At 66.9% G+C, this 57,671-nt stretch carries 45 protein-coding genes and 3 pseudogenes (1 of these 48 running past the window's edge); 16 read left to right on the plus strand and 32 right to left on the minus strand.

Features of this window, described 5'->3' with window-relative positions; genetic code table 11:
- Positions 1-269: transposase (locus BM060_RS27665; RefSeq protein WP_143096597.1), on the minus strand; the 269-nt coding region annotated here is incomplete at its 3' end.
- Between the two features lie 783 nt (positions 270-1,052).
- Here BM060_RS27665 and osmE point away from each other — a divergent pair.
- The gene (gene osmE, locus BM060_RS27670) at positions 1,053-1,403 is read left to right on the plus strand and encodes an osmotically-inducible lipoprotein OsmE (protein ID WP_074985033.1); all 351 of its coding nucleotides are present in this window, start codon (positions 1,053-1,055) and stop codon (positions 1,401-1,403) included.
- 16 nt (positions 1,404-1,419) lie between these two features.
- On the opposite strand, the gene BM060_RS27675 is transcribed toward osmE, so the two are convergent.
- Positions 1,420-1,674, minus strand: a complete 255-nt coding sequence (locus BM060_RS27675) for a hypothetical protein (protein WP_074985035.1) — start codon at positions 1,672-1,674, stop codon at positions 1,420-1,422.
- A 113-nt stretch (positions 1,675-1,787) separates the two neighbouring features.
- On the opposite strand from BM060_RS27675, the gene BM060_RS27680 reads away from it, so the two are divergent.
- Positions 1,788-2,243 carry a GyrI-like domain-containing protein gene (locus BM060_RS27680; RefSeq protein ID WP_074985038.1) on the plus strand — a complete coding sequence of 152 codons (456 nt, stop codon included), beginning with the start codon at positions 1,788-1,790 and terminating at the stop codon, positions 2,241-2,243.
- 1 nt (position 2,244) lies between these two features.
- Here BM060_RS27680 and BM060_RS27685 read toward each other — a convergent pair whose 3' ends face one another.
- The gene (locus tag BM060_RS27685; RefSeq protein WP_074985041.1) at positions 2,245-4,317 is read right to left on the minus strand and encodes an AsmA family protein; all 2,073 of its coding nucleotides are present in this window, start codon (positions 4,315-4,317) and stop codon (positions 2,245-2,247) included.
- Positions 4,318-4,837: 520 nt separating this feature from the next.
- Here BM060_RS27685 and BM060_RS27690 point away from each other — a divergent pair.
- Positions 4,838-5,479 carry a phage infection protein gene (locus BM060_RS27690; protein WP_074985043.1) on the plus strand — a complete coding sequence of 214 codons (642 nt, stop codon included), beginning with the start codon at positions 4,838-4,840 and terminating at the stop codon, positions 5,477-5,479.
- A gap of 69 nt (positions 5,480-5,548) precedes the next feature.
- Here BM060_RS27690 and BM060_RS27695 read toward each other — a convergent pair whose 3' ends face one another.
- Complete coding sequence (locus BM060_RS27695) at positions 5,549-6,850, minus strand: MFS transporter (protein WP_074985046.1); 1,302 nt, start codon at positions 6,848-6,850, stop codon at positions 5,549-5,551.
- 252 nt (positions 6,851-7,102) lie between these two features.
- On the opposite strand from BM060_RS27695, the gene BM060_RS27700 reads away from it, so the two are divergent.
- The 3 genes and pseudogenes from BM060_RS27700 (at position 7,103) to BM060_RS33805 (ending at position 9,441) form a co-directional block, all read left to right on the plus strand.
- A complete protein-coding gene (locus BM060_RS27700; protein WP_074985049.1) occupies positions 7,103-7,348 on the plus strand; it encodes a DUF6868 family protein in 246 nt (81 codons plus the stop codon).
- Between the two features lie 308 nt (positions 7,349-7,656).
- Positions 7,657-8,586: pseudogene (locus BM060_RS33800) on the plus strand (methyl-accepting chemotaxis protein); the annotation flags it as partial.
- Positions 8,578-9,441, plus strand: a complete 864-nt coding sequence (locus tag BM060_RS33805) for a methyl-accepting chemotaxis protein (RefSeq protein ID WP_407072426.1) — start codon at positions 8,578-8,580, stop codon at positions 9,439-9,441. The pseudogene BM060_RS33800 and the gene BM060_RS33805, both read left to right, overlap by 9 nt.
- Positions 9,442-9,589: 148 nt before the next feature.
- Here the strand turns inward: BM060_RS33805 and BM060_RS27710 are convergent, their stop codons facing one another.
- The 3 genes from BM060_RS27710 to BM060_RS27720 are packed head-to-tail and all read right to left on the minus strand — an operon-like array spanning position 9,590 to position 11,328.
- Positions 9,590-10,249: a DUF799 domain-containing protein gene (locus tag BM060_RS27710; protein ID WP_074985054.1), complete on the minus strand. Its 660-nt coding sequence runs from the start codon at positions 10,247-10,249 to the stop codon at positions 9,590-9,592.
- Entirely contained in the window at positions 10,249-10,620 is a 372-nt protein-coding gene (locus BM060_RS27715) for a DUF4810 domain-containing protein (protein WP_074985142.1), read from the minus strand. Before BM060_RS27715 ends, BM060_RS27710 begins: the two co-directional genes overlap by 1 nt.
- A gap of 30 nt (positions 10,621-10,650) precedes the next feature.
- Positions 10,651-11,328: a CsgG/HfaB family protein gene (locus BM060_RS27720; protein WP_009613369.1), complete on the minus strand. Its 678-nt coding sequence runs from the start codon at positions 11,326-11,328 to the stop codon at positions 10,651-10,653.
- 577 nt (positions 11,329-11,905) lie between these two features.
- Between BM060_RS27720 and BM060_RS27725 the strand changes: the two genes are divergently transcribed.
- Together BM060_RS27725 and BM060_RS27730 are read left to right on the plus strand one after the other, a co-directional pair.
- The gene (locus tag BM060_RS27725; RefSeq protein ID WP_074985057.1) at positions 11,906-13,441 is read left to right on the plus strand and encodes a cyclic-di-GMP receptor FimW-related protein; all 1,536 of its coding nucleotides are present in this window, start codon (positions 11,906-11,908) and stop codon (positions 13,439-13,441) included.
- A gap of 356 nt (positions 13,442-13,797) precedes the next feature.
- Complete coding sequence (locus BM060_RS27730) at positions 13,798-14,250, plus strand: BRO-N domain-containing protein (protein WP_074985060.1); 453 nt, start codon at positions 13,798-13,800, stop codon at positions 14,248-14,250.
- A gap of 99 nt (positions 14,251-14,349) precedes the next feature.
- Here the strand turns inward: BM060_RS27730 and BM060_RS32670 are convergent, their stop codons facing one another.
- The 10 genes and pseudogenes from BM060_RS32670 to BM060_RS27765 form a co-directional block, all read right to left on the minus strand.
- Positions 14,350-14,892: a hypothetical protein gene (locus BM060_RS32670; protein ID WP_135499814.1), complete on the minus strand. Its 543-nt coding sequence runs from the start codon at positions 14,890-14,892 to the stop codon at positions 14,350-14,352.
- A 356-nt stretch (positions 14,893-15,248) separates the two neighbouring features.
- Entirely contained in the window at positions 15,249-15,650 is a 402-nt protein-coding gene (locus tag BM060_RS32675; protein ID WP_135499813.1) for a hypothetical protein, read from the minus strand.
- Between the two features lie 337 nt (positions 15,651-15,987).
- On the minus strand, positions 15,988-16,578 hold the full coding sequence (locus BM060_RS27740; RefSeq protein WP_074985063.1) for a hypothetical protein: 591 nt from the start codon (positions 16,576-16,578) through the stop codon (positions 15,988-15,990).
- A 630-nt stretch (positions 16,579-17,208) separates the two neighbouring features.
- Positions 17,209-17,334 carry a hypothetical protein gene (locus BM060_RS33625; RefSeq protein WP_159458831.1) on the minus strand — a complete coding sequence of 42 codons (126 nt, stop codon included), beginning with the start codon at positions 17,332-17,334 and terminating at the stop codon, positions 17,209-17,211.
- 126 nt (positions 17,335-17,460) lie between these two features.
- Entirely contained in the window at positions 17,461-17,715 is a 255-nt protein-coding gene (locus BM060_RS27745; RefSeq protein WP_074985066.1) for a MafI family immunity protein, read from the minus strand.
- A gap of 5 nt (positions 17,716-17,720) precedes the next feature.
- A pseudogene (locus tag BM060_RS33810) lies at positions 17,721-18,083 on the minus strand (EndoU domain-containing protein); the annotation flags it as partial.
- Between the two features lie 462 nt (positions 18,084-18,545).
- Positions 18,546-27,134 (minus strand): annotated as a pseudogene (locus tag BM060_RS33415) (hemagglutinin repeat-containing protein); the annotation flags it as partial.
- A 114-nt stretch (positions 27,135-27,248) separates the two neighbouring features.
- Positions 27,249-28,946: a ShlB/FhaC/HecB family hemolysin secretion/activation protein gene (locus BM060_RS27755; RefSeq protein ID WP_074985072.1), complete on the minus strand. Its 1,698-nt coding sequence runs from the start codon at positions 28,944-28,946 to the stop codon at positions 27,249-27,251.
- A gap of 113 nt (positions 28,947-29,059) precedes the next feature.
- On the minus strand, positions 29,060-30,139 hold the full coding sequence (locus BM060_RS27760; protein WP_074985075.1) for a fatty acid desaturase family protein: 1,080 nt from the start codon (positions 30,137-30,139) through the stop codon (positions 29,060-29,062).
- Between the two features lie 18 nt (positions 30,140-30,157).
- Positions 30,158-31,255, minus strand: coding sequence for a flavin reductase family protein (locus tag BM060_RS27765; protein ID WP_074985077.1), 1,098 nt, complete (start codon positions 31,253-31,255; stop codon positions 30,158-30,160).
- 147 nt (positions 31,256-31,402) lie between these two features.
- On the opposite strand from BM060_RS27765, the gene BM060_RS27770 reads away from it, so the two are divergent.
- From BM060_RS27770 to BM060_RS27790, 5 genes are all read left to right on the plus strand, one after another.
- Complete coding sequence (locus tag BM060_RS27770) at positions 31,403-32,038, plus strand: TetR family transcriptional regulator (RefSeq protein WP_074985078.1); 636 nt, start codon at positions 31,403-31,405, stop codon at positions 32,036-32,038.
- Positions 32,039-32,523: 485 nt separating this feature from the next.
- The gene (gene ureE / locus BM060_RS27775) at positions 32,524-33,024 is read left to right on the plus strand and encodes an urease accessory protein UreE (protein ID WP_074985079.1); all 501 of its coding nucleotides are present in this window, start codon (positions 32,524-32,526) and stop codon (positions 33,022-33,024) included.
- Complete coding sequence (locus tag BM060_RS27780) at positions 33,021-33,695, plus strand: urease accessory protein UreF (RefSeq protein WP_074985080.1); 675 nt, start codon at positions 33,021-33,023, stop codon at positions 33,693-33,695. The genes ureE and BM060_RS27780 overlap by 4 nt, the downstream gene beginning before the upstream one ends.
- An 11-nt stretch (positions 33,696-33,706) precedes the next feature.
- Positions 33,707-34,321, plus strand: a complete 615-nt coding sequence (gene ureG / locus BM060_RS27785) for an urease accessory protein UreG (protein ID WP_074985081.1) — start codon at positions 33,707-33,709, stop codon at positions 34,319-34,321.
- 106 nt (positions 34,322-34,427) lie between these two features.
- Positions 34,428-35,000, plus strand: a complete 573-nt coding sequence (locus BM060_RS27790; RefSeq protein WP_074985082.1) for a HupE/UreJ family protein — start codon at positions 34,428-34,430, stop codon at positions 34,998-35,000.
- A gap of 325 nt (positions 35,001-35,325) precedes the next feature.
- On the opposite strand, the gene BM060_RS27795 is transcribed toward BM060_RS27790, so the two are convergent.
- The 4 genes from BM060_RS27795 to mdlC all read right to left on the minus strand — a co-directional run bounded on the left by BM060_RS27795 (position 35,326) and on the right by mdlC (position 41,138).
- Complete coding sequence (locus tag BM060_RS27795) at positions 35,326-36,576, minus strand: OprD family porin (RefSeq protein ID WP_074985084.1); 1,251 nt, start codon at positions 36,574-36,576, stop codon at positions 35,326-35,328.
- Positions 36,577-36,672: 96 nt separating this feature from the next.
- Positions 36,673-38,136, minus strand: a complete 1,464-nt coding sequence (locus BM060_RS27800) for an aldehyde dehydrogenase family protein (RefSeq protein WP_074985088.1) — start codon at positions 38,134-38,136, stop codon at positions 36,673-36,675.
- A gap of 14 nt (positions 38,137-38,150) precedes the next feature.
- Positions 38,151-39,488 carry an MFS transporter gene (locus BM060_RS27805; RefSeq protein ID WP_074985090.1) on the minus strand — a complete coding sequence of 446 codons (1,338 nt, stop codon included), beginning with the start codon at positions 39,486-39,488 and terminating at the stop codon, positions 38,151-38,153.
- 63 nt (positions 39,489-39,551) lie between these two features.
- Positions 39,552-41,138 carry a benzoylformate decarboxylase gene (mdlC, locus tag BM060_RS27810; RefSeq protein WP_074985092.1) on the minus strand — a complete coding sequence of 529 codons (1,587 nt, stop codon included), beginning with the start codon at positions 41,136-41,138 and terminating at the stop codon, positions 39,552-39,554.
- A 109-nt stretch (positions 41,139-41,247) separates the two neighbouring features.
- Here mdlC and BM060_RS27815 point away from each other — a divergent pair, with 109 nt between their 5' ends.
- Positions 41,248-42,144 carry a LysR family transcriptional regulator gene (locus tag BM060_RS27815; RefSeq protein ID WP_061562931.1) on the plus strand — a complete coding sequence of 299 codons (897 nt, stop codon included), beginning with the start codon at positions 41,248-41,250 and terminating at the stop codon, positions 42,142-42,144.
- A 7-nt stretch (positions 42,145-42,151) separates the two neighbouring features.
- Here the strand turns inward: BM060_RS27815 and BM060_RS27820 are convergent, their stop codons facing one another.
- On the minus strand, positions 42,152-43,477 hold the full coding sequence (locus tag BM060_RS27820) for an MFS transporter (RefSeq protein WP_074985094.1): 1,326 nt from the start codon (positions 43,475-43,477) through the stop codon (positions 42,152-42,154).
- Between the two features lie 334 nt (positions 43,478-43,811).
- Here BM060_RS27820 and BM060_RS27825 point away from each other — a divergent pair, with 334 nt between their 5' ends.
- A complete protein-coding gene (locus BM060_RS27825) occupies positions 43,812-44,870 on the plus strand; it encodes a Rieske 2Fe-2S domain-containing protein (protein WP_074985095.1) in 1,059 nt (352 codons plus the stop codon).
- A gap of 51 nt (positions 44,871-44,921) precedes the next feature.
- Positions 44,922-45,866, plus strand: a complete 945-nt coding sequence (locus tag BM060_RS27830) for a PDR/VanB family oxidoreductase (protein ID WP_074985097.1) — start codon at positions 44,922-44,924, stop codon at positions 45,864-45,866.
- A gap of 206 nt (positions 45,867-46,072) precedes the next feature.
- On the opposite strand, the gene BM060_RS27835 is transcribed toward BM060_RS27830, so the two are convergent.
- The 10 genes from BM060_RS27835 to amaB form a co-directional block, all read right to left on the minus strand.
- A complete protein-coding gene (locus BM060_RS27835) occupies positions 46,073-46,801 on the minus strand; it encodes a GntR family transcriptional regulator (RefSeq protein WP_074985099.1) in 729 nt (242 codons plus the stop codon).
- Positions 46,802-47,178: 377 nt separating this feature from the next.
- The gene (locus BM060_RS27840; RefSeq protein ID WP_074985101.1) at positions 47,179-47,940 is read right to left on the minus strand and encodes an SDR family oxidoreductase; all 762 of its coding nucleotides are present in this window, start codon (positions 47,938-47,940) and stop codon (positions 47,179-47,181) included.
- Positions 47,941-48,297: 357 nt separating this feature from the next.
- Positions 48,298-49,230 carry a bifunctional Delta(1)-pyrroline-2-carboxylate/Delta(1)-piperideine-2-carboxylate reductase gene (lhpI, locus tag BM060_RS27845; RefSeq protein WP_074985102.1) on the minus strand — a complete coding sequence of 311 codons (933 nt, stop codon included), beginning with the start codon at positions 49,228-49,230 and terminating at the stop codon, positions 48,298-48,300.
- Positions 49,231-49,357: 127 nt separating this feature from the next.
- Positions 49,358-50,074, minus strand: coding sequence for an ABC transporter ATP-binding protein (locus tag BM060_RS27850; protein WP_058071166.1), 717 nt, complete (start codon positions 50,072-50,074; stop codon positions 49,358-49,360).
- A complete protein-coding gene (locus tag BM060_RS27855; RefSeq protein ID WP_074985104.1) occupies positions 50,071-50,943 on the minus strand; it encodes an ATP-binding cassette domain-containing protein in 873 nt (290 codons plus the stop codon). Before BM060_RS27855 ends, BM060_RS27850 begins: the two co-directional genes overlap by 4 nt.
- Positions 50,940-52,229 carry a high-affinity branched-chain amino acid ABC transporter permease LivM gene (gene livM / locus BM060_RS27860; protein WP_074985106.1) on the minus strand — a complete coding sequence of 430 codons (1,290 nt, stop codon included), beginning with the start codon at positions 52,227-52,229 and terminating at the stop codon, positions 50,940-50,942. The genes BM060_RS27855 and livM overlap by 4 nt, the downstream gene beginning before the upstream one ends.
- 2 nt (positions 52,230-52,231) lie before the next feature.
- A complete protein-coding gene (locus BM060_RS27865; RefSeq protein ID WP_074985108.1) occupies positions 52,232-53,146 on the minus strand; it encodes an ABC transporter permease subunit in 915 nt (304 codons plus the stop codon).
- Between the two features lie 143 nt (positions 53,147-53,289).
- Entirely contained in the window at positions 53,290-54,426 is a 1,137-nt protein-coding gene (locus tag BM060_RS27870; protein WP_074985110.1) for a branched-chain amino acid ABC transporter substrate-binding protein, read from the minus strand.
- Positions 54,427-54,813: 387 nt separating this feature from the next.
- On the minus strand, positions 54,814-56,097 hold the full coding sequence (amaA, locus tag BM060_RS27875) for an L-pipecolate oxidase (RefSeq protein WP_074985112.1): 1,284 nt from the start codon (positions 56,095-56,097) through the stop codon (positions 54,814-54,816).
- Between the two features lie 157 nt (positions 56,098-56,254).
- Positions 56,255-57,671, minus strand: the 3' portion of a protein-coding gene (amaB, locus tag BM060_RS27880) for an L-piperidine-6-carboxylate dehydrogenase (protein ID WP_074985114.1). 74 nt of this gene lie beyond the right edge of the window; 1,417 of the gene's 1,491 nt are visible here — the last part of the coding sequence; the start codon falls outside the window, past its right edge; it ends in the stop codon at positions 56,255-56,257.

A 57,671-nucleotide genomic window follows, 5' to 3' on the forward strand; every position in this document is an offset into this window, starting at 1 on the left:
GAGGCCTTTTTTAGCAGGTCGTTGTCCTGCTTCAACTGGCGATTCTCGGCCTCCAACTGACGAATCCGCTGCTGCTCGGGTGTCAACGGCTTACCCACTCCCGCCTGCCCCGACAGCTCGGCTTCGTATTGCTGAACCCAGCGGCGAACTGCCGTCTCTCCCAGGTCCATGTCTCGACAGACCTGCGTAATGCTCAGGCCCTGGTCTTTGATCATCTGGACGACTTGCAGCTTGAAGCTGGCATCGAATGCTCTGCGTTTACGGCTCATGAATGACTCCTCTATTCAGTGGATTTTCCACCTATCGAGGTGTCCGAGGAAATTGAACCACCACAATTACCGACTGAAACCAATCTTCCTCTCGACACGGACTAGCCCCCTCTCCCTTCAGGGAGAGGGCTGGGGAGAGGGAACGCGCTCAGGTCCAGCTCAAGAGCAATCGGGAAACTCCGTTCGCGAGCAAGCTCGCTCCTACAAAAGCAATCACCCCGACACCGCCTGTACCCAAACCAACGCAGCGTGCCGGCCCTGCGCCGGAGCGTGGCGGCCATGCGACCCAACACTCGCCACGTCGATGGCGACCGCTGAGGCGAAGAAGCGCTACGGCTGAGAGGCAGGCTCTTCGTAGGAGCGAGCTTGCTCGCGAATCGTGCCTACCGGGGACTTTGGGGCTGGATGTAGAGCACCCTCTCCCTAACCCTCTCCCTGAAGGGAGAGGAGACCGTTGGGCAGACGCTGGTGTTCTGGAGTCAGCCGGCGACGCCGAAAGCTACCGGCTGAAACCATTCCCTCTCTCGGCACGGACAAGCCCCCTCTCCCTTCAGGGCGGGGCGCGCAGCCGAGGGCCGGGGAGAGGGAGCGGAGTCGAGCCAAAATACCCAAGCCACCTGGAAACTCCGTTCGCGAGCAAGCTCGCTCCTACAAGTCACCTCCCCCGTAGGGCGTATAACCGTTCGCGGTTATACGCCTCCTCCCCCAGTTTTTTCGAACTCCCCTCCCCACCCCCGACTCGAAACAGCACCACCCACAGGTCCGAGCCGACAAGGAGGCCCCATGTACCGGCAAGCCCTGCTGACCGTCACCGCCCTGGCCCTGCTCGCGGGCTGTTCCCATGAATCCACCCGGGTGCAGAACCCGGTCAACCTGGTGACCTACCGCGACGCGCCGCTGGTGCGCGACGTGCACGACGGCATGAGCAAGGATGAGGTGCTGCGCGTCGGCGGCCCGCCGTCCAGCAGCCAGGCGCGGGCGTACAAGGCTGGTAGCTGCAACAGCTACATCCTCAACAAGGACGGCCGCGAGCAGCCCTACTACGTGACCTTCGACGACCAGGGCAAGGTCGACGGGACCGGCTTCCTCAGTTGTTCCGAACGCGACCGCCACGACCGCGACGCGCACCCCTGAGGCTGGCGGGCGGCGCTCAGCTGAGCGCCGCCACCAGCTCGGCCTTGGTCATCCGCCAGCGCCCGCGCACACCTGCGCGGGTCGCGCGCGCCAGCAACTCCTTGCGCGTCATGCCCAGCAACTTCTCGACGGCCGGCTTGCTGCGCCGGGCGAGCCTGGCCAGGGCGTCCACCTCTTCCGGGCTCAGGCCCAGCTTCCCGTACTGCGCCTGAACGTGCGCCCGCTGCTTCTCATGGCGCGCCGTGTGGCCCTGCGTACCGTTGCGAGGCATGGCAATCTCCTTCTGCAAAGGGGGGGAACAGAGCAATGGACCTGGCGTTGCGAAAAATATTCAGCCTTTGTCGCTGCCGTCTATCATGCGAGCAGGAAACAGGAGAGGACCTCATGAAACAGCGCATCGTCGAATTGCCCGCCTTCAGCGTGGTGGGCTTGGAATACCGTGGCGACGGCCAGGACGGCAGCATCGGCCAGCTCTGGCAGCGCTTCCTGCCGCGCGAGCATGAGGTCGCCGCGCTGGCCGACGACCGCAGCGCCTATGGCATCTGCGCCCAGGCCGCCGGCGGCGTCTTCCACTACGTCGCCGGGCTGCCGGTGGCGCCGGGTACAACGGTACCCGAGGGCATGGTGAAGTTCGAAGTGCCGGCGCAGAAGTATGCCGTGTTCACTCATATCGGGCCGGTGGAAGGCATCGCCGACAGCTTCCAGCGCATCCACGCCGAGCTGCTGCCCCAGCGCGGGCTGGAGCCGCGCCACGCGCCGTCCTTCGAGCGCTACACCGAGCGCTTCCACGGGCCGGACGACGCCACCTCGGAAACCGACCTGTACATCCCCATCTACTGACTCAGCGCTTCGGCGCCCGGGCCGGCTGCTTCATCTGCGCCAGCAGGGCGGCGCACTGGTTGTCCTCGCTCTTGCTCGGCGCGATCAGCGCCAGCAGCCCGGCCGCCGGCCCCGCCGCCACGCCCAGGGCGACCATGCCGGCGCCGCGGGCGATCAGCGGGCCGGCATGCACCCCGGCCTTCGGGTTCTTGAAAGTGCCCTGCACGTACAGCGGCGAGCGCAGCGAGAACAGCCGCACGCCCTTGCTGTGGGGAATGATGTCCAGGTCCAGCTGCTCGGTGGCGAGGTTGCTGGTGCCCTCGACGTTGATGATGGCGTTCTCGGTATCGAAGGCGAAGATCCGCGGCTGGGCCAGGCCCTTGGTGATGCCGACGTCGGCCGCCGCGCAGTTGATCTTCACGTCGTCGTCGCCGAACAGCTTGGCCACCAGGTAGTTGCCGACGTTCAGCCCGGCGATCTCCATCAACCCCTTGCTGATCCGCCCGTCGTTGATCAGCAGCTTGAGCTCGCCGTTGGCGCCGCCGAGGATGGCCGCCACCGAGTTGCCGGTGCCGGCCAGGGCGGCGTCGCCGTTGAGTTCGCCGAAGCTGGTCTGCATGGGCGCGAAGCTGGGGAACAGCTGCTTCAGCTTGAAGCCGCGGGCCTGCAGTTGCACCCGGCTCTGCATCGGCGCCTTGCCGCCGTCCAGGCGGATCTGCGCGGTCAGGCTGCCGCCGGCCACGCCGAAGCGCAGCGGGTCCAGGCGCAGCAGGCCGTTCTCCAGGCGCAGGTGGGTCTGCAGGTCGCTGATCGGCAGTTTGTCGCTGTGGACGATGCGCTTGCCGGCGAACTCCACGTCGGCGTCCATGGCGCGCCAGCGCTCGGTGCGGAATTCCTCCACCGGCAGCACCTTGTCCGCCGGCTGGCGGGTACTCTGGCCGCGCGCCTGCTTCTGCGCGTTGCTGTCAGCGCCGATCAGCGGGCCGAGGTCGGCCATGCGCAGTTGCTCGGAGGTCAGCTTGCCGCTGAGCCGCGGCCGCGGCTGGCCGTTGACGAAGGTCAGGCTGCCGTGCAGGTCGCTCTCGCCGACCTTGCCGTTGAAGTTCTGGTACTCGAAGCGCGCGCCGGCCGGCTCGTGCAGCTGCGCGCGCAGGCGGCCGTCGGTGGAATAGGCCGGGGTGTCCGGCAGGGTCACGCCGGTCAGCGGGTAGAGGTTGGCCATGCTGGTGCCGGCCAGCTTCAGGCGCAGGTCCAGGGCGCCCAGGTGCAGCGGATCGGTGAGGGTGCCGACCACCGCGGCGCGGGTGTCGCCCACCTTCACCTCGGCCTGCAGCGGGAACGGCCGGCTGGCGTCCTCCAGGGCCAGCACGCCGCCCACCTTGCCCTCACCGGCCAGCGGCAGGCCCTTGTAGGTGCCGCGCACCTTCCAGCCGAACACGTAGTCCTGAGTGGCCGCCGCCTGTTCGCCGCCCAGCGCCTTGCCGGCCAGCTGGGCGAAGGGCACCGGCTTGCCGAGGCTGTCCACCAGCACTTCCAGGCGCGTCTTCAGGGTCTGGTCGTCGAAGCCCACGCGGCCCTTGTCGAAGCCGATCTCGCCGATGGCCAGGGACCAGGGCGTGGGCTCCTCGGGCTGCCCCTCCTCCTTGGCCGGCAGGGTGAAGGTCCAGTTGGCGCGGCCGTCGGCCAGGCGCAGCAGGTCGGCGCTGGGCTGCGTCAGGCGCACCTGCGGGATCACCACCTGGTGCCACAGCAGCGGCAGCGGCGAAAGGCGGAACTCCACGTGCTTGAGGCTGGCGAACTCGGCCGCGCGGGTCTTGCCCTGCGCCCAGTCGGGGTTGCCCAGGGTGATGTCGCTGGCGGCGAAGTGCGGCCAGGGCACCCAGGCGCGCCAGCCGCCCTCCTGCGGCTCGCGCTGCCAGAGCACCTGCAACTCGCCGTTGATAGCGAAGGGGCGGCCGATGGCGGCGGAGACCTTGTCGTTGATCAACGGCCGCACGCGATTCCAGTCGAAGGTGGCGATGAACGCCAGCGCCGCCACCAGCAGGGTGAGCAGGCCGGCAAGGCTGAACAGGCAGATTTTTGCGCCGCGCGTCATGCAGAACTCCTTGTCGCCGCGTCGGTTGGGTGCGCCCAGGCAGGCTCTTCTACCGGGTTGGACCGCAGGACGCCGGCGAAATGCCGGAAAAATCGCCGGGGCGGAAAATCGAACGCTTCCCCACCGTAGCACGCCACCCCGACCGCACGCCGGCATCGCCCGCGCCGGAGAAAGCCTGCCCGGGAGCAGGAGCCTGCCGACGACATGCCCCCTGAAACAGGCGCAACCGCTCTGGCATGCGGCTTAGCGAGCGACCGGGCCGCTTGCGGCGATAGCCCTGGCCTTTCGCGTTGGTAGATTCATCTAATCGACAGATATTAACAATCACGTCGATACACCCCATCGAGGCCATTGATAGAAGTCAATATTCACAATCAACTTATTGTTTTTAAAACGATAAATTAAACATCATCGCCATCGATAGCGACCATTACCCGGCTTCGTTTTCAAATCGATAATCCAGATTGGATACTGGCTCCGTGTCCAGAACAACACCCCTTTCCTCCAGGAGCCAAACATCATGAAACGCACTCTCACCTTCGGTTTCGCCCTTTCCCTGATCGCCGCCAACCTCGCCTTCGCCGCCCCGCAAGTGGCCGAGAACGGTTCCTCCTACAGCGTCGACCGTCTGCACCAGCAAATGCAGGCCCGCGTCGCCGAGAACGGCAGCGGCCAGACCATCGAGCGCCTGCACAAGCAACTGAGCGAGCAGGTCCGTGTTTCGGAAAACGGCAGCAGCCAGACCATCGACCGCCTGCACAAGCAAATGGGTGAAGAAGCCCGCGTGGCCGAGAACGGCAGCAGCCGCACCATCGACCGCCTGCACCAGCAGATGGGTGAAGAGGCCCGCGTAGCCGAGAACGGCAGCTCCAACACCATCGACCGCCTGCACAAACAAATGGGTGGTGAAGAAGCCCGTGTCGCCGAGAACGGCAGCAGCCAGACCATCGACCGTCTGCACAAGCAAATGGGTGAAGAAGCCCGCGTAGCCGAGAACGGCAGCTCCAACACCATCGACCGTCTGCACAAACAGATGGGTAGCGAGGAAGCCCGCGTGGCCGAAAACGGCAGCAGCCACACCATCGACCGTCTGCACGGCGCCATGAGCGTTGCCGAATCCGGTGGCGACACCGTCTTCAACGCCCACTTCCGTCAGGTCTGAAGCAACGCGCAGTACACCGCAAGGTGAAAGAAAAGCCCGGCATTCGCCGGGCTTTCTCATTTCTGCGGGTCAGCTCGCCTGGTCGGGCGAGCCGTCGGAGCGGCCGATGCTCGGCGGGGCCTCCACCACCAGCTCTTCCGGCACCTCTTCCACCCGCGGGTCGAGGGTGGCGGCCATGGGGCTGACGGTGTCGGGCATGGCCACGTGGTGCAGCGGCGCCTCGTCGACGCGGTGGATGCCGGTGACGCGCCGGGGCTGCACCCAGAAGATCAGCAGCAGCGCATAGGCCGACACCAGCATGTAGAACATGCCCGGGCCGAAGTGGCTCATCAGCGCGCCGGCGAACAGCGGGCCGATGCACGCGCCCACCCCGTAGGTGGTCAGCAGCATGGCCGAAAGCGCCACGCGCCGCGGCTGCTCGACGTGGTCGTTGGCCAGGGCCACCGCCAGCGGGTAGAGGGTGAACAGCAGCATGCCGGTGACGAAGCCGTTGGCCAGCAGCGCCCAGTAGGGCAGCTGGATCAGCCCCCACATCGGCGCGGCGGCCACGCACAGCAGCAGCGCGTTGCCGCGGATCAGCCAGCTGCGGTTGACGCGGTCCGACAGCCAGCCCAGCGGCCACTGCGCGCAGAAGCCGGCGACGATGCACATGCCGACGAACAGGCTCGACTGCGAGGTGTCCAGCCCGTTGCGGTTGGCGTACACCGGCGCCAGGCCGTAGAAGGCGCCGACCATCAGGCCGGCGACGAAGATGGTGCCCAGCGACTGCGGCACGCGCTTCCAGAAGAAGCCGATCTCCAGCGGCGCCGCCACCAGCTTGGCCGGGTGCACCCGGCGCGTCAGCGCCAGCGGGATCAGGCAGGCGGAGAAGCAGATCGCCACCAGCAGCAGCGGTTTGTAGTCCAGCGCCGGGCTCGCCGCCAGCAGGCCCTGGCCGAGCACCAGGCCGAGGTCCACCGCGACCATGTAGCCGGCGAACACCTTGCCACGCTGGTGCCCTTCGGCCTGCTCGTTGAGCCAGCTCTCGATCACCATGTACTGGTTCATCATCACCGCGCCCATCACGAAGCGCAGCGCCACCCAGACCGCCAGGGTGTCGATGAGCGCGTGCAGCAGCACGATCACCGTGGCCAGGCCTGCGCAGGCCACGTAGGAACGGATGTGGCCGAAGCCGGCGATCAGCTTGTGGCCGAACTTGCCGCCGCAGACCAGGCCGAAGTAGTAGGCCGCCATCAGGCCGCCGACCCACAGGTCGCCGGCGCCCTCGGCAGTCAGGCGCAGGCCCATGTAGGTGGTGAACAGGCCGGAGCCGGCCAGCATCAGGAGGGTGGCGGTGTAGAGCGCGGGGAAGGTGACGAGCGGGCTGAACATGGGGCTACCTCGCCGGGCGACGCTGCGCACGGCGGACGAGAGGACCAGGGAGAGGGGCCGGGAAACCACGGGCGCAGCGGGGCGACCACCACCGCGCGGGAACCGGCCGCGGGCCACGCCGCAAAGCCGCGGCACGGCAGCGGCGCATTATCCACGGCGGCCGGCCGCCCCGCCATTGGCCGCGACGTTCGGCGAGTGTCGGAACCGTCCGACGCAGACGCCCTCGAATGGAAAACACCCCGGGAGGTTGCCATGAACATAAAAGACCCGCAGGAGTTCCTGCTCTGGTGCCTGCTGCTCAACTACGCCGTGCTGCTGCTCTGGTTCGGCGCCTTCAGCCTGGCCCACGAGGGCCTGTACCGCCTGCACAGGCACTGGTTCGAGCTGAGCCGGGAAGCCTTCGACGCCCTGCACTATGGCGGCATGGCGGTGTACAAGATCGGCATCCTGCTGCTCAACCTGGTGCCGCTGCTGGCGCTGTGGATAACCGGGGGCTGACTGCCCCCGGAACGGCGCGCCTCGTTTCTGGCGTCAGATTTTTCTCACTTTTTCCTACGGTTCCGCCATGCCCTGCCGATAACTCCTCCCTGGCGCGGTTCGCCTCGCCATGGCCTCGACAAGAACAATCTCCGAATGGCCTGCCTTCACCGAACCTTCTTTGGAGATCGTCAATGCATAGCTGGATATCCAACCTGAGCGTGAACCTCAAGTTGGCCCTCGGCTTCGGCGTGGCCCTGGCGTTTACCGCCATCCTCGCCGTGGTCAGCTGGGTCGGCCTGGGCTCGCTGATCGACCGCAGCAACTGGATGAGCGACATCACCGAGCTCAACGCCCGCCTCACCAAGCTGCGCATCACCCGCCTGCAATACATGATCGCCGACGGCGGCGAGCAGGAAGCCGGCGCCGTCATGAGCGCCCTGGGCGAATTCAAGGCGCACCAGCAGAAACTGCGCGGCTACTTCGTCAGCCCCGAGAACGTGCGCATGCTCGACCAGTTGGGCGGCGTCATCGCCGACTACGAGAAATCCCTGGCCGCCATGCGCAGCGGCTACCAGAACGCCAGCGCCACCCGCCGCGCCCTGGAAGGCGAGGCCGCCCGCGCCGGCGAGCTGACCGCGCAACTGCAGGAAGACGTGCTCAAGGCCCCGGCCGACGAAGAACGCGCCGCCCGCTACCAGGCCATCAGCCGCACCCGCGAGGACCTGCTGCAGGCCCGCTACGACGTGCGCGACTACCTGGCCACCGCCCTGTCCCGCGATGGCGACGGCGTCACCCGCCACCTGGACGAAAGCCTCGCCAGCCTGCCGACGCTGGAAAGCACCCTCGGCCCCGACCTGGCGGCCCGCGTGCAGCAACTGGGCGCTGCGCTGCGCGGCTACCGCGAGGGCGTGCAGGCCCTGCGGGCGAACATGGCCGCCATCGTCCAGGCGCGCAAGGAAATGACCACCCAGGGCCAGGACATCGTCAAGCTCAGCGAATCGCTCTACCAGCTGCAACTGGACCGCCGCGACATCGAAAGCGCCCGCGCCCGCAACCTGCAGGTGCTCTTCACCCTGCTGGCCCTGGTGCTGGGCGGCCTGGCCGCGGTGGTCATCACCCGGCAGATCACCCACCCGCTGCACGCCACCATGGAAGTGGTCGACCGCATCGCCGCCGGCGACCTGTCCCGCGACATCCAGGTCGAGCGCCGCGACGAACTCGGCCGCCTGCAACAGAGCATGCAGCGCATGAGCCACAGCCTGCGCGATCTGATCGGCGGCATCCGCGATGGCGTGACGCAGATCGCCAGCGCCGCCGAAGAGCTTTCGGCGGTCACCGAGCAGACCAGCGCCGGCGCCAACAGCCAGAAGGTGGAAACCGACCAGGTGGCCACCGCCATGCACGAAATGTCCGCCACCGTGCAGGAAGTGGCGCGCAATGCCGAGCAGGCTTCCCAGGCCGCGTCCGCCGCCGACCGCGAGGCCCACGACGGCGACCGCGTGGTGAACCAGGCCGTGGAACAGATCGAGCGCCTGGCCGAGGAAGTGGAACGCTCCGCCGACGCCATGCAGCGCCTGGAACAGGAGAGCGAGAAGATCGGCAAGGTCATGGACGTGATCAAGTCGGTGGCCGAGCAAACCAACCTGCTGGCCCTCAACGCCGCCATCGAAGCCGCCCGCGCCGGGGAAGCCGGCCGCGGCTTCGCCGTGGTGGCCGACGAAGTCCGCGCCCTGGCCCAGCGCACCCAGCAGTCCACCGAAGAGATCGAAGCCCTGGTCGCCGGCCTGCAGAGCGGCACCCGCCAGGTCTCCAGCGTCATGCTCGGCAGCCGCGAACTGACCGCCAGCAGCGTGGCCCTGAGCCGCCAGGCCGGCGAATCCCTGGGCAGCATCACCCGCACCGTGTCGAACATCCAGGCGATGAACCAGCAGATCGCCACAGCGGCCGAGGAACAAAGCGCCGTGGCCGAGGAAATCAGCCGCAGCGTGGTCAGCGTGCGCGACGTCTCCGAACAGACCGCCGCGGCCAGCGAGGAAGTCGCCGCCTCCAGCGTGGAGCTGGCGCGCCTGGGCGGGCAGCTGCAGACGCTGGTGAGCCATTTCCGCGTCTGATCAGAATCGTCTGATTCCCCCGCCAGGCCCGCCCGGCGAAAGCTGGGCGGGCCCTTGCTGAGGGTGGATGGGTCATGGCAGGGACGCCGGGCCCATCCTTGCCGGCGGCAGAAGAGACAACCTCATCCCTTCGCCCGGCCTCGACGGGTCAGTCGGTGCCGTACTTCGGCGAGCGCGGGCCGTACAACAGCGCACCCGGTTGCCCGGCGGACAGCAGGCGCTGGCTGGTGACCCCGGCGATGGGGTAGCCGGCATCATCCTGGGCGCTGCTGATGATCTGCTTGACCGCCGCGGTGATCAGCATGCCCAGCAGGCCGCCGTTGTTATTGCTGCTGCCCTCCTCGCTGGAGGCGGTGGCGCTTCCCGTCCACAGGGTGGTGCCGGTCTTCAGGTCCACCAGCTTGGCCCCGGCGGTCACCACGGTCGCGCTGCTCAGCACCATGTAGCTGGTGCCGTACTGGGTCACGGTGATGTACAGGGCCGCATCCGCGCCGAAGATTTCCTGCAGCTTCGCCGGGGACACCGCATGGATGTCCGCCGGGGTGGAGAGGCCGTTCTGGCGGAACGTCTCGGCCACCAGCGCCACCGGCAGCACGTAGTAACCGGCCTCGGCGAGCGGGAAGGTCACCTGCGAGAGCATGCTGTAGGTCGCCTTCACGTCCGGCGAATCGTTCAGCGGCGGCAGCACCAGGATCGAGCGCGGCCGGGCCTGCTTGTAGGCGGAGTAGTCGACGGTCTTCTGCGGCGCACAACCGGCGAGCAGCGCCAGCGCAAACAGGGCCAGCAGAGTCTTGATCGGGTTCCACATCACTTGCTACCTCCCTGCCTTGCGTTCTTCAGCAGAAAATCCATGTAGGCCGACGACTCCGGGAACAGCGCCTTCTCGGTATTGAACTGCTGGACCATCTGGTCGTCCTTGCCCAGGCTCGAATACAACAGGCCCAGTTGCGCGTGATAGCCCGGCGGAACATGGCCGTCGGTGGCGGCGATCTTCTGCAGGTCGCGCTCCAGCGCCTCGGCCTGCGCCTCCTTCGCCTCGCTGGTGAAATAGTCGTGGACCTGGGACTGGTAGCTTTCCCACTGGTACAGCGTCTTCGGCGAGGAACACCCGGCAAGCGACGCCACGCCTGCGCACACCAGCGCCACCAGGCAGCCCCTGGAAACAAAGTTCTTACCCATGAACATCACTACTCCCTGCTTTCCTTCGGGTTATCGGGCCGGGTTCCAGGCGCCGCTGTCCACCGCGTTCACCAGCTTGTTCACCGCCTCGCGCATGGCCAGGTCGAGGACCTTGCCGTTGAGCGTGGAGTCATAACTGGCGGTGCCGCCGAAGCCGATGATCTCGCGGTTCGACAACTCGTACTCGCCCGCCCCCTGCGAGGAATAGACGACCTCGGAGGTGCTGATGTTGACGATGTTCAGCGCGACCTTGGCATAGGCCACCTGGGTCTTGCCGCGCCCGAGAATGCCGAACAGCTGGCGGTCGCCGACCTCCTTGCGACCGAATTCGGTGACATCGCCGGTCACCACATAGTCGGCGCCCTTGAGCTGCTGGGCCTGGCCCTTGATAGCGGCCTCCTGCTGGATCTCGCTCATGTTGTCGCGGTCCAGCACGTTGAAGCGGTTGGTCTGCTGCAGATGGGTGATCAGGATGGTCTTGGCCTGGCCGCCAAGGCGGTCGACGCCATCGGAGAAGATGCCCCGCATATAGCTGGAGCGGTTATCGAACTTGCCCACCGCAATGGGCGAACGCACGCCGGAATACGGCTTGTTGACGCTCTCCACCTGCTGCACCGGCAGCGCCCTGGAGCTTTCCGTGGCACAACCGCCGACCGTCAGCAGGGCGGCGGACGCCACGCCCAACAACAAGCCCCGGGACATTTTCATCTTCACACTGCATTCCCCCTCGGAAATCCAATAAACAGGGCCGCCAGCCAATGCCGACGGCCATCCTCTCAATGGCCAGGCAATGCCATCGAGCCACCATGGCAACCGGAACCACGATGGGCCCGGGCACCCGACGCGCACGGCGGAACCCATGCGCGCAGGCATGCGAGGAAGGAAAGTTCGAGCACGGGAAACGCAGCCGCTACAGGACGTACCGGCGTGAACGGCAGGAGGAGGCGAGACAAGGCCTGGCATCCAGCCTGTGGGAATGAACTGCATCCCGTCGATCCTTCGAAAACATCTTGTTACCTGGCCGCGCCATTAAAACACAAGCATTGAGCCACCACCCACGCCACCTACGTGGAATCAGAAGTGCCTCAAGAAATCCTCTTCGCGCAGTGGACGGAACCGCGGCTCCAGCACAGGGCTCCTGGCCCTTGCGAGCACGCCGACGCGCAACAGTCCATGCAAAAAGCCCTTTCCCCAGCGTTTTTCAGATGTGTCCTAAACCCATCGCATAGCGAAGCAAGCAGTCTCCGGGCAAGTTCTGGAGAACCGCAACCTAGAGCCTTCCGCGATGAAAACGCAGTCGAACGACGCCACCCGGCGCCCCGACGTTGCCTACCTGGCAACCCGGACACGAACCCTCTACCACCGCCTGGTCGACCTGGACTCCGCACGCCTGCCGCCAGCCACACGCCTCAAGCAACTGGAGCGTTCGCGAGCGGAAGTCTTCGACCTGGGGCACAACCTCGCCGAATTGCTCGGCGACCGACGGGGCAGCACCGAGCGACGGCGGGCGGACAAGGCGGCGCAACTCATCGCCGCCCTGCACCGCCGGCTGATCCAGGGCTACTGGGCCCTGGCCCGGGGCGAATGCGCCGAGGCGCAACTCAAGGCACTGCTCTTGCAGCGCACGCTGCGCAGCGCCCAGGAAATCCACTTCAGCGCCCTGCTCAACGGCCAGGAGGCACCGGCCGGTTTCTGGCGCCTGCTCCATCGCCTCTACGCCAAGGCCCGGCAGGCGTCGCTGCAGGACATCGACGTGAAGGACCCGGAAATCCCGGAAGCCCGCAGCCAGAGCATCAGCCGCGGCTACCTCGGCGCGTTGCTGCTGGCCAGCTCCGCTCCCCTGCAGATGCCCGGGGAAGCCCTGCAGGTGCTGATCGAATCCCTGGAAACGCTCGCCTCGACAGCCCGCCTGGACAATGCCCGCGACACGGACCGCTGGATCGTCGCCAGCGACCGCGACCAAGCGTTCCTCGACATCGACAAGACGCCCGCCACCGAGGGCCACCAGGCCCTGCAACTGGACGAAGCGCTCAAGGTGATGCAGCACTTCAAGGGCCTCGGCGGCGCCAAAGAGGGGTTCGACCTCAAGGACCACCTGCTGCGCAGCTGGCGCGGCCAGCCGCCCGGCGCCGACTGGGAAGCCTGCCACGGCTTCGGCGTACTCCTGGAGCACCTGGGCGCCGGCAAGGACGAGGCCGCCCTGGACGCCCGCCACTTCGCCCTCCAGGCCAAGGCGCAGGACGTCTGGGCAATCCACAGCGACGGCCGGGGCGGGCTCGACGAAGAAGTGCCGCACCTGGAGCCCATCGAATTCGAGTCCCCCAACGAAAGCGCCGCCGAGCGGCCCCCGGTCATAGCGCTGAGCCAGGTCACGCCCCTTTCCAACGGCGTATCCGCGCTCTGGAGCAACGGCGAGCCCCCACCGCCCAAGGCCGGAGACCTGCTCGGCATCCGCCCCGGCTCCGAAGCGCCCTGGCAACTGGCGCGCGTCGACAGGGCAACCCCGGCAGGCAACGGCCAAGCCCTGCTCACCCTCACCTGGCTCTCGAAACATCCCCGCGCCTGCCGCATCACCCTGCGCAGCAAACTGCAGGAAAGCGCCCCACGCAACGCCCTGCTGCTGGACGACGCCGGCACGACACGCATCCTCTGCCCCACGCTACCGCTGGCCAGCGGCAAGAAGCTGCTGGTGGAAGAGGCTGAAAGCCGCTACATCGCCCTGCTCGGCGAGGCGCAGGACGGCGGAGTGGAACCGGCCTGCTTCAAATTGCAGCGCCTGGACATCGAGGTGGAGGCAGAGCCGGCTGGCAGCCCGGGATAAATCCGCCGCCTTGTCGCCAAGGCCTGTCCTACAGGGAATTTCGGAAATTATCCGTCTTCCGCCGCTCCAGCGACCTGCCTATCCTGCCCCGGCTACGGTCAGTCCCGTGGCCGGGTTTGACAGCCCAACTCAGTAGGCGCGATGCAGCCACCAAAGTGCATGTGAAAACGGCGAATGCTTTTCACACGCCCTCGCACGCTTGCGGAAATTTCTGCAACGCTTCCATGGTGGATCGTGCGGGGAGACCTCCGGGTCTGCCGGGTCCTACTGCCGGTCTGTCAACCCCGCACGTTCCACCTCCCTTCGAATGACAGCGACGGGAAGTGGCTTCAACGCAATCAGTAGGAGCACCAGCCATGCACGACGCATACACCCCAACCACCTTCATTCGCCACGGCCGCCCCCTGCGCGGCGTGATGATCGACAACCAACCCTGGTTCGCCGCCCAGGACCTCGCCCGCCTCCTCGGCTTCGGCTACCCCCAGCGTTTCCACCACCGCTTCCGCCCCCACGAAACCCGCCGCATCCACGTCCGCTACGCCACCGACAGCGAAGAACCGCTCGACATGATCAACGAAGCCGGCCTCTACAAGGCCCTGGTCCGCTTCGGCCACCCGGAAAGCCAGCACCTGGACCAATGGCTGAGCCGCGAAGTCATCCCCACCCTGCGCGACCAACACACCCCCGACGACCACACACCCCGCCGCGTACTGATGAGCTGGCAGGCACGCCGGGTGATGTTGCTGGATTGGCAAGGGGAACTGTGGGTGCCGCTGGAGGAGATGCCGAGGTTGATGCTGGATAGGTGAGGGGGAGCGGCTATTTACTGGTTCAGGAAAAAGGGGATGGGCTTATTCTCTGAAAGTAGAAAGATAAGCCTATCTCCCTTTTCGTGCTCAATATCAGGATCAGGGAATAATGGATGCTTCCGGCATTCTCAAGTGCTCACGTCCCTGGAACGGATCAAGCGTCTTATAGCCTCCTTGCCCGTCTTCTGAGCAATACTGCGGCGCTATGGGAGTCTCGAGGACAGCAGCGCCAATAGTATTGAGTCTGCGTACAGCGAGAATACAACCGGGCTGATTGTTCTGAATCCTGAGGTACTCGTATTGAAGCTCATAATCCTTTCCAGCCTGCGGTGTGAACACAACCGGTTTGGGGCTGCAGTACACCGACCCTGGACCGCCCATGGTAAACCTGACGATCAAAGGCCGATTCGCCGGCACAGCATACTCATCATAGTAGAACTTGGATTCATTAATGACTTTGGTTGCCTTGCTTTCAGGCATGCCAATGACATTGTTCTGCTTATCAGAAGCACGGAATGGAGGAATACCCGTCGAATCTTCGCGGGCTGGTTTCCAGCCAACCTCCTCGGCAGGGCGGTTCTCAGTAGCTTCGTTGAAGAACTTTTCACAACTGAATCCGCTGACATAACCCCCTTTGATCATTTGATCACCGGTAATCAGCCGAATACGGGCCATACTCGCTGGGTCAAATCGTTCAGCTTCTGCCTCATTGCGAACATTGGTTTTTGTAGTGGCAGTGCAAGCTACCAGATTTAGGACAATACACAGAAAAAATAGCTTCCTCATAACCCACCCCCAAGAAAAAAGAAAAGTAAAAAGCAATAACCTTCCACTCCAATTTTCGCCAACGCTGAAAACTGCAAAACGCGGGAATAAGTTATTCTCACCACGCTCTAACCCTGGCCACTGAATCAACTTAATAATAGAAAAACAAACTCACCTCCCTTTTTAGTTTTTCAGTCTTGCATCTCGCCAGGAGATACCGATTCGCTATTCTTTTACTTGGCTTCCAACGCTTTAAGCGCCCGCATACCTAGAAACGAGAAGCCAATAAATGCAAACACAACCAAATGCATAGCCAGGCCAGACCAAGACTTAACATAAAAGGCAAACAGTGTGTCAGCTATATATACAGTCAGCGGAACGACCAGAATCCTGGGGATTACTCTCGAAGCGTAAGCGATAGCGGCAAGAGTGGCAGCTGCAATCAAGTGCAGCGCAGCACCAGGAATAGCGAATGGCAAAATTAAGCCGGCAAGAATCACCACATCATGGTGCATGATCAGAAATATTCCATTCGCAGCGGTGAAGCCTGCAATCCAGTATGTCCAGTTACGAGGCGTCTTGCGCAAACGTTGCACACGGAACGCTAGTACTTTTGGATCGTGCGCCTCAGTCATATTTGAATTTCCCTATAGTAATTTACAAATGAGCAGTTAGTGTAGAGATCGACAGTTGAGCGACTTGGATAACCCCAAAAAAGGGGAAAGATTTATTTTCATTACCCTAGTCCTGCCCGCCAGATCAGTTTTAGATTAGAAAAATGAATCCCCTTTTCTGTCCCGGCAGTGCCGGGGCTATTTTTATTGAAAAAACAACACTACTTACCGGACAAAAAAGGGGACAGATTTATTTATCACACCCTAATCCTGTCCAGTCAGCCAGCTTTAGAGTAGGAAAAATAAATCTGCCCCCTTTTCGACATCCCCACAATAACGGTCCATTCCGTTTCTTGCCTTAACGATCAGAGATCTCTATATGAAACGACTCCGCACAGATTTCCAGACTCATCCATCCCGGCCCAGGCGAAACACCGATTACCCCCTCAAGAAAATACTCTTTAACCATCCCTCTACCCACAGACCTGTGGCCAATCTCTTGCACGAACTCAGTACCGGAAGGCGATGTACGGTCGGACGAATACTGACAAATGACTCGCCTCGAAAAACTCACACCCAAGAATACAAGCCAACACCCCCCAACATACTCATGCATAGCATATGAACTTTCCTCTTTACTTTTATATTCAACCCATTCTCCATTCTTATTACGAGCATTTAAAAGCCCATCTACAAGCTCCCATTCAACATATTCAGCATCTCTAGCGGGATCATATATATAGTGAACCGGAAAAATGTTTTCCACTTTAGAACATTCATCCTCTTCACACTCAACAATTTGAGTTAGCTCGCCCTCTCTGATCAACTTTGATCTTTTAAGCATCAACCCCTTCTCGACAAAGACCCGAACAACCCCATCTTTAACAACACAATCTCCGTACGTACAATCAAACGTAACGAGAGAATCAAAATCCGCTGAAATCATCATCTTACTTTCTCTAAAACTATGGTTTTCATACTATCTAAATTAGTAATGACACCACCATCTGTACGTAAAAAAGTTTGCCCCGCGAAGCGAGCATCTAAAGGACCATCCTGAATAATTCGCAACCCTAAAGACTCAAGATCAGCTGCACTTTAAGCGAAAAGAAAGCGAAAAGGGGACAGATTTATTTCTCATACCCTAATCCTGCCCAGTCAGCCAGCCCTAGAATAGGAGAAATAAATTTGTCCCCTTTTCGGTCGTTATTTATACCGTTTCTCGGTATCGGGGGTCTTCCCTCATGAGCCTTAGAACCTCAGACCAGTTCCATAGAATCCCAGGAATGTGACTTTCCGGAACTATCTTCGCTCTTTCCGAAAGCGGGAACTCGCCCATTGCTTTCTTGCAATGAGAATAAAACAAGTTAAAGCAGCCTTCATCAACATAGTCCAGAACGATAAAGTTCTGCCCTTGTTCATCAAGCGGAGTATAAACTGCCTTCAGACAGCACTGTTCATCAACTTTAAACAGGCTCCTGGTTTCCTCAACGATACAATCAAACACCCCTCCAGAAGTAGACCACCCTGCACCAGGTGGGCCACTTCCTTCACCTATAGAAATGAACATCGCCATAACTCACCTCAAAATAACAATCTTGCTCTGCTGTTCAGGAGTGAACCCCTTTATCCATGAGTTAACTGTGTTCTGGTTGGCAGGGGGTAGATTCCTATCATCCAATGGAACAATATCTGCTTTTTCCAAAAAAAGGGAACAGATTTATTTATCACACCCTAATCCTGTCCAGTCAGCCAGCTTTAGAGTAGGAAAAATAAATCTGTCCCCTTTTCGTGTCCCCTTTTCGCTCTTTTCGCTCTACCAACTTTTGCTCTACTCCTTCAGCCCCAGCAAATGTTTAAATGGCCCCTCATCCATATTCAGCCCCAAATCTCGAGCCAGTTTAACCGCCTCACTATACTCTTCATCCGTTATAGAAACATCATACTCACAGATATGATCACACAATATCTCGAACGCTAGACCCTCTTCGTTATACGCGACATAATCCAAGGCACCCTTAAGAAGATCAGCACTCAAACGCCCCTCAAATCTAGCCCCAAACTTCACAATACGATCTGCAAACATAAAACCTACTTAATTGGCTTATAAGGTGGTACAGGAGCGTCATCAGGGAACGCAGTAATTACCTTCCCTGTAGCTGGCTGGTATACAATTCGCATGCGCACACCATCACGAACTTCATAAGCCACCCATTTTGCCGGATCTCCCTTAGCCGTATAAATCCCACCTGTCCCAGTTTGCGCATACCATTTAGTCTCTGGAGACGTCACAACATCTCCAATTTCGTGAACAATCTTATCTGCTGACCAACCTTCTGGAAAAACAGTTTTCCCCTCCTGCCCTGGCCACATATGTCCACCGCTACCAGGCTTATCACCGTAGAGAATATGTTGCTTGGCTTCAGGAGAGAGAATGTCAACGTAACCTTGCCCAGTTGTTTTCGCTCTTCCACCAGCCAGAATAGTCTCTACCGCATCAGCCGAAAGCTTCTGCCCCGTCTGTCTCTCCACCTCTTGGGCAACACGAATCTTAGTCGCCTGCTCCAGAGTGAGTTTTGCCCCCACCGTGCCCGCCACCCCGGCAGGCAGTGCTTCGCCGATACCCATCTCAGCTACCGCAATGGTGGCCTCGTTAACGCACAGCAGCGGATTGGTTGTGCAAGCCACTGCGGCGGCCCTCGCAGCGGCAAGTATCGCAGGAGTAGCCGCCGCGCCTACGATAGCTACCGGCAAGAGAGCGAAAGTGGCGGCGGTTTCAAGCCCGCCATTTGCAAGCTGCTCATTTTCATAGTGTTGTCGGCACTGTTGGCGTGTGGCGCCGCCACAACCTCCGCTCTGCACGTAAGCCTCGAACAGATGATCGACATAGAGCCGGCCGCCGAACTCATTGTTCTCGACGGCGTTCTGCCCGCCTTTCGCTCCCGCGACCGCGCCACCGGCACTGCCATCAAGTACTCCGCCGGCCAAGCCACCCGCCAGCGAAGATAGTGCAACGACGGCCTGTTTCTCTGACTCGCTGAGATCATCGGTGTTCTTGCCATACAACTGCTTGGCGATAACCGAGGCCATCGCTTCGCCCGTAGCAGCACCCGCTGCACCCGCAATCGCCGAGTTCCCCTGAGCCTGGGCGACCAATGCACCGAGCACCGCATGGGCCATCAATTGCACCTCGCGATCACCCTCGGTCAGTTGTTTGATGGTGTTCGCGAGATAAGGTGCCGATGCTCCAGCCAACGCAGCTCCAATATCACCACCAGCGAGTCCCTGGAGTGCAGCAGTTACAGCCTGTGCCGCTCGTTGAAGCTGGCTCCCAGTTCCGTATTGGGACATTTTCTGCTGGTAGATCGCGCTTTCTTCGATCTGCTCTTTGGTTGGGTTCGAAATACCGTTCCTGGCTAGCTCTTCTTTCGCCGCATTACTGGCATTGATCTCCCCCTGCGTCCGAACGATGTCCATCGCCTGGGTGCCGATCTCGGCGATCAGTTGCACCTGCTTCAGCCGGTTCTGTTCCTTCTCCTTGTCGAAGATCGGGCTGATGCTGCCGTTGGCGTGCTCGACGTCGCGGCTCAGGCTGGCCACGTCCTGCTGCTGGTTGGCCGGGTCGCGGATTTCGAGGGTGCCGTTGGAGATGGCCGAGCCGGTGGTGCCGCTAGCGCTGTCGCCGTGGTTGTAGGCCACCAGCATGCCGCTGGGCATGTTGCTGATGAATTTGCCGCTGCCATCGCTGGCGCTGCTGATGCTGACGCTCTGTTGCTGGCTCTTGTAGTCGGCCTTGTTGTCGATGCTGCTCCAGCCCAGGGTGCCGGTGCTCAGGCGGTTCTTGTCGGCTTCGGCGGTGCTGGCGATGACGCTGCCGTCCAGTTGCGTGTGGTTGCCCACGTCGATCTGGAAGCCGCCCTTGCCGGCGTAGAGGCCGGTCTGTTCCTGCACGCTCTTGTAGTTGGAGTCGATCTTGCTCTGGCTGGCACTGACGCTGGCGCTGCCGCCAGTGCCGATGATGGCGACGCTCGCCCCGGCGGAGACGTTCTTCTGCTTGGAGTCGTAGTAGTCGCTGTCCTGCAGGCTCTGCAGGGTCAGGTCGCGGCCGACGTTGGCGATGATCTGCTCGCCGTTGACCTGGGCGCCCTTGAGCGTGGTGTCGCGGCCGCTGACCAACTTGACCTGGCTGCCGGCGTCCAGGGTGGTTTCCGTCCAGGTGGTGCCGGTGCCGATTTCCTTGCCCGAGCCCTGGTTGGCGTTGGCGAAGATGCTCAGGCCTACCCCGTTGTCCGCCGAATACCCCACGCTCACGCCAACCGCGCCGCCGCTGCTCTTGTTCTTGCCATCGAGCTTCTGGGTGTTGGCGGCGGCTTCGAGCAGGATGTCGCGGTTGGCGGCCAGCAGCATGTCGTTGCCGGCCTTGAGCTGGCTGCCCTGGATGCGGATGTCGCCGTCCTGGCCCACGGCGCCGCTGCCGGTGGCGAGGATGTTGAGGTTGTTCCCTGCGGTCAGGCTGCTGCCCTGGCTGACGCTCTGCTCCTGGGTCTGCCGGGAGCTGGACTTCTGCGAGCCGAGCGAGGCGCTGATGCCGAAGAACTGGCTGACGCCGCCCCCTTCGGTGCCCTGCTGCGCCGCCTGCCAGGCCTGCACGCCGGTCAGCCCGGCCTTGATGCCCTGCAGTGCGGAGAGCCGGCTGTCGTCTTCATGCCTGGCCTGCTTGGCAGTCTGGTAGCCAGCGTCCATGGCACTGCCCACAGTGCCGGAGAGCGCCAGGGTCAGGCCGCTGCTCTTGCTCTTGTAGGTCTGCTCGCTGCGGTTCTCGTTCTGCGCGGCGAGGATGTCGACGTTCTGCCCGATGAGGTTGATGTCCTTGCCGGCGACCACGTCCGAACCGCGGATGGTCAGGTCCTTGCCGGCCTGGATGTCGACGTTGCCCAGCACGCTGCCGATGGTGCTGCCGCGGGTCTGCTCGCTGTGGCTGGTCTGGGTGGCCTGGGTGCTGGCCGAACCGAGGGTGAAGCCGAGCCCGCCGCTGCTCATCACGCCGGATTTCTTCTTCGACTCGGCGTGGCTGGTTTCGCTGGTTTCGGTGGCGCCGTCGATCAGCACGTTGCGCCCGGCCAGCAGGCTGGTGCCGTTGGTGGAGGCCACGTCGCTACCGCTGACACCGATGTCCTGGCCGGCGCGGATGGCGATCTTGTCGGCGCTGACCAGCGAACCTTTCTGGGTGGTGTAGAGGGAAGTGTCCTCGGTCTTTTTCTCGGAGCTTGAGAGCAGCCCATGGCTGCGTTTGGTCTTGCTCAGCGCATGGCTGTCGGTTTCCGCCGCTGCCTGCAAGTTCACGTCACGGGAGGCGTATAGGTAGGCCTCGTTGCTGGCGCTGATGGTGCTGGCGGTCAGGTTCAGGTCCTGCCCGGCGCTTGCCACCAGGTCACCGCCCGCTGTCAGTTCCGCGCCGAGCTGGCGGGTCTGCCCGGTCTGTTCGACGGTGCGGCTGCTGCTGGTCTTGCTGCGGACTTCGACGCTGGCGGCGTCTTCGACAGCGCTCAGGTTGATGTCGCGACCGGCGGCGGCGGTCAGGTCGCCCTTCGCGCTCGCCTGGCTGCCCACTACGTTCAGGTCACGCCCCGCATCCAGCACCAGGTCGCCCCCGGCCGTCAGGCTGGAGCCGTGGTTCTGCGCGACCGTGGTGGTGGTGACGTGGTGCCCGCCCTGCTGGATGTCGCGCAGACGGCTGGCGTCGGTCACGGCTTGCAGGTTGATGTCACGGCCAGCGCCGAGGTAGCTGTCGCCGCCGCTGGCGAGGCTGCCGCGGTTGGTGATGTCGCGGCCGGCGTCCAGGCTGAGGTCGCTGCGCGCGCTGATGCTCGCGCCGGCGTCGAGGAAGCTGCGGTATTCGTCGCCGCCGATGCCGGCGGTGACGGCGGTGCGGTCGTTGACGATGTCGCCCTTGAGCGCGGTGAGGTCCACCTGCTCGCCGCGGATCTGCCCGGCCAGGGCGTTGCGGATGCTGTCGCCGGCCAGCAGGCTGACGCGCTGGCCGGCGTCCATCAGGCCGCCCTGGAGGATGCTGCCGCCGGCGCTGGCGCTGAGGTCTTCGCTGGCGCGCAGGGTGCCGACGTTGACCAGGTCGCCGCCGGCCATGAGGTTGAGGTCGCGGCCCTGGATCAGGCTGCCGCCGCGCAGGTTGCGCGCGTCGGTCTGGGCCAGGTAGACCACCGGGACCAGCACCTGCTGGCCGTCGATCACGCGGGTTTCCATCCACACGATGTCGTGGGTCAGCGCCGCCACCTGTTCGGCGGAAAGTCCCACGCCAACGCTCAGCTGCAGCGCGTCCTTGGCGGCCAGGGCGTTGTCCATCAGGTACTGGAACTGGTCGTAGTCGCTGGTCAGGCCATCGAGGAAGCGCTGGCCGGTCTGGGCCTGGATGGCCTCGCGGATCAGGCGGGTCTCGTAGGCGCCGTCGCCCAGGCGCTTCCAGGCCTGGTCCGGGTCGAAGCCCAGCTTGCCGAGCAGGTAGTCGGAGTTGAGGAAACGCCCCAGGTCGGTGAGCGCCGGGTTGCTTTCGATCAGGTAGTGGCTCTGCGGGTCCGGGCTGCGGATGAACATCCCGTACTGCCCCTGGGGCAGGCGGAAGGTGTCGGCCGCCGTCGGGTCCACGGCGGCGAAGGGCACGCCGCTGTAGTCCACCGGGATGAAGCTGACCTGCTGGCTGCCGTCGGCGGCCGTGTGCGTCACGCTCTGCACGGTCTGCGGCCCGCTCGCCTGGGCGTCGCTGGACTGTTTGTTGAGGGTCAGGTTGACCGTGCCGAGTTGCCCGCCCAGCAGGCTGCCGGCCAGTTGGCCGGTGAGCTGGGCGAGGCTGTATTCGCTGACGGTGCCGTTCTGCAGGTTGTGCGCCACGTTGAGGGTGACGCGGTTGCCGGCCTGCAGCGTAGCCGGCGCGGACTGCACGCCGTCTTCGCTCCAGGTGACGACCGGGGTGCCGATCGCCCAGCGGTCGCCGTTGTAGATGGCCCAGAGCTGGTCGTACAGGTCCTGGTCGAAGGTGCCCGCGGCCATCTTGGTGTTGAAGGCGCGGGCCAGGTTTTCCATGGTGTCCCACTGGCCGGTGGGGATCTTGCCGTAGTCGCCCGGCACCACGTTGATGACCACCACCTTGTTGCCGGTGCGCGAGGTGTTGCCCTGGTTGAGCAGCGAGTCGGCGTTGATGGTCAGGTCGCCGTTGGCGGCGAGGGTGCTGTTGCGGTTTTCCACCGCGCCGGCGTCGATGGTCAGGTTGCCCCCGGCGGTCAGCCAGGCGGCCGGGCTGTTCTGGGTGATGCGCTCTGAGAGGGTTTCGTTGACGTCGATCTTGCCGCGCTTGAAGGAGTCGTGGCCGCCGCAGTGCTGGCCGCACTGCACGTCGAATTCGCCGAAGGTGGTGGTCTGTTCGAAGGCGAAGACGTCGCGGGCGTTTTCCAGGCTCGCCACATCGAGGTGGATGTCGCCTTGCGCCTCGATGGTGCCGGAGCGGTTGCTCAGGCTCTGCGCCCGCCCGCCGTCCTGGCCGGCGAAGCTGAGGTTGCCCTGGCTGTAGAGGTCGCCGTAGCGGTTGCTCAGGCTGGCCGCGCGCAGGGTCATGTCGCCGCCGCTGAACAGCAGGCTGTCGGCGCCGTTGGCGATGCCCTGGCTGGTGATGTCCAGCGCGCCGAGGGCGCCGAGGGTGCCCGTGTTGTTCACTTGCGCGGCGCTGGCGCGCAGGGCCTGGTTGGCGATCAGCCAGCCCTGGTTGTTCAGGTTGCCGGCGAGGCTGAGCCGGGTATCCAGGCCGCTGGCCAGGCGACCGCCCTGCTGGGTGAAGTTGCCGGCGTTCAGGGTGAGGTGGCGCTGGGCGGAAAGCAGGCCGGCGTTGTAGGCGTCGCCGCCCAGGCTCAGGCCCAGGTCGCCGTCGCTGAGCAGTTCGCCCTGGTTGTTCAGGTAGACGGCCGTCACGCTCAGGTTGCCGGCGCTGGCGATGCGTTCGCCGGCGCCGACTTCCAGGCCCTGGCCGACACGCAGGTCGAGGGCGCCGTTGACGCGCATCTGCCCGGCATTGGCCACGCTGCCGAACTGCCATTGGCCCTCGCCCAGGCCGGTGAGCGAGCCCGCGCCGACGAGGCTGCCCGCGTTCAGGCGGAACAGGCCGGTGCCAGCATGCTGGACCTGCCCCTGGCCGTTGAGCAGGGCTGCGCCGCTGCCCAGTTCGAAGGCCTGGCTGGCGACGCCGATGCTCCCGCCCTGGTTGTTCAGCTGGCCGGCGCTGCGGATGTGGCTGCTGTCGCCGCCGAGCGCGCGCAGGCGCCCGCCCTGGCTGTTGTCCAGCGTGCCGCTGTCCAGCTCCAGGCTGGTGGCCGATTCGATCAGGCCACCCTGGTTGTTCAGCGCGCCGCTGCTGGCGAGCACGACGCGGCCGCCGCTGAGCTGGCCGCCGCCGTTGTCCAGTGTGTTGCCGGTGACGCTCAGCTCGCTTTTGCCGAACAGCTGGCCGCCCCGGTTGATGAGGTTGCCAACCACCAGTTCGAGCTTGCCGAGCAGGCTGGCGATGCTGCCGGCCTCGCCGTCGGCCTGGCTGTTGTCGAGGCTCGCGGCGCTGATGGCGACGCTGTCGCCCTGCACGGTGCCGGCCTGGTTCTGCAGGCTGCCCGCCCCCAGCGCGGCGGTCACGGCGCCGCCCTGGGCATGGACCAGCCCCCGCTGGTTGTTCAGCGCGCCGGCCGTTACCGAAAGGCCCGCGGCGCCCGCCAGCAAGCGCCCGGACGCGGAGTTGTCGACGCTGCCGGCAAGCACGTCGAGCCGCTCGCCGCGCAGGGTGCCGCCACGGTTGTCGAGCTGGCCGACGGCACGGGTGAACAGCAGGGCCTGGTCGCCTGCGTCGATCAGGCCGGTGGCGTTGTTCAGCACGCCATCCAGGCTCAGGCTCAGCTGTTCGCCATTGCCCACCACCGCGCCGCCCTGGCTGTTGTCCAGGTTGCCGCCCAACAGCTCGACGCGCTGGCCCAGTACCACGCCGCCACGGTTTTCCAGCTGCGGCGCTTGCAACCGCAGGCCCGCGTCGCTCTGGATGCGCCCCTGGTCGTTGGACAGGCGCTGTTGCGCCGTGAGCGCCAGGCCATCCGCGCCGGCGACCAGCAGCCCCTGGGCGCTGTTGTCGATGACGTCGGCGCTCGCCTGGATGCCATCGCCCACGATGCGGCCGCCGCGGTTATCCAGCGCCCCGCTGGTCTGCAGCAACAGCTGGGCCCCGGCGAGGGCCCCCTGGCGGTTGTCCAGGCTGCCCGCCGTGACGTCCAGGTTGCCCTGCACCGATTGCAGGCGCCCCAGCGCGTTGTTCAGCGCCTGGGCCACGGTCAGTTTCAGCGCGCCGTCGGCGCTCAGCGTACCGCCGGAGTTGTCGCTGATGCTGGCGAGGTCGGCCTGCAGCGTGCCGCCCAGCAACAGGCCGTTGGCGTTGTCGAGATCGCCGGCGGTCAGGGTCAGGGCGGAGCCGGCCTGGACCCGCCCATTGCGGTTGGCCAGCGACTGGGCATTCAGGCTCAGCCGCTCGGCGGCCAGGGTGCCGCCGCTGTTGTCCACGACCCCGCGGGAAGTCAGGTCGAGGCGCTGCGCCACCAGCTTGCCGGCGGCGTTGGCGAGGTTGCCGACGTCCAGCAGCAGGGCGCCGCTGGCCTGGGCCAGGCCCGCGGCGTTATCGAAGGCGCCGCTCAGGCGCAGGTCGAGGTCGCCCCGCTCGGCGCTGAGAACGCCGCCCTGGCGGTTGTCCAGGCTGCTGCCGGCGAGGTAGATGGAGTCGCCGACCTGGGTTCCCGCCCGGTTGTCCACCGCTCCGGCGCTGATCCGCAGGGCCTGCGCGGCCTGCAGCTTGCCGCCGGCGTTGTTCAGCTCGCCCTGGCTGTTCAGGGCCAGGTCGCCGCCGCTGGTGCCGATCAGGCCGCCGGCGTTGTCGATGCGCTGCGCGTCGATCCGTGCGCTGCCAGCGACGATGCGCCCCTGCTGGTTATCCAGCGTGCCGCCGGCCAGCGTCAGGCTGCCGCCATTCACCTCCAGGCGACCGTTGCGGTTGTCCAGGCTGGTGAAGTTCAGGCTGGCCGCCTGGCCGTCGCCGAAGCGGACCAGGCCGCCCAGGTTGACCACGGCGGGGGCGTCGAGCAGCAGGCTGCGCTCGCCGATCAGCTGCGCGCTGTCGCCGAGGTTGTTGAACTGGCGGGTGCGCAACGCGACTTCGCGCCCCTGCAGGGTTCCGCGGTTGTCCAGTTGCCGTCGGGCGTCGACATCGATGCGCTCGGCGTAGGCCTGCCCCGCGTTGTCCAGGGTGTCGGCGGCCACGCTCAGGCTGCCGGTGGCATCCAGCCGGCCGCGGTTGCCAACGTGGTCGGCGGCGATGTCCAGGCTTTGCCCGGCGATGCGTTGCTCCCCATCGATGCCGGCGACGATCTGGCCCGCGTTGTCCAGGCTGCCGGCGCGCAGTTGCACGCCTTGCCTGGCCGCCAGGCTCTGCGCATTGCTCAGCGCACCGCTGGCCTGCACGCTGGCGCTACCGCCGGCATACGCCGGGCCGTTCAGGGCCACGTCTTGCCCTTTCAGCGCCAGGTCCCCGCTGGCCGCCACCTGGGCCAATTCCAGCTTGCCATTGGCATCGATGCGGATATCGCCGGCGCTGGCCGCCATGTTGCCGGCCAGTTTCACGCCCACGCCTTGTTCAGTGCCCACCAGGCGGATGGTGTTGGCGTACATGCCGCCCAGGGCGGAGCTGTCGATGGCCAGTTGCGGCTTGGCGCTGCCGTCGTCGGGCTTGGCGGTGGCGACCAGGGTCTGCGCGTCCACTGTGTTGCGCCCGGCCACCACGGTGAGCTGTTTGGCGTACAGGTCGGCGTTGAGCTTGGCGCTGCGGGTGATCAGGTCGAACTGGTCGAGGTTGCCGGCGTTGAGCCCGGCGCCTTCGATGGCGATCTCGCCGCCGTCGACGTCGTAGCCCTGCAGGCGCTCGCCGGCCAGGATCGGTTTGCCGGTAGTGAGGGTGGCGCGCGGGGTGTTGATGAAGCCGCAGCCGTTGCAGGTGATGCCGTGGGGGTTGGCGACTATGACGTGGGCGCCCTGCCCGGCCACTTCGGTGTAGCCCTTGAGTTGCGTGGGGCTGCCGCCGGTGACTTCGTTGAGGATCTTCTGCGCCGCCTGGCCCTTGAGGTTGGGGTTGCCGAGGATGATCCCGCCCAGCTGGGTGCCCTGGGTCTTGCCGGTGGCGTTGTTGAGGATCAGCCCCTGCTGGCCGACGTTGTAGTCGCTGAATTTATTGTGCGAGAGGCCGCTGCCGTTGGGCGTGGCGATGTTGACGATAGGTACACCGTTGCCCGCTGCGCCGATCTGCGTGTTGCCGCCGGCGGCCGCATCCACCGCCAGTTGGGCGGCGGCCGCGACTATCGGATTGAGGAACAGAAGGCCGGCCAGGGCGCTGGCGATGGCCTGGTAGAGGGGGCGGCGGATGTCCATATGGGCGGCCTCTTGCGTGCTTTCGCCGGGCCGGGCCGGGCATCCCGGTTCGGATGCGGGGCCGCTCGCCGCGGCGGGGGTGTTGTCCTTGTTCGTCGTCTTTTCGCGCGGCCGTCAGAAGAACAGGTCGACGCGGAAGTACACCGGGTGTTCACGTTTGTCGATCACGCTGGGCCGCTCCAGGGAGCGGGCGAAGCTCAGCGTCGCGGCCAGGTACTGGCCGCGGGCGTTGAACTCCAGCGCGTGGCCGCTCAGGCGGCCGTGCAGTTCGGGGTTGTAGCGGTCATGCTCGATGGCGCCGAAGTCGTAGCCATAGCCCACGCCGTACTCCTGCAGCCAGGGCTGCAGCGCCACCCAGGTCACCGGGCGGCGCCAGCGCAGCTGGTTGCGCCAGTAGTAGCCGCTGTCGCCGGACAGGCTCTGGTCCTTGAAGCCGCGCACCGAGTTGAGCCCGCCGAGGCTGATGCGCTGCGGGCTGTAGAGCACGTCTTCGCTCTTCTGCGCGGTGGCCAGGGCGTCGAAGCTGAAGTTCTCGCCCCACAGCTGGAAGGGCTGCAGGTAGCTGAGGGTGAGGGTGTATTTGTCGTAGCGGGCATGGGGCTGGTAGGGCTGCGGGTCGTGCTCGCCCTGGGCGCCGAGCGCGCCTATGCCCTGCTGCCAGCCGGCGTCGAGGTTGACGAAGGCGCTGCCGATGCGCCGGCCGTGGTTGAAGCCCAGCTGGCCCTCGGTGATGCGGCTGCTGGAGACGTCGAGCTTCTCGTCGTCGATGTAGTTGTTCGAGCGCACGTGGGCCAGGCCGAAGTTGACCGCGGTCTTGCTCAGGCTGTCGCGGTGCAGCACGCGCTCGGCGCCGAACTGGTGGGAGCGGCTGTCGCCGTCGAGCTTGAAGGCGAAGCCGCTGCCTTGGTTGCGGGTGCGGTAGTAGCTCTGGTTGTAGCTGTAGCTGAAGGTCCACCAGCCGTAGGGCAGGCTGTAGAACAGGCCCTGGTTGTCGGAGTGCTTCCAGTGGTCGCTGACCACGTCCTCGGCCACCCGCAGGCCGAGCTGGTCGGCCAGGCCCAGCGGGCTGTCCCAGTCCAGGCCCAGGCCGGCCTGCTGCTCGCCGCTGCTGCGGTCGCCGTTGTTGTCGCGGAAGGCCGAGACGCGCCAGGGCTTGCCGCGCTCGCCGGCCAATTGCACGCGGCTGCCGCCGACCTGCTCGCCGGGCACCAGTTCCACTTGCGCGTGGCGCGAGGGCAGGCGGTTGACCTGGTCCACCAGTTGTTCCAGCTCGCGCAAGTCGAGCACCTCGCCGGTCTTGCCGGGGAAGCCCATGGCCAGTTCGCGCGGGGTGGCCACGGCGGAGTCGTCGAAGCCTTCCAGGCGGCCTTCGACCACGATGATTTTCAGCGTGCCGCCGGAAAGGTCCTGCTGCGGCAGGTAGGCGCGGGTGGTGACGAAGCCGCGGGCCAGGTAGTGGTCGGTGATGGCCTTGAGCAGCGCGTTGAGCTGGGCCACGCCCAGGCACTGGCCGCGGTAGGGCGCCAGCAGGCGCTCGCGGGTGGCGGCGCCGAGGTGTCCGGCGCCTTCCAGGGTGATTTCGCGGATGTCGAAGCAGCGCGTGTCGGCGGGCTGCTCGGCGGGGGCCTGCGGCGCTGCCTTGCCGGGTAGCTGCTGCAGCTCCTCCAGGCGCTTCTGCTGTTCGCGCAGCAACTGCTCCTGGCGGTCGCGCTGCAGGTCGCGGTCACCGGGAGTGGTCAGCGGCGCGGCGGAAACATCCAGAACGACGGCCAGGGCCAGGCCCAGCGTCCAGTAATGGGGAATGGACTTCATCCCTTCGATCCCTCGACTACGACATCCAGTTGCAAAACCGGGCTGATTAAATCATGGCCAATTGATGTTGAGGGAGTGTCATTCGGCGACTGGTTTCACTTTTAGGACTATTCCTATGAGGCGGATTCACCCTTGGCCGGCAGGCGGTGAACCCAGATGCGCCGCAGCACCGCGGCGAATTGCCGCGACAGGCGCCCGCTGTTGTAGTACTGGCCATAGCGCTCGGCTATCTGCCGCACTTCACGGGCCAGTTCGGCGTAGCGGCGCGCCGGCAGGTCGGGGAACAGGTGGTGCTCGATCTGGTGGCTGAGGTTGCCGGTGAGCAGGTGCAGCAGCGGCCCGCCCTCCAGGTTGCTGGAGCCGCGCAGCTGGCGCAGGTACCAGTGGCCGCGGCTCTCGCCCTGCAGCACGCTGGCCGGGAACACCGCGGCCTTCTCGGTGAAGTGGCCGCAGAAGATCACCGTGAAGGTCCACAGGTTGCGCAGCAGGTTGGCCACGAGGTTGCCGCAGAACACCGCCCAGAAGCCGCCGGCCAGCAGGCCCAATAGGGGGAAGGCGAGGTAGTCCTTGGCCCACTGGCGGCCCAGCTTGGCGTTGAACCGGCGCAGCAGCGGGCGCAGTTCGTCCTTGCCCAGGCGGCCCTTGAAGTACTGGTCCAGGCGCAGGTGCTGGATGGCCACGGCGTACTGGAAGAGCACGGCCTGGATCGTCACCCACAGCGGCTGCCAGCGGTAGAAGGGCTTCCACTTCTGCTCGGGGAACAGGCGCACCACGCCGTAGCCGACGTCGTCGTCCTTGCCCAGGACGTTGGTGTAGGTGTGGTGGATGTGGTTGTGGGTGTGCCGCCAGAAGTCGGAGGGGCCGGCGATGTCCCATTCGTACTGGCGCCCGGCGAATTCCGGGTCGTTCATCCAGTCGTACTGGCCGTGCATGACGTTGTGGCCCAGCTCCATGTTCTCGAGGACCTTGCCCAGGCCCAGGAGCAGGCTGCCGAGCAGCCAGGTAGGGGCGGACCAGCCGCACAGCAGCAGCGCGCGGCCGGCCCAGCAGCAGGCGCGCACGGCGCTGCGCACGCGGCGGATGTAGCGGGCGTCGGCGCCGCCGAGGTCGTCCAGGGTGCGTTGGCGCAGGGCGTCCAGTTCGGCGCCGAAGGCGGCCAGCTCGGCCGGGGTGAGGTCGCGGTCTTCGCGCATGCGGGGGTTCCGGGGAGGCTAGAGGTCGAGGCTGACGTCGCCCTGCGGGGCGCTGACGCACAGGCGGATGGGTTGCTGCGGCTCGCTGTGCAGCGCGCCGCTGCGCAGGTCGCGCACGCTGCCGGCGAGCAGGGTGCAGGTGCAACTGGCGCAGATGCCCTGGCGGCAGCCGTGGGCCGGGCGCAGGCCGGCGGCCTCGGCCTGTTCCAGCAGGCTGCGCTGGTTGTCGCCGGCCACCTGGCGGCCGCTGCGGGCGAAGTGCAGGTGAACCTCGCGCTGGGCCTCGTCGGTGGTCCAGGCGGGCGCGCTGAAGGCTTCCCACTGCAGACTGGCGGCGCGGGGTTCGAGATGGTCGCGCACGGCGCCGACGAAGCCGGCCGGGCCGCAGGCCAGCACATGCCCGGCGGGCAGGCCCTGCAGGTGTTCGGCGTGGAAGCGCCCGCGCAGTTCGCCGGCCTGCGCCGCGCCGCCGCTGATGGCCCAGCGCGGGTGGAAGTTGGGGTACTCGCGGGCCAGGGCCTGCAGGCGCTCGACGAAAGCGCGCTGGCTGCGTTCACGCACGTAGTGCAGCAGCGTCACCGGGCCGCGGTAGCCGTCGGCCAGGGCCTGGCGCAGCAGGCCGAGCAAGGGTGTCAGGCCGCTGCCGGCAGCCAGCAGCAGCACGCCGCGTTCGTCCTGCGGCCAGTGCAGCTCGCCGCCCGGCGCGCCCAGTTCCAGCACGTCGCCGACGCACAGCCGGCCCAGCAGCAGCGGCGAGACCCGCCCACCGGGTTGCAGCTTCACCGCGATCTCCAGGCATCCGTCCTCATCGGCGATCAGGCTGTAGCTGCGCCCCAGGCGCACGCCGTCGTGCTCGATGAACAGCTGCAGGTGCTGGCCCGGCCGCGCGCCGCGCCAGTTGGCGTTGGGCCGCAGGCGCAGGGCGAGCATGTCGTCGGCCACCCACTGGCGGCCTTCGACGCGGACGAACACCCGGTTCAGCGCCCAGGCCGGGTTGAGCACGGCCAGCACGGCATCGACATCGGCCTCGCGCAGCCAGCGCTGGCGCACCAGCGCGCGCAGGGGGCCGAGCAGCGGGCGCAAGGCGCGCAGCCAGGCCAGGGGAAGCAGGGACATGGACGGCATCCAGACAGTAAACACTTGTTCACTAAACTGGCATGCCGCCACTTTCCAGTCAACAGTCGTTCACTGAAGTGGCCAGCGCAGTCGCCGATTTCCCCGGCCATTTGCTAGAGTGCCGGGGCCCCTGCCATGGAAGCCCCGATGTCCTCTCCCCGCGCCGAACAGAAACAGCAGACCCGCCAGGCCCTGATGGACGCCGCGCGCGGCCTGATGGACAGCGGCCGCGGCTTCGGCAGCCTGAGCCTGCGCGAGGTGGCGCGCGCGGCGGGCATCGTCCCGGCCGGGTTCTACCGGCACTTCGCCGACATGGACGCCCTGGGCCTGGCCCTGGTGGCCGACGTCGACGAGACCTTCCGCCAGACCCTGCGCGCTGTGCGGCGCAACGAGTTCGAGCTGGGCGGGGTGATCGAGGCCTCGGTGCGCATCTTCCTCGACGCGGTGAGCGCCAACCGCACCCAGTTCCTGTTCCTGGCCCGCGAGCAATACGGCGGCTCGCTGCCCATCCGCCAGGCCATCGGCACCCTGCGCCAGCGCATCACCGACGACCTGGCGGCGGACCTTGCGCTGCTCAACAAGCTGCCGCATCTGCAGGCCCAGGACCTCGACGTGCTCGCCGACCTGGTGGTGAAGACGGTGTTCGCCACCCTGCCCGAACTGATCGACGCGCCGGCCGAGGCGCTGCCGGCGCACTTGACGCCGGAGGCCAAGGTTACCCAGCAGCTGCGTTTCATCATGATTGGGGCAAAGCACTGGCTGGGGATCGGGGCGAAGGGCTGAGGCTGGGGCTTCCTTGTAGGAGCGAGGGGGACGCCTAGTCCTTGCTCGCGAACGGGGTTTCCCGGCACTTCGGTGCCAAGACTGAGAGCGCCCTCTCCCTAACCCTCTCCCTGAAGGGAGAGGGGACCGTTCGGGGTGTGCTGACACTTCGGCGTTAGCCGGCTTGCATTGAGTATCCGGTTGAAACCAGAGCCCTTCTCGGCACGGACTAGCCCCCTCTCCCTTCAGGGAGAGGGCTGGGGAGAGGGAGCGGAGTTGAACCAGAGCGCAGGTACCACCGGCTGGTTCGCGAGCAAGCTCGCTCCTACGAAAAGCCCCATTCCGCCCCACATCGGTGCGCACCATTTACGTGCGCACCAGCAACGCGCACGCGCACCATTCCTGATCACTCGGACAACCCGCCCAGCCCCCGCCATTGCTGGCCGCGCCCGCCCCTGGCAAGGCCCTTGCTGTAGCTCGGCCATTGCCTACTGCCGGACACCGCCATGCTGGTCATCCACCAACGCATCGAGCCCCGCGAGCGCTGGGACGCCGAACTGCACCTGAACTACGAGGCGCGCAGCAAGAGCCGCCTGCGCTGCTACAGCCGCGATGGCGAGGACGTCGGCCTGTTCCTCGAACGCGGCCAGCCGCCGCTGGCGGACGGCGACTGCCTGCTGGCCAACGACAGCCGCGTGGTGCGCGTGTGCGCCGCGCCCGAGCAGCTGATGCACGTGACCTGCGCCAGCCCCCGCGAGCTGAACCGCGCCGCCTACCACCTGGGCAACCGCCACGTGGCGCTGCAGGTGGGCGAAGGCTGGCTGCGCCTGCTCGACGACTATGTGCTCAGGGCCATGCTCGACCAGCTCGGCGCCACGGTGCAGAGCATCGAGGCGCCGTTCCAGCCCGAGCACGGCGCCTACGGCGGCGGCCATCACCATTCGCACCATGGCGAGGCGGAATTCAACTACGCGCCGAAGCTGCACCAGTTCGGAGTGCGCAAGTGAGCAACACAGGCCTCTGGCCGTTGCTGCGCCTCGCCAGCCCGCAGTTGCCCATCGGCGGCTACAGCTATTCCCAGGGCCTGGAAGCCGCCCTGGAGCATGGCCTGGTGAGTGACGCCGACAGCGCCTTCGCCTGGCTGGCCGACCAGTTGCAACTGAACCTGGCACGCTTCGAGGGCCCGCTGCTGGCCGAGCTGCTGCGCGCCGCGCTGGCCGCCGACTGGGCCGCGCTAAGCGATGCCGCCGAACGCCACCGCGCCAGCCGCGAGACCCGCGAGCTGGCCCTGGAAAGCCGGCAGATGGGCTTCTCCCTGGCGCAACTATTGGAAGCCCTGCCCGAGCTGGACGAAGCGGCCCGCGCCTGGCTGGCCGCGCAGCCGGAGCCCTCGCTGGCCGCCACCTGGGCGCTGGCCGCGCGGGCCTGGGGCCTGGACGTGGAGCAGGCCCTGGCCGCCTGGCTGTGGAGCTGGGCCGAGAACCAGCTCGCGGTGCTGATGAAGGCCCTGCCCCTGGGCCAGCTGGCCGCGCAGAAGCTCACCTCGCGCCTGCTCCCCGAACTCGAACGCGCCTGCGCCGCCGCGCTGGCGGAGGACGCGCCCGGCGGCGCGCCCTTCGGCCTGGCCCTGGCGAGCATGGTCCACGAAACGCAATACAGCCGTCTGTTCCGTTCCTAGGAGAACCCCGCATGAACTCCCAACCCCTGCGCGTCGGCATCGGCGGCCCGGTGGGCTCCGGCAAGACCGCCCTGACCCTGGCGCTGTGCCACGCCCTGCGCGAGCGCTACAACCTGGCCGTGGTGACCAACGACATCTACACCCAGGAAGACGCCCAGTTCCTGGTGCGCAACCAGGCCCTGGCGCCGGAGCGAATCATCGGCGTGGAAACCGGCGGCTGCCCGCACACGGCGATCCGCGAGGACGCCTCGATCAACCTGGAGGCGGTGGACCAGCTCAACCGCCGCTTCCCGGGCCTGGAGCTGATCCTGGTGGAGTCCGGCGGCGACAACCTCTCGGCCACCTTCAGCCCCGAGCTGTCGGACCTGACGCTGTACGTGATCGACGTTTCCGCCGGCGACAAGATCCCGCGCAAGGGCGGCCCGGGCATCTGCAAGTCCGACCTGCTGGTGATCAACAAGATCGACCTGGCGCCGCTGGTCGGCGCCTCGCTGGAGGTGATGGAGCGCGACGCGAAGAAGATGCGCGGCGAGCGGCCCTTCGTGTTCAGCAACCAGAAGACCGGCCAGGGGCTGGACGAAATCATCGCCTTCATCGAACGCCAGGGGCTGCTGACCGCGGCCTGAGTTTGTTTTTGGGTTCCCGCGTTCGCGGGAATGACGATGTCGACGCTCACCTGCGTCTCCCCCGCGAACGCGGGGGCCCAATAACCCCATGTATCAAGGAAGCCCCATGTCCCTGCGCAAAAGCCTCTACGCCCTGGCGCTGTTCCTCACCCCGGCCATCGCCTTCGCCCACCCCGGCCACGGCGAGCACGGCCTGGCCGCCGGCGTGCTGCACCCGCTGACCGGCCTCGACCACCTGCTGGCGATGTTCGCCGTCGGCCTCTGGGCCGCCCAGCAACGGGGCGCGGCGCGCCTGGCGCTGCCCTGCACCTTCGTCGGCGCCATGCTGCTCGGCGGCCTGCTCGGCTTCGACGGCGTGCAGTTGCCCTTCGTCGAGACCGGCATCGCCGCCTCGGTGCTCGCCCTCGGCTTGTGCGTGGCCCTGGCGGTGCGCCCGCCGCTGCCGCTGGCCATGGCCGTGACCGCGCTCTTCGCTCTGGCCCACGGCATCGCCCACGGCCTGGAGCTGCCGGAACTGTCCAGCCCCTGGGCCTACGCTGCGGGCTTCGTCTGCGCTACTGCCGCCCTGCATGCCGCGGGCTATGCGCTGGTGCGCTTCCTGCCGCAGGCTGCGGCGCCGTTGGTGCGTGTGGCGGGTTTGGCATCGGCGGGGGCCGGGGTGTGGTTGCTGGCGGGTTGATGGGGAACGACGGATAACCGCGAGCGGAGTCCGCTGCCCCCCGCGTCATTCCCATGTAGGAGCGCGCCCTGCGCGCGAATCGCGGGCAGGGCCCGCTCCTACAGGTTGCCGTGAAGCCTGGCATTCCCCCCGTAGGAGCGACTGTCTATTGGGTTCCCGCGAACGCGGGAACCCAGTGACGCTGATGGGTATCGCTTCGCTCAACACCATCCTACGGCGGCGTCGGGGGCTCTTCGTAGGAGCGAGCTTGCTCGCGAATGAGCCCCGCTGCGGAGTCTGTTCGCGAGCAAGCTCGCTCCTACGAGAAGCCATACACACCGATCCGTCAGAGCGAAATCGGGTAGTTGAAGATCACCCGCGTCTGGTCGAAATCGCTGTTGAAGCTGCGTCGGTTGCTCGCATGGTTGACGCGCACGTTGAGCTTCTTCAGCGGCCCGCTCTGCACCGTGTAGCCCAGCTCCACGTCACGCTCCCATTCCTTGCCGCCGCTGCCGGCCTTGGTGGTGGCGTTGTCGCCCTTGCCGTAGCGCACCATGCTCACCAGGCCGGGCACGCCCATCGCGGCGAAGTCGTAGTCGTAGCGCAGCTGCCAGGAACGCTCGTCCTCATTGGTGAAGTTGCCGTTGAACATGTCGTTGCCCATGGTCCGCCCGCTGCTGCCGTAGACCGACTGCCAGCCACCCTCGCCGCCGACCTTCTGCAGGCCGAGGTAGAGGGTATGCCCGCCATGGTTGGCCGAGAGCAGCGCGTAGGCGGTGTGGCTGTCGATGTCGCCGGCCAGGGCGCGGCCGTCGTCGCGGTCGAAGAACAGGCCGAGGTTGGCGCCCAGCACCCAGTCGCCCACCGGCTGCTTGTGCAGCAGGTTGAAGTAGCGCTGGGTGTAGATGTCCTCCAGTTGCGCGTACCAGGCGCCGACCAGGGTGCGTTGGTCGTTGAAGCGGTATTCGCCGCCGGCGTAGTTGAAGGCATCGGATTTCGCCGTGGGCGCCGACCAGGACGACAGGTCTTGCATGTCCGCCGAATTGCGCAGGCTGACCTGGTCGTAGCGCCCGCCGTACAGGCTCACCCCGGCCCACTCGCGGGACACCAGCGCCGCGCCGCGGAAGGTCTGCGGCAGCAGGCGGCCGTCGTCGTAGCGCAGCACCGGCACGTCCGGCAGCATCTCGCCGAGCTTCAGCTCGCTGGCCGACAGCCGCAGCTTGGCCGCCACCGCCATGCGCCCGTACTCGTCGGCGGCCTTGCCGTCGTCGTGCACCGGCAGCAGCTCGGAGCCGCTCTGGTCGCGGCTGCTGTTCAGCTTCACGCCGTACAGGCCCATGGCGTCCACGCCGAAGCCCAGCGGCCCGCGGGTGTAGCCGGAGCTGAACTTGAGGATGAAGCCCTGGGCCCATTCGTTGATCAGGCTCTTGCCGGCGCTGTGGTCGCGGAAGTCGCGGTTGAACGCGTAGTTGCGCAGCACCAGGTCGGTGCGCGAATCCTCGAAGAAGCCGCCCTCCTCGGCCAGCGCGGGCGCGCACAGCAGCGGCAGGGCCACGCAGGCGAGGGACGGCAATAGGGCGGTGTGACGGTTTTGCATTGTTATTGTTCTCCGTTTTTTTCGGGGTGCAGCGGCCCGCGGCGCGTCCGTGTGAGCGCGCCGTGGGCGGGGTGGGTGGCAGAACCGGCTAGGCGATCAGAACGGGTAGTGGCGCGCCTCCCGTTGCACGCTCACCCAGTGGTCGCGGGTGAATTCGTCGATCGCCCAGTCGCCGTTGAAGCGGCCAAGGCCGGAGTTCTTCTCGCCGCCGAAAGGCGCGTTGGCCTCGTCGTTGACCGGGATGTCGTTCACGTGGGTCATGCCTGCGCGCACCTTGCGGGCGAAGGCCACGCCGCGCTCCAGGTCGCGGGTGAACACGGCGCTGGAAAGGCCGTACTCGCTGGCATTGGCCAGCTCCAGGGCGTGGGCTTCGTCGCGGGCGCGCAGCAGGCCGATCAGCGGGCCGAAGATTTCGTCGCGGGCGATCTCCATGTCCGGGCCGACTTCGCCGTACACGTGGGGCGCCAGCAGTTGGCCCTGCACGCCGCCTTCGTACAGCGGTTTGGCGCCTTCGCGGCGGGCCAGGGCGACCTTCTCCAGCAGGCCTTCGAGCTGGCGGGCATTGATGATCGGGCCCACCGCGGTCTCCATCGACTGCGGGTCGCCGACCTTCACCTGCTTCACGCGCTCGACGAAGCGTGCGGCGAAGGCGTCGTACAGCGCGTCGACCACGATGATGCGGTTGATCGCCATGCAGATCTGCCCCTGGTGCAGGAACTTGCCGAACACCGCGGCGTTCACCGCCTGCTCCAGGTCGGCGTCTTCCAGCACCACGAAGGGGCTGTTGCCGCCCAGCTCCAGGGCCACGTGCTTGAGGTGCGCGCCGCCGCTGGCGATGCGCCCGATGTTGCGCCCCACCGGGGTGGAGCCGGTGAAGGTCACCAGGCCCGGCACCGGGTGCTCGACGAAGGCGTCGCCGATCTCGCTGCCGGCGCCGACCACCACGCCGAGCACCCCGGCCGGCAGCCCGGCCTCCTCGAAGATGCGCGCCAGCAGCAGGCCGCCGCACACCGGGGTGTCGCTGGCCGGCTTGACCACCACCGCGTTGCCCAGCGCCAGGGCCGGGGCCAGCGAGCGCTGGGTGAGGTGCAGCGGGAAGTTCCACGGGCTGATGACGCCGACCACGCCGATGGCGCTGCGGTACACGCGGCTTTCCTTGCCGGGGATGTTGGAGTCGACGATGCGCCCGTGCACGCGGCTGGGGAAGGACGCCGACTCCAGGGTGATGCCCCGCGCCGCGCCCCATTCCAGGGTGGCCTTCAGACGGGTGCTGCCGGACTCGCGGATGATCCAGTCGATGATCTCCTCGCGGCGCCGGTCGAACACTTCCACCACCCGGTGGAGCAGCGCGGCGCGCTCCGCCGGCGGCAGCGCGGCCCAGGCCGGCTGCGTTTCGGCGGCCTTGCGGTAGGTGGCATCCAGGTCCTCGCGGCTGGCCTGGGGGATTTCCGCCAGCAGGCTGCCGTCGTAGGGGTTGCTGTCGCGCAGCACCTTGCCGGCGCTGCCGGTGCGCCATTCGCCGGCGAGGGGTTGCAGGTGGAAGTCGGTGTAAGCGGTCATGGACGTTCTCCTGATCAAACGGGTTTTTCCGGGGCGGCGAAGGCCGCGCCGGCGTCGCGCGGACGCACGCGGATGAAGCCGATGGCCAACGCGCCGATGACGCCGGGCAAGGCGAAGGCCAGGAAGTTCTCCTGGAACGGCAGCTCCAGGGCCAGCAGGCTGCCGCCGAGCATGGGCCCGGCGATGGCGCCGAGGCGGCCGATGCCCGCTGCCCAACCGACGCCGGTGGAGCGCACGTGGGCCGGGTAGAACTGCGAAGCGTAGGCGTGGATCACCGCCAGGGTGCCGATGGTGGTGGCGCCGGCGATCACCAGCAGGGCGTTGAGCAGCCAGGGGCCGGGGTTGATGCCCAGCGCCGCCAGCGAGGCCGCGGCCAGGGCGAAGAACAGCACCAGGGTGCGCTGGGTGCCGAGGCGGTCGGCCAGCCAGCCGCCGAACAGCGCACCGAGGGTGGCGCCGACGTTGAGGGTGACGAGGAACACCAGGCTGGAGGTCAGCGGGTAGCCGCCGTTGGCCATCAGCTTCGGCAGCCAGGTGTTGAGGCCGTAGCTCATCAGCATGCACATGGCGAAGCCGAGCCACAGCAGCAGCGTGCCCAGCGCCTGGCCGCCGGTGAACAGCTGCGGCAGGCGCGCCTTGTCCGCGTCGGCATGAGGCTTGGCGATCGCCAGTTCGGCCCCCGCACGGTAGTTCGGCTCGACCTTGGCCAACAGCGCATCGAGTTCGCCGCGGCGGCCCTTGAGTTCGAGGAACGCCGCCGACTCCGGCAGGTAGCGCAGCATCAGCGGCACGCTCAGCACCGGCAACACGGCGACGTAGAACACCGACTGCCAGCCCCACTGCGGGATCAGCGCGATGCCGACCAGCGCCGAAAGCACCGCGCCCACCGAGTAGAAGCTGGACATCACGGTGATCAGCGTGGCGCGGCGCCCGGCCGGGGCGAACTCGCTGATCAGGTTGACCGCGCTGGGCACCAGGGCGCCCAGCGCCAGGCCGGTGCCGAAGCGGCAGACGCCCAGCTCCAGCGGGTTGCGCGCATGTCCGGTGAGGAAGGCGGCGAGGCTCGCCAGCAACGTCATCAGGATCACCAGGCGGCGCCGGCCGAAGCGGTCGGCCAGGGGCGCCAGCAGGGTGCCGCCGAAGAGCATGCCGAACAGCGCGCAGCTGCCCAGGGTGCCGGCCTGCACCGGGCTGAGCTGCCACTCGTGCATCAGGCGCGGCACCACCGAGCCGTAGACCACCATGTCGTAGCCGTCGAACAGCATGATGAAGCAGCCCCAGGCGAGGATCAGCCAGTGGGTGCGGTTGAAGCGGGCGGCGTCGATCACCGCCGCGACTGTCGTCTTGTGCATAACCACCTCTTGTTATTTTTCTGTGGGTGTAGCGGGAGGCGCCCCAGGCAGGGCGCGCACGCGTCAGGGCTCGATGGTCAGGGTGGGCACCTCGATCAGCACCGGCTCGTCGCCGGCCAGGGCGCGGGCCAGTTCCACGCGCAGGCTGGCGGCGTCGGCCGCCTGCACCGAGCGCACGCCGTAGCCGCGGCCGAGCTGGCAGAAGTCCAGACCGGGCACGTCCAGGCCCGGGGCGTCGGGCACGTCGAGCACCCCGGCGAACCAGCGCAGCGCGCCGTAGGTGCCGTTCTTGAGGATGATGAACACCGCCGGGATGCGGTACTGCGCGGCGGTCCAGAGCGCGGTGATGCCGTAGTTGGCCGAGCCGTCGCCGATGATGCCGATCACCCTGCGCTGCGGTTGCGCCAGTTGCACGCCCACCGCCGCCGGTAGGCCGAAGCCCAGGCCGCCGGCGGCCGGGAAGAAGTAGCTGCCCGGCTCACGCATCTGCACGCGCTGCCAGAAGGCGGTCACGGTGGAGGTGGATTCCTTGACGAAGATGGCGTCGTCCGGGGCCAGCTCGTCGATCACGTCGAACACCGTTTCCGGGTGCAGCGGGCCCGCTTCGGCGGCGCGGGGCGCCGGGCGTGGCAGGGCTTCGGGCATCGGCCGCGCGTTGGGGCGTACCGCCTCCACCAGGGCTTCGAGGGTGAGGAAGATATCGCCGACCAGGGCATCGCCCATGGGCGCGCGGGCGGCCTCGCCGGGGTCGCAGGTGATGTGCACCAGCTCGGCGCCGGCGGGCAGGTAGTCGCCCGGGGCGAACTGGTGGTAGCGGAACACCGGAGCGCCCACCACCAGGATCAGGTCATGCCCGGCCAGCCGTTGCGAGATGCCGGCGATGGCCGCCGGCAGCACGCCGCGGAAGCACGGATGGCGCGTGGGGAACGGGCAGCGCGAGGCAGACGGTGCGACCCAGGCCGGCATGCGCAGCTTCTCCGCCAGTTGCACGGCCAGCGGGTTGGCGCGGGCACCGTCGACGTCCGGCCCCAGCACCAGCACCGGGTTGCGCGCCCGCGACAGGCGCCCGGCCAGCTCGCCCAGTTGCGCCGGCGAAGGCAGCCCGGCGCTGGCCACGTTGCGCGCGGCCAGGTGCTCGACGCCCGCCGGCGCCGGCTGCGCCCAGTCGTCATAGGGAATCGACAGGTACACCGGCGCCTTGGGCGCCAGGTTCGCCATGTGGATGGCCTGGCTCAGCGCGCGCGGCACGTCCTGGGCGCAGGCCGGCTCGGCGCTCCACTTCACCAGCGGCTTGGGCAGTTGCGGCGCCTCGACGTTGGCCAGCATGGCCTCCACGCCGATCATCGAGCGCACCTGCTGGCCGGCGCTGATCACCAGCGGGCTGTGGCTGTACCAGGCGTTGGTCAGCGCGCCCATGCCGTTGCCGGTGCCGGCCGCGGCGTGCAGGTTGACGAAGGCCGGCTGGCCGCTGGCCAGGGCGAAGCCGTCGGCCATGCCTACCACCGCGCCTTCGTGCAGGCCGAGGATGTAGCGGAAGTCCGCGGGGAAGTCCTTGAGGAACGGCAGCTCGTTGGAACCGGGGTTGCCGAAGATGGTGGTCAGGCCGTGGCGACGGAGGATGTCGTAGGAGGCGCAATGGACGGTTTTCATGCTGGCCCTTCAGGCTCGTTCTTGGGTTTGCGCTACTGTCGCAGCGGCCTGATAATCGATCAAATCGATAGTCTTTCTATCGAAAATAAAAACTATCTATGTGACTGCCATGGCCCAGATCGACCTCAACCTGATCCGCACCTTCGTCACCCTCTACGAGGCCGGCAGCGTGACCGCGGCCGCCGAGCGCCTGTTCGTCACCCAGCCCTCGGTGAGCTACGCCCTGGCGCGGCTGCGCGAGCTGTTCGACGACCCGCTGTTCAGCCGCAGCCGCGACGGCATCCAGCCGACCTTCGTCGCCGAGCAGCTGTACGCCACCCTGCGCGAGGCGCTGACGCGCATCGAGGGCGCGGTGCAGAGCACCCGCCAGTTCGACCCGGCCACCACCGAGCGGCGCTTCCGCATCGCCCTGTCGGACCTGGGCGAGCTGGGCTTCCTGCCGCTGATCCTGGCGCGGCTGAACCGCGAGGCGCCGCTGGCCGAGGTGGAAGTGCTGCCGCTGCAGGTGGACGAGGTGGGCGACTGGCTGGCCAGCGGCAAGGTGGACACCGCCATCTGCCGCCAGGCGGTGCCCGGCAGCCGCAGCCGGGTGCTGATCCAGGAGCGCTACGTGTGCCTGCTCAGCGCCGACCACCCGCGCATCGGCGAACGCCTGGAGCTGGCCGGCTACCTCGCCGAACGCCACGTGGTGGTGACGCGCACCTCCGGCCACGGCATCGCCGAGGACGTGCTCCAGGCGATGAAGCTGGAGCGCCGCATCGCCCTGCGCGTGCCGCACTTCTCGGTGCTGCCGAAGATCATCCCCGGCACCGACCTGCTGACCATCCTGCCGGCGCAGATCGCCCGCATGTTCGTCGCCGAGGGCGGGCTGAAGATGCTCGAACTGCCCTTCGCCGTGCCGGCGTTCGAGGTGTCTCTGCACTGGCGCGCGAGCAGCGAGCAGTCGGCGGCGCTGGAGTGGTTCCGCAACGCCATCGCCGACGCGATCCTCCAAGGGCAGCATTGAGGCGCCCTCAGTGCGCGGCCAGTGGCTCGCCGGCCGGCGCCGCCGGGCGCAGGCCCAGCAGCACCAGGGCGGCGGCGACGAAGACCACGGCGAACACGCCATACAGGTGCAGCGGTTGCCAGCCGCCGTCCAGCAGCAGCCCGGCCACGGTGGGCGAGAGGATGGCGCCCAGGCGGCCGACGCCGATCGCCCAGCCCACCCCGGTGGCGCGCACGCCGGCCGGGTAGATCAGCGGCGACAGCGCGTAGAGCCCGGCAATGCAGCCGTTGGCGAACAGCCCGATGAACAGACCCAGGCCGAGCGCGGCGGCCAGTGACGAGGCCGAGCCGAGGAACAGCACCAGCAGCGCGGCGGTGACCAGCATGAAGCCCTGCAGCACTCGCGCCAGCGGCACGCGCGCCGAGAGCGCGCCGACCAGGGCGGCGCCGAAGATGCCGCCGATGCTCAGCAGCACGCCGCCGGTGATGCCCTGCTGCGCGGTGAGGCCGGCGGCGGTGAGCAGCTTGGGCGTCCAGCTCATGATGAAGTAGAAGCCGAACATGGCGAGGAAGAACAGCAGCCAGATCAGCAGCGTCGAGCGGCGCAGCGCGGGCGCCAGCAGCTGCAGCATCGCCACGCCGGAGGCCTCGCGCGAGCGGGCTTCGGGCAGCGCATCCAGGCTCTGCAGGCCCAGGCGCCGGGCCAGGCCGTTGACCCGCGCCAGGGCGTTGGCCGGGCGGCGGGCGAGGAGGAAGTCCAGCGACTCGGGCAGGCCCGCCAGCACCAGCGGGATGGCCGCCAGGGAGATCAGGCCGCCGGCCAGGAACACCGAGCGCCAGCCCCAGTGGCCGATCAGCCACACCGCCAGCAACCCGCCGAAGGTGGCGCCCAGGGCGTAGCCGGTGGACTGCAGGCTGACCGCCAGGGGGCGCCAGCGGCGGTTGGCGTATTCGGCGGCGATCACGTTGCTGCTGGCGAGGATGCCGCCGATGCCAAGGCCGGTGAAGCCGCGCAGCAGGGCCAGTTGCGTCGGGCTCTGGGCCAGGGCCGAGCACAGCATGCCGAGGCCGCACAGCAGCAGGCAGAAGAGGATCAGCGGGCGGCGCCCGAAGCGGTCGGCGCGCGGGGCGATGAACAGCGAGCCGGCAGCCATGCCGAACAGCCCGGCGCTGAGCAGCAGGCCGACCTGGGCGCCGTTCAGGCTCCACTCGGCGGAGACCGAGGCGGCGGTGAAGGCCATCACCAGCACGTCGAAGCCGTCGATCATGTTGAGCAGGATGCAGATGCCGATGGCCGTCCACTGGAAGCGGTTCATCGGGCCCTGGTCGAGGGCATGGCGCAGGTCACGATTCATGGGCGCACCTCCGGCGGACGGAGGTTCGGGAATGGGCGCACGGCATGGCGGGTTCCTCTTGTTCTTGTTGTGGAGGCTTTGGTGGCGCACACCCTGGCAGCAGTGGATCCCGAAAACAAGTCCTATTGGATCCCAAAATCACGGAATGAGCTGACGGGAACTACAGAGCCCGCAGCCTTTACGACGCCACACCCCTTATTCAACGGAGTTTCAGCCTGAACATGGAATTCGTTCGGTTATCGAACTGATTATTTTTCGACCACTACGGTTGACAGGCCTTCCGCTCGAAGCCAACCATTGGATCCAATAAAAACCACAAGATGAGGATCGCCCCATGTTCCCGAAGAACGCCTGGTACGTTGCCTGCACCCCCGACGAGATCGCCGATAAGCCCCTGGGCCGGCAGGTCTGTGGCGAGAAGATGGTCTTCTACCGCGGCCCCGAAGGCCGCGTGGCGGCGCTGGAGGACTTCTGCCCGCACCGCGGCGCGCCGCTGTCGCTGGGCTTCGTCGAGGACGGCAAGCTGATCTGCGGCTACCACGGCCTGGCCATGGGCTGCGAAGGCCACACCGAGTCCATGCCCGGCCAGCGCGTGCGCGGCTTCCCGGCGATCCGCAAGTTCGCCGTGGAAGAGCGCCACGGTTTCATCTGGGTGTGGCCGGGCGATGCCGCGCAGGCCGACCCGGCGCTGATCCACCACCTGGAATGGGCCGACAGCCCGGACTGGGCCTACGGCGGCGGCCTGTACCACATCCAGTGCGACTACCGGCTGATGATCGACAACCTCATGGACCTCACCCACGAGACCTACGTGCACGCCAACAGCATCGGCCAGAAGGAGATCGACGAGGCCGCGCCGAAGACCCGCGTGGAAGGCGACGAGGTGATCACCGAGCGGCATATGGAAAGCGTCATGGCCCCGCCCTTCTGGCGCCTGGCCCTGCGCGGCAACGGCCTGGCCGACGAGGTGCCGGTGGACCGCTGGCAGATCTGCCGCTTCACCCCGCCCAGCCACGTGCTGATCGAAGTGGGCGTGGCCCACGCCGGCCACGGCGGCTACCACGCCCCGGCGCAGCACAAGGCATCGAGCATCGTGGTCGACTTCATCACCCCCGAGACAGAGACCTCCATCTGGTACTTCTGGGGCATGGCGCGCAACTTCCAGCCCCAGGACGCGGCGCTCACCGCGACCATCCGCGAGGGCCAGGGGAAGATCTTCGGCGAGGACCTGGAGATGCTCGAACAGCAGCAGCAGAACCTGCTGCGCCATCCGCAACGGCAACTGCTGAAGCTGAACATCGACGCCGGCGGCGTGCAGTCGCGGCGCATCCTCGAACGCCTCTGCGCGGCCGAGCAACAGCATCCCGCCGCCACGCTGATCACCAGCGCCTGAGCCCCATCCCAGCGCCGGCCCGCGAGGCCGGCCAAGCGTGAGACCGCCACCGTGCTAGACGTCGTCATCACCCGCGTGCAGCGGGAAACCCCGGACATCCTCAGCCTCGAACTGGCCCGCCCCGACGCCGGCCCCCTGCCCACCTTCAGCGCCGGCGCGCACATCGACCTGCACCTGCCGGGCGGGCTGGTGCGCCAGTACTCGCTGTGCAACGCGCCGGAGGAAACCCACCGCTACCGCATCGCCGTGCTGCGCTGCGCCGACTCGCGCGGCGGCTCCCGCGCGGTGCACGAACTGCAGGCCGGGCAGCCGTTGCGCATAGGCGAACCACGCAACCTCTTCCCCCTCGCCGAAGGCCCGGGGCGGCGCCTGCTGCTGGCCGGCGGCATCGGCATCACCCCGCTGCTGAGCATGGCCGAGCAGCTTTCGCGCAGCGGCGCCGACTTCGAGCTGCACTACTGCGCGCGCTCGGCGCAGCAGGCGGCCTTCGTCGAGTACTTGGCGCAATCCGCGTTCGCCACCCGCGTGCATTGCCACTTCGATAACGGCGAGTTGGAGCGGCGCCTGGATGTGGCGGCACTGCTGGCGGCGCAGGTGGGCGATGCGCAGCTGTACACCTGCGGTCCGGCGGGCTTCATGGAGCATGTGCTGGACAGTGCGCGGGCCCTGGGCTGGGACGAGTCGCGCCTGCACCGTGAGTACTTCGGCGCTGAGCCGGACGTGGGCGGCGAAGCCTTCGAAGTGCAGTTGGCGAGCAGCGGGCAGGTAGTGCGCGTGGAGGATGGGCAGAGTGTGGTGGAAGCGCTGCGGTGCGTCGGTGTGGAGGTGCAGGTGGCGTGCGAGCAGGGTATCTGCGGTACCTGTCTGACGCGGGTGTTGGAAGGGGTGCCGGAGCATCGCGACCAGTACCTGACCGAGGATGAGCAGGCTGCCAATGACCAGTTCACGCCTTGTTGCTCGCGGTCGCGGAGTGCGCGGTTGGTGTTGGATCTGTAGGGATGGGATTGCTTGGGGAGTTTCCCGTGTAGGAGCGGGCCCTGCCCGCGAATCGCGCGCAGGGCGCGCTCCTACACCCTCCGGCAAACACACCGCCCCGTAGGATGGGTTGAGCGAAGCGATACCCATCACCGCGACCGCATGGGTTTCGCAGGCTCAACCCATCCTACGCAGAGCGCCTCGGCGCGGCCGGCAGAACCATGCCCCTACGACCGGTCTTTTTCCGCAGCAGTGGGCTTCTTCAGCACCGCCACACCCTCGCGCGGCGGGTGGAAGTATTCGGCGTAGCGCAGGGTAGCGTTGGCATGCTCGCGCATGATCGCCTCGGCGCGGGCGCCCTGGCCGTTGACCAGGGCGTCGTAGGCGGCGTGGTGCTGCATGTGGGCGAAGTTGAAGCGCTGGTATTCGCGGGGCAGGTTGTCGCGGTCCACCGCCAGCGAGCTGACCGAGGCGAACGGCAGGTGGTCGTTGCGCGCCAGGGCCTCGGCAATGGCGCGGTTGCCGCTGGCCTCGATGATCGCCTGGTGGAAGCGCATGTTGAGGCTGTGGTAGGCCTCCAGGTCCTCGGGCAGCACGTGGCCCTTTTCGAAAATGCGGTCGCCTTCGTCCAGGCATTGCTGAAGCTGCGCCCGCGTCTGCTCGGAGATTCCGCGCTCGGCCGCCTGGCGCGCCGCCAGTCCTTCCAGCACGCCGCGTACCTCCACGGCGCCGGCGATGTCGTCCTCGGTGACCTCGCGCACCGTGTAGCCACGGTTGCCGGCCTTGACCAGCAGCCCTTCCTGCTCCAGCACACGCAACGCCATGCGCACCGGCATGCGCGAAACCTGCAGGCGCTCGGCGGTGGGAATCTCGACGATGCGCTCGCCGGCGGCCAGTTCGCCGGAGGCGATCATCTTGCGCAGTTCAGCCAGCACGCGTTGGCCTGGTTTGCTCATCGAGGGGGCTCTTGTGGCGGGGAGGAGTTGGCGGATGATAACGCGGTGTGGTGCTTTTCGTAGGAGCGAGCTTGCTCGCGAACGGAGTTCCCCGGCAGCTGCGCAGTTGGCCCCAACCTCGGTCCCCTCTCCCCAGCCCTCTCCCTGAAGGGAGAGGGGGCTTGTCCGTGCCGAGAGAAGGAATGGTTTCAGCCGGAAACCAACGGGGCTGCCGACTGACTCAGGAATACTCAAACACTCCGAACGGTCCCCTCTCCCTTCAGGGAGAGGGTTAGGGAGAGGGAGCGGAGTCAAGCCAATGCAGAGGAATCGCCGGGAAACTCCGTTCGCGAGCAAGAACTAGGCGTCCCCCTCGCTCCTACAAGAGCCCGCGCTCCTCACCCCTTGCGATGCACCGAGAACCCCGCCCAGGCCTGACTCACCGGCATGATCTCCAGGCTGTTGATGTTGATGTGCGGCGGCTGGTTGACGATCCAGTGGATGGTCTCGGCGATGTCTTCGGGCTGCAGCGCCTCGGTGCCGGCGTAGGTCTTGTCGTAGCGCGCCTGGTCGCCGCCGAAGCGCACCAGGGAGAACTCGCTTTCGCACAGGCCCGGTTCCAGGTTGCTGACGCGCACGCCGGTGCCCTGCAAGTCGCAGCGCAGGCTCAGGGAGAATTGTTCGACGAAGGCCTTGGTGGCGCCGTAGACGTGGCTGCCGGGGTACGGCCACTGGCCGGCCACCGAGCCGAGGTTGAGGATGCTGGCGCCGCGGCCGTGGGCGATCAGCCGGGGCAGCAGCAGGCGGGTGCAGTACATCAGGCCCTTGATGTTGGTGTCGACCATGGTGTCCCAGTCGTCCAGGTCGCACTCCTGCGCCGGGTCGGCGCCCAGGGCCAGACCGGCGTTGTTGATCAGCCCGCGCAGCTTGTCGAAGCCGGCCGGCAGGTTGTCCACGGCGCGGGCCACGGCGGCGCGGTCGCGCACGTCGAGGGTGAGCGGCAGGACTTCGGCCTGGGCGGACAGCTCCTTGGCCAGGGCCTGCAGGCGGTCTTCGCGGCGGCCGGTGATCACCAGCGACCAGCCGTCGCGGGCGAAACGGCGGGCGCAGGCTTCGCCGAAGCCGGAGGTGGCGCCGGTGATGAACAGGGTGGGAGTCATGGGCCAATTCCTCTGCTGGCGGTTTTTCTGTCGGATTTCGCAGGATAGCAGCCCTGCCCCGTCAGCCAGCGCTACAGCGGCCGTCCACAATGGCCGAACAGTTCGGCAGGCGCCCAGGGACGCGGGACGGAGACGTTTTCCCCCAGGTTTTCCACAGGCTGTTCCACAGCCGGCAGCGGTTTTCCCGAATACCTGGCGAGCGCCTGCCACGGGCGCAGAAGCCCAGATGTTTCGCGGCTTGCGCCATGCCCCTGGTCAGTATTCAGGCAGTGCTGCGCAACCCACGGCGCGCCTGGGCCGGGAGCAGCTTTCCCAAGCTTATCCACAGCTTGCCCAACAGATTCCGTGGACAACCCGCTAGCCGCCCTGCTCCACCAGCAGGCGCGCGGCGATCAGGTCTTCCAGGGCGTAGCCGACCGATTTGAACAGGGTGATTTCCTGGTCGTCGCGGCGCAGCCCCCGGCCCTGCAGCAGGTCGCCGAGCTGGGTGTGGATGGCCGATTCGGCGATGGCACCCTCGGCCAGGGGAATCAGCAGGTCGCCGGCTTCCTCCAGCGCGCCTTCGCGGGTGTCGACGACGATGCGCGCGCGGCGCACGGCTTCGCTGTCGGTCTCGCGCATGCTCGGCAGGAAGGCGCCGACCAGGTCGAGGTGGGTGCCGGGGCTCAGCCATTCGCCGCGCACCAGCGGCTCGCGGGAGGTGGTCACGCAACAGATGGTGTCGGCCGCGGCCACGCCTGCGGCGAGGTCTTCGCAGGCGCGCACCGGGTAGCCTTCGCCGGCCAGGCGCTCGACCAGCGCGGCGACCTTGGACGGGTGCCGGCCCCAGATGGCGACGTCGGTGTAGTCACGCACCGCGCAATGGGCGCGCACCATGTGCGGCGCCAGGGTGCCGCTGCCGACGATGAGCAGGCGCTCGGCGTCGCGCCGGGCCAGGTGGTCCGCCGCCAGGGCCGAGGTGCAGGCGGTGCGCCGGGCGGTCAGCTCGGAGGCTTCGAGCAGCGCCAGCGGGCGGCCGTCGACGCCGTCGAACAGGCAGAACAGCGCCGCCACCGCCGGCAAGCCGCGCGCGCCGTTGCCGGGGAACACGGTGACCAGCTTGACGCCGATGTCCTGCCCCGGGCGCCACACCGGCATGGTCAGCAGCGTGGCGTCGCCGGGCAGCGCATGGCAGCCGCGCACCGGCGCCTCGCAGGCGCCGGCCAGGCCCTGGCGCAGGGCTTCGATCAGTTGTGGATAAGCCAGGCGCTCGGCGACGTCGGCGTTGGTGAGGAAACGGACATCGTGCATGGAGACTCCCCATAAAGTCAGGTGAGCCCTTGTAGGAGCGAGGGGGACGCCTAGTTCTTGCTCGCGAAGCTTTTCCGGCGAGAAGGGTTCGCGAGCAAGCTCGCTCCTACGAAGAGCAGATGTGCGGTCAGTGCCCACCCAGATAGGCGTCGCGCACCTCCTGGTTGCCCAGCAGTTCCGCGCCCGTACCGCTCATGCGGATCTCGCCGTTGACCATCACGTAGCCGCGGTCGGAGAGCCTAAGGGCGTGGTTGGCGTTCTGCTCGACGAGGAACAGCGTCATGCCGGTCTGCGCCAGTTCGCGCAGGGTCTGGAAGATCTGCTTGACCACGATGGGCGCCAGGCCCAGGGAGGGTTCGTCGAGCAGCAGCAGCTTGGGCCGGCTCATCAGCGCGCGGGCGATGGCGAGCATCTGCTGCTCGCCGCCGGACATGGTCATGGCGCGCTGGTTGCGCCGCTCCTTCAGCCGCGGGAAGAGGTCGAACATGCGCTGCATGTCTTCCTGGGCGTGGTCCATGCCGATGGGGATGGTGCCCATCAGCAGGTTCTCCTCCACGCTCATGTCGGGGAACACCCGGCGCCCTTCCGGCGACTGCGCGATGCCGTTGGAGGCCACGTAGTGCGCCGAGCGCCGGGCGATGTCCTGGCCACGGTAGAGAATCTGCCCGGCGGCCGCGCGCGGCTGGCCGAAGATGGACATCAGCAGGGTGGACTTGCCGGCGCCGTTGGCGCCGATCAGCGCCACCGTCTCGCCTTCGCCAACGGTCAGGGAAACCTTCTTCAGCGCCTGGATCGGCCCGTAGAACACATCCACATCACGGAATTCCAGAATCGGCGCCGTCATGCGACCTCCTCTTCGTCTGCGCCCAGGTAGGCGGCGATCACCTTGTCGTTGCTGCGGATCTCCGCCGGCAGGCCGCGGGCGATCACGTCGCCGTGGTCGAGCACGATGATGTGGTCGGAGATGTTCATCACCATGCCCATGTCGTGCTCGATGAGCAGCACGGTGATGCCGTGGTGGTCGCGCAGGAAGCGGATGATCCGGCTCAGCGCCTGGGTCTCGGCCGGGTTGAGGCCGGCGGCCGGTTCGTCCAGGCAGATGATTTCCGGGCGCGTGCACATGGCCCGGGCGATCTCCAGGCGGCGCTGCTGGCCGTAGGACATCTCGCCGGCCAGGCGGTTGGCGCAGTCCACCAGGTCGACCACTTCCAGCCAGTAGAAGGCGTGGTCCAGCGCGTCGCTTTCCGCGCGGCGGTAGCCGGGGGTGTTGAGGATGCCGGCGACCAGGTTGCGGTTGGCGTACATGTGCTGCGCCACCAGCAGGTTCTCCACCACCGACATTTCGCGGAACAGGCGGATGTTCTGGAAGGTGCGCGCCAGCCCCGCGCGGTTCACCAGGTGGGTGCCGCCGAACATCTTGTAGTAGACGCGGCTGCCGAACTGCGCCGGGTTGATGAAATCGCCGCCCTGGAACGGCTGGCCGAGGATCTTGATGACGTCGGTGGTGCCGCCCTGGGTGTTGAGCAGGATCTTCCCGCCGGTGGCCTTGTAGAAGCCGGTCAGGCAGTTGAACACCGTGGTCTTGCCGGCGCCGTTGGGGCCGATCAGCGCGGTGATGGAGCCGCGCTCCACGTCCAGGTTGACGTCGTTGAGCGCCTTGATGCCGCCGAAGTGCATCATCAGGTGCTCGACGCTGAGAATCTTGTCGCTCATGGCGCCACCCCCTTGCGTGCGGCGAAGCCCCGGCGGTTGATGCGGATCAGCCCGCGCGGGCGCCAGATCATCATCAGCACCATGAGCATGCCGAACAGCAGCACGCGGTAGTCGGCGAAGCTGCGCAGCAGCTCCGGCGTCACCGTCAGGACGAAGGCGGCGATCACCACCCCGAGGGTCGAACCCATGCCGCCGAGCACGACGATGGCGAGGATCAGCGCCGACTCGAAGAAGGTGAACGACGACGGGTTGACGAAGCCCTGGTAGCTGGCGAAGAACACCCCGGCCAGGCCCGCGGTGGAGGCCCCGAGCATGAAGGCCGAGAGCTTGACCAGCACGTGGTTCAGGCCCAGCGAGCGGCAGGCGATCTCGTCCTCGCGCAGCGCTTCCCAGGCGCGGCCCACCGGCATGCGCGTCAGCCGGTGCTTGACGTACAGCACCAGCAGCACCACCAGGAACAGCACGGCGTAGATGAAGATGAACTTGAGGTTCTGGTTGTAATCGATGCCGAGGAACTCGTGGATGGGCGTGCCGCCCTCCTTGGCGCGGCGGCCGAACTCCAGGCCGAAGAAGGTCGGCGCCGGCACCTGCATGCCGTTCGGGCCGCCGGTGAAGGACAGCCAGTTGTTGAGGATCAGGCGGATGATCTCGCCGAAGCCCAGGGTCACGATGGCCAGGTAGTCGCCGTGCATGCGCAACACCGGGAAGCCCAGTAGCGCCCCGGCCATGGCCGCGGTGATGGCGGCCAGCGGCAGCACCGTCCAGAAGCCCAGGCCCAGGTACTGGTAGCCCAGCGCCAGGCCGTAGGCGCCGATGGCGTAGAAGGCCACGTAGCCCAGGTCGAGCAGCCCGGCCAGGCCGACCACTATGTTCAGGCCCAGGCCCAGCAGCACGTAGATCAGCCCGAGGATGACCACGGTGAGCAGGTACTTATTGGCGAAGAACGGCAGCGCCACGGCGGCCACCACCAGCAGCGGGATGATCCAGCGCAGGCGCGTCTTGTAGCCCGGCGGCAGCACCTGGATGCCGGAGTCGGAGCCCTCGAAGCGGTCGAGCACGCGGCTGCCGACGGTGGTCTGCAGGAACAGGCTGAGCACCAGGCGCCCGGCCATGACCGCGCCGACCATCCAGGCCAGGCGCACCGGTTGCAGGTTGAAGCTGTAGCCGTCGAGCACGATGCCGACGATGGGGCCGAACACGATGAGGGCGACCAGGCCGGCCAGGACGGTGTCCACCAGGCTCTGCTTGAGGTCGATGCGCGGGGCGGAAGCGGTTGCGGTAGCCATGCTCACACCTTCGATACCTGGGGCCGGCCCAGGAGTCCTTGCGGTCGGAAGATGAGGATGGTCACCAGCAGGCCGAAGGCGAACACGTCCTTGTAGTCGGTGTTGACCATGCCGGAGAACTGCGCCTCGGCAACGCCCAGGATGAGGCCGCCGAGCATGGCCCCGGGCAGCGAGCCGATGCCGCCGAGCACCGCGGCGGTGAACGCCTTGATGCCGATGATGAAGCCGGCGTAGAAGTCGAAGGTGCCGTAGTTCATGGTGATCAGCACGCCGGCCAGCGCGGCCATGGCGGCGCCGATGACGAACACGTAGGAGATCACCCGGTCGGTGTTGATGCCCAGGATCGAGGCCATCTTGCGGTCCTGCTGGGTGGCGCGGCACATGCGCCCGAGCTTGGTGTACTGGATCACGTAGGTGAGCACGGCCATGCCGGCGAAGGAGGCCAGCAGGATGAACAGCTTGGTGTAGGTCAGCTGCACCCAGCCGTCGCCGATGTGGAGCTTGAAGGCGCCTTCGAGCAGCGTCGGCACGCCCTGCTGGCGCGGGCCCTGGGACAGCTGCACGTAGTTCTGCAGGATCAGCGACATGCCGATGGCGCTGATCAGCGGCGCCAGGCGCGTGGAGTTGCGCAGCGGCTTGTAGGCGATGCGCTCGATCACCCAGCCGTACACGCCGGTGACCAGGATGGTGAAGATCAGCGTGCCGAGGATCAGCAGCGGGAAGGAATGCAGGCCGAAGAAGGCCAGCAGCGCCAGGCCGATGGCGGAAAGGTAGGCCGAGACCATGTAAACCTCGCCGTGGGCGAAGTTGATCATGCCGATGATGCCGTAGACCATCGTGTAACCGATGGCGATCAGGCCGTAGACCGACCCGAGGGTCAGCCCGTTGATCATTTGCTGGAGAAAGATGCCGTCCACGATTGGATACTCACGCAAGCGGGGCAGGAAAAGGCTGACGCAGCGCGCCTGATGCGGCTCGTGACCGCCAGCGGGCGACGTCGACCTGCGGGGATGCCGGCGCCGCTCGTGGCGGCGTCGGCAGTCGGCGCTTCAGGCCGGGATCACTTCTTGAAAGCGTCCAGCTGGTGGTACTTGCCCTTGTCGTCCCACTCGTAGACCACGTAGTCGGAGACTTTCAGGTCGCCCTTCTGGTCCCACTCCTTCTTGCCCATCACGGTCTGCACCGGGTGCGACTTCAGCCACTTGGCAGCGGCCGCCGGGTCGGTCTTGCCAGCGCCGTTGAAGCCGGCCGCCAGGGCCTGCACCGAGGCGTAGGCGTAGAGGGTGTAGCCCTCGGGCTCGAAGCCGCCGGCGCGGAACTTCTCGACCACCGCCTTGCCGTCGGGGATCAGCCGCGGGTCGGCGCCGAAGGTCATCAGCACGCCCTTGACGTATTGCGGGCCGCCGGCGGTGGTGACCAGTTCGTCGGTGACGATGCCGTCGTCGGACATGAACTTGGCGGTCAGGCCCTGCTCGCGCATCTGCCGCACCAGCGGGCCGGCCTCGGGGTGCAGGCCGCCGAAGTAGACGACCTCGGCGCCGGAGGCGCGGATCTTGGTGACCAGGGCGTTGAAGTCCTTCTCGCCGCGGGTCAGGCCTTCGTACAGGACTTCCTTCACGCCGCGCTTGTTCAGCTGCGCGCGGGTGGCGTCGGCCAGGCCCTGGCCGTAGGTGTCCTTGTCGTGGATGACCGCGACCTTCTTGGCCTTGAGCACGTCGACGATGTAGTCGCCGGCGACGATGCCCTGCTGGTCGTCGCGGCCGCACATGCGGAACATGCCGGAAAGGCCGCGCTCGGTGACCGCCGGGTTGGTCGAGCCGGGGGTGATGGCGATGATGCCGGCCTCGTCGTAGACCTCGGAGGCGGGGATGGTGGAGGAGGAGCAGAAGTGGCCGACCACCGCCACCGCCTTGTCTTCGTCGACCAGGCGGTTGGCCACGGCCACGGCCTGTTTCGGTTCGCAGGCGTCGTCCGCCTTCACCAGCTTGATCTTCTCGCCGTTGACGCCGCCGGCGGCGTTGATGTCCTCGGCGGCCTGGGTCGCTCCGCGCCAGTATTGCTCGCCGAAGGATGCGTTGGCCCCGGTGTGCGGGCCGGCGACGCCGATCACGACGTCGGCCTGGGCGAGAGAAGTCATGCCCATCGCGGCGGTTACCGCCAGGGCCAGAAAGCCTTTTCTGAAAATCTTCTGCGACATGGAGTTTTGCTCCTGAGGTTTTTGTGGTGACGCGCGAAACAACAGATGTTGGCGATTAGCCAACAGCAAGCCGCGTGCCATCCGTTTTTGTTATTCGAAAAGTCGGACAGCAGAACCGGCCAGGGCCGGCAGAAAACAGCTTTTGGCGTGTGCAACCCCCAAAAACAAAAGGTGCAACCCAAACATCCGATGGGCGCAACCGTCCATCCCGCGAGCTGGCACAACCAGCAGCCAACGGGCGCAACCCGAGCGGTAACCATCGCTGTCACCTAACTGCACATTCTCGGTGCGCGCCCATCGAGGTAACGCACCAAAAAGGCTAGACCAAAGTGCAGAAGGGGCCAGACGAGGCGGACGGGGCCGGGCGCCCCCGTCCTGGGCGCGCCACTAGATCACCACGCGCAGGCACTGCCCGGCGTGGTAGAGCGAGAAGCCCGCCTCGTACAGGCAGCTGCGCAGGCCCGCCGCGGAAACCTCCTCCAGCGGCCGCAGGGGCATGGGCAGGGCGCTGGCCTCGCCGCGCAGCAGGAAGTCGGCGAAGGCCTTGCCCACCACGGTGCCGGTGGTCACCCCGCGGCCGTTGTAGCCGCTCATGGCGAGCAGCCCCGAGGCCGGCTCGAACAGGCGCATCAGGTGATCGGGGGTGAAGTCGATGCAGCCGGTCCAGGTGAATTCCCAGTCCACCTTGCCCAGCCGCGGGAAGTAGTGCTGCTGGATGCGGTCGGCCCAGCTGCGGATGAACCACTCCGGCTTGCCGGTGCCCTTGCCCAGGCTACCGAGCAGCAGGCGGCCGTCGGCGTCGCGGCGGATGCTGCTGAGCACCTGGCGGGTGTCCCAGGAGCCCTGGCCGCCGGGCAGGATGCGCGCGGCCTCGGCGCCCTCCAGCGGGCGCGAGGCGACCTGGTAGTAGTAGCCGGGGAAGAAGGTGCGGCGCAGCTGCGTCCACTCGCCCTCGGTGTAGGCGCTGGAGGCGATCACCACCTTCTGCGCCAGCACGCTGCCCTCGCCGGTGATGACGCGCCAGGCAGCGCCCTCGCGCTCCAGCGCGGTCACCGCCGAGTTGTGGTACAGCCCGCCGCCCAGCTCGACCACGGCGCGGGCCAGGCCGCTGACGTAGGCCATGGGGTTGAGGGTGCCGGCGCGGCGGTCGAGCAGCGCGCCGGCGATCCGCTCGGTGCCGCAGGCCTCGGCGCAGGCCGCGCCGGTGAGCAGCTCCACCGGGGCGCCGCGGCGCTGCCATTGTTCGCAGCGGCTGCGCAGGTCGTCCAGGCCGCGCTGGTTGTGGGCCATGTGCAGGGTGCCCTCGCGGCGCGCCTGGCAGTCGATGGCGTACTTGTCGATCAGCGAGAAGACCAGCGAGGGCGCCGCGCCGAGCATGCGGTTCAAGCGCGCGCCGACTTCCTGGCCCATGCCCGCCTCGATGTCGTCCGGCGGAATCCACAGGCCGGCATTGACCAGCCCGACGTTGCGCCCGGCGCCGCCATGGCCGGTGCGATGGGCCTCCAGCACACAGACGCTGCGCCCCGCCTCCAGCAGGTGCAGGGCCGCGGAGAGCCCGGTGAAGCCGGCGCCGACGACGCACACGTCGGCCTCGTGTTCCCCCAGCAGCGACGGCGCCTGCGGCCGCTCGGGGGTCAGGTGTTCCCACAGACACTCTTGGCGAAGCGACATCCAGCGATCCTTCTACGCGAACCTTGTGAATGACTCTGTACTGCGGCCGACAGCCCCTGTAGGAGCGAGCTTGCTCGCGAACCGATTCCGCTGCGGGGCCTGGTTCGCGAGCAAGCTCGCTCCTACGAAAAGCGGGGTCACCTCCGGGCTGTAGGCCTCAATCGAACACTATGCCCTGGGCCAACGGCAACTCCCGCGACCAGTTCACGGTGTTGGTCTGCCGGCGCATGTAGGCCTTCCAGGCGTCGGAGCCGGATTCGCGGCCGCCGCCGGTTTCCTTCTCGCCGCCGAAGGCGCCGCCGATTTCCGCGCCGCTGGGGCCGATGTTGACGTTGGCGATGCCGCAGTCGCTGCCGATCGCCGACATGAAGGCTTCCGCCTCGCGCACGTCGGTGGTGAACACGCAGGACGACAGGCCCTGGGGCACGGCGTTGTTCAGCGCCACCGCCTCGTCGAAGTCCTTGTAGGGGACCACGTAGAGGATCGGGGCGAAGGTCTCGTTGCGCACCACGTCGCTCTGCTCGGGCATCTCGACGATGGCCGGGGAAACGTAGAAGGCGTCGGGGAACTGCTGTTGCAACTGGCGCTCGCCGCCGAACACCGTGCCGCCCTCGCCGCGCGCCTGCTCCAGCGCGCCCTGCATGGCCAGGAAGCTGCGTTCGTCGATCAGCGGGCCGACCAGGTTGCCCTGCAGCGGGTGGCCGATGCGCACTTTCGAATACGCGGCCTTCAGGCGGGCGACGATCTCGTCCTTCACCGACTCGTGGGCGATCAGCCGGCGCAGGGTGGTGCAGCGCTGCCCGGCGGTGCCCACGGCGCTGAACAGGATGGCGCGCACGGCCATGTCCAGGTCGGCGCTGGGGGCCAGGATCATGGCGTTGTTGCCGCCCAGTTCGAGGATGCTGCGGCCGAAGCGCGCCGCCACGCGCGGGCCCACTTCGCGGCCCATGCGGGTGCTGCCGGTGGCGCTGACCAGGGCCACGCGCGGGTCGTCCACCAGGGCCTCGCCGGCGGCGCGGTCGCCGATCACCACCTGGCTGAGGCAGGCCGGGGCGTCGCCGAACTGCGCCAGGGCCTTGTCGAACAGGGCCTGGCAGGCCAGCGCGGTGAGCGGCGTCTTCTCCGACGGCTTCCACACCACCGGGTTGCCGCACACCAGGGCCAGCGCGGTGTTCCACGACCACACGGCGACCGGGAAGTTGAAGGCGCTGATGACGCCGACCACGCCCAGCGGCTGCCAGGTCTCGCGCATGTGGTGGCCGGGGCGCTCGGAGGCGATGGTCAGGCCGTAGAGCTGGCGCGACAGGCCGACGGCGAAGTCGCAGATGTCGATCATCTCCTGCACTTCGCCCTGGCCTTCCTGGGTGATCTTGCCGGCTTCCCAGGACACCAGCTCGCCCAGCTCGGCCTTGTGCGCGCGCAGCTGCTCGCCGAACAGCCGCACCAGCTCGCCGCGGCGCGGCGCCGGCACCGCGCGCCAGGCGGCGAAGGCCTGGGCCGCGCGGCCGATCTTCTGCTCCACTTCGGCGGCGCTTTCCAGGCGCACGGCGCCCAGGCGGCTGCCGTCGATGGGG

The sequence above is a fragment of the Pseudomonas citronellolis genome (assembly GCF_900112375.1).
In the GTDB taxonomy this organism is placed as follows: domain Bacteria; phylum Pseudomonadota; class Gammaproteobacteria; order Pseudomonadales; family Pseudomonadaceae; genus Pseudomonas; species Pseudomonas citronellolis.

Bases quoted from the DNA above. Each gene is read 5' to 3' on its own strand.
- lhpI (WP_074985102.1), bottom strand. From the start codon at position 49,230: ATGCACGATGTCCGTTTCCTCACCAACGCCGACGTCGCCGAGCGCCTG.
- BM060_RS27745 (WP_074985066.1), bottom strand. From the start codon at position 17,715: ATGTTTGCAGATCGTATTGTGAAGTTTGGGGCTAGATTTGAGGGGCGT.
- BM060_RS27675 (WP_074985035.1), bottom strand. From the start codon at position 1,674: ATGCCTCGCAACGGTACGCAGGGCCACACGGCGCGCCATGAGAAGCAG.
- ureE (WP_074985079.1), top strand. From the start codon at position 32,524: ATGCTGGTCATCCACCAACGCATCGAGCCCCGCGAGCGCTGGGACGCC.
- BM060_RS27870 (WP_074985110.1), bottom strand. From the start codon at position 54,426: ATGTCGCAGAAGATTTTCAGAAAAGGCTTTCTGGCCCTGGCGGTAACC.
- BM060_RS27815 (WP_061562931.1), top strand. From the start codon at position 41,248: ATGGCCCAGATCGACCTCAACCTGATCCGCACCTTCGTCACCCTCTAC.
- ureG (WP_074985081.1), top strand. From the start codon at position 33,707: ATGAACTCCCAACCCCTGCGCGTCGGCATCGGCGGCCCGGTGGGCTCC.
- BM060_RS27685 (WP_074985041.1), bottom strand. From the start codon at position 4,317: ATGACGCGCGGCGCAAAAATCTGCCTGTTCAGCCTTGCCGGCCTGCTC.
- BM060_RS27700 (WP_074985049.1), top strand. From the start codon at position 7,103: ATGAACATAAAAGACCCGCAGGAGTTCCTGCTCTGGTGCCTGCTGCTC.
- BM060_RS27740 (WP_074985063.1), bottom strand. From the start codon at position 16,578: ATGATGATTTCAGCGGATTTTGATTCTCTCGTTACGTTTGATTGTACG.
- BM060_RS27725 (WP_074985057.1), top strand. From the start codon at position 11,906: ATGAAAACGCAGTCGAACGACGCCACCCGGCGCCCCGACGTTGCCTAC.
- BM060_RS27855 (WP_074985104.1), bottom strand. From the start codon at position 50,943: ATGAGCGACAAGATTCTCAGCGTCGAGCACCTGATGATGCACTTCGGC.
- amaA (WP_074985112.1), bottom strand. From the start codon at position 56,097: ATGTCGCTTCGCCAAGAGTGTCTGTGGGAACACCTGACCCCCGAGCGG.
- BM060_RS27770 (WP_074985078.1), top strand. From the start codon at position 31,403: ATGTCCTCTCCCCGCGCCGAACAGAAACAGCAGACCCGCCAGGCCCTG.
- mdlC (WP_074985092.1), bottom strand. From the start codon at position 41,138: ATGAAAACCGTCCATTGCGCCTCCTACGACATCCTCCGTCGCCACGGC.
- BM060_RS27820 (WP_074985094.1), bottom strand. From the start codon at position 43,477: ATGAATCGTGACCTGCGCCATGCCCTCGACCAGGGCCCGATGAACCGC.
- BM060_RS27715 (WP_074985142.1), bottom strand. From the start codon at position 10,620: ATGGGTAAGAACTTTGTTTCCAGGGGCTGCCTGGTGGCGCTGGTGTGC.
- osmE (WP_074985033.1), top strand. From the start codon at position 1,053: ATGTACCGGCAAGCCCTGCTGACCGTCACCGCCCTGGCCCTGCTCGCG.
- BM060_RS27805 (WP_074985090.1), bottom strand. From the start codon at position 39,488: ATGCACAAGACGACAGTCGCGGCGGTGATCGACGCCGCCCGCTTCAAC.
- BM060_RS27710 (WP_074985054.1), bottom strand. From the start codon at position 10,249: ATGTGGAACCCGATCAAGACTCTGCTGGCCCTGTTTGCGCTGGCGCTG.
- BM060_RS33805 (WP_407072426.1), top strand. From the start codon at position 8,578: ATGAGCCACAGCCTGCGCGATCTGATCGGCGGCATCCGCGATGGCGTG.
- BM060_RS27680 (WP_074985038.1), top strand. From the start codon at position 1,788: ATGAAACAGCGCATCGTCGAATTGCCCGCCTTCAGCGTGGTGGGCTTG.
- BM060_RS32670 (WP_135499814.1), bottom strand. From the start codon at position 14,892: ATGATCAAAGGGGGTTATGTCAGCGGATTCAGTTGTGAAAAGTTCTTC.
- BM060_RS27690 (WP_074985043.1), top strand. From the start codon at position 4,838: ATGAAACGCACTCTCACCTTCGGTTTCGCCCTTTCCCTGATCGCCGCC.
- livM (WP_074985106.1), bottom strand. From the start codon at position 52,229: ATGGCTACCGCAACCGCTTCCGCCCCGCGCATCGACCTCAAGCAGAGC.
- BM060_RS27790 (WP_074985082.1), top strand. From the start codon at position 34,428: ATGTCCCTGCGCAAAAGCCTCTACGCCCTGGCGCTGTTCCTCACCCCG.
- BM060_RS27730 (WP_074985060.1), top strand. From the start codon at position 13,798: ATGCACGACGCATACACCCCAACCACCTTCATTCGCCACGGCCGCCCC.
- BM060_RS27800 (WP_074985088.1), bottom strand. From the start codon at position 38,136: ATGACCGCTTACACCGACTTCCACCTGCAACCCCTCGCCGGCGAATGG.
- BM060_RS27755 (WP_074985072.1), bottom strand. From the start codon at position 28,946: ATGAAGTCCATTCCCCATTACTGGACGCTGGGCCTGGCCCTGGCCGTC.
- BM060_RS27795 (WP_074985084.1), bottom strand. From the start codon at position 36,576: ATGCAAAACCGTCACACCGCCCTATTGCCGTCCCTCGCCTGCGTGGCC.
- BM060_RS27720 (WP_009613369.1), bottom strand. From the start codon at position 11,328: ATGAAAATGTCCCGGGGCTTGTTGTTGGGCGTGGCGTCCGCCGCCCTG.
- BM060_RS27760 (WP_074985075.1), bottom strand. From the start codon at position 30,139: ATGCGCGAAGACCGCGACCTCACCCCGGCCGAGCTGGCCGCCTTCGGC.
- BM060_RS32675 (WP_135499813.1), bottom strand. From the start codon at position 15,650: ATGACTGAGGCGCACGATCCAAAAGTACTAGCGTTCCGTGTGCAACGT.
- BM060_RS27850 (WP_058071166.1), bottom strand. From the start codon at position 50,074: ATGACGGCGCCGATTCTGGAATTCCGTGATGTGGATGTGTTCTACGGG.
- BM060_RS27835 (WP_074985099.1), bottom strand. From the start codon at position 46,801: ATGAGCAAACCAGGCCAACGCGTGCTGGCTGAACTGCGCAAGATGATC.
- BM060_RS27695 (WP_074985046.1), bottom strand. From the start codon at position 6,850: ATGTTCAGCCCGCTCGTCACCTTCCCCGCGCTCTACACCGCCACCCTC.
- BM060_RS27825 (WP_074985095.1), top strand. From the start codon at position 43,812: ATGTTCCCGAAGAACGCCTGGTACGTTGCCTGCACCCCCGACGAGATC.
- BM060_RS27840 (WP_074985101.1), bottom strand. From the start codon at position 47,940: ATGACTCCCACCCTGTTCATCACCGGCGCCACCTCCGGCTTCGGCGAA.
- BM060_RS27765 (WP_074985077.1), bottom strand. From the start codon at position 31,255: ATGTCCCTGCTTCCCCTGGCCTGGCTGCGCGCCTTGCGCCCGCTGCTC.